Raw genomic sequence first — 57149 nt, 5'->3', positions numbered from 1 at the left:
GGTCCTCGGGCTGCTTCGCGAGCAGCCCCAGCAGATAGGAGTCGAAGGCCGGGGACAGATCGACGCCCCGCCGGCGGAGCGGCACCGGCGCCGTGTCGACATGTTGATAGAGCGTGGCGGTCGCCGTGTCCGAACGGAACGGCGGATCGCCCAGCAGGAGTTGGTAGATCACACAGCCGAGGGAGTACATGTCGGACGCCGCGCCGGCCGTACGGCCGAGTGCGCGCTCCGGGGCGAGATAGAGGCTGGTGCCGACGATCTGTCCCGTGGTGGTCAGCGCGGCGGAGGGGTCGTCGACGAACTGGGCTATGCCGAAGTCACCGATCTTGACCGACCCTTCGGCGTCCAGCATCAGGTTCCCGGGCTTGATGTCCCGGTGCACGATGCCCTGACGGTGGGCGGCGGCCAGCCCCGCGGCCGCCTGACCGGCGATCCGGGCGACCTGTCCGGCACCCAGCCGCTCCTCGGCGGAGAGCAGATCGCCCAGGCTCCTGCCCTCGACGAGCTCCATCACGAGGTAGAAGCGGTCCTCCCAGGCCCCGAAGTCGAACACCGCCACCAGATGGGGGTGGCTCAGCCGGGCCGCGGTCTGCGCCTCCAGCCGGAACCGGGCGGTGGCCGACTCGTCCGCGCGGTCGCCGAGCAGCAACTTCACGGCGACCGCCCTGCCGAGGACCTCGTCCGAGGCACGCCACACCTCACCCATGCCGCCACGGCCGATGGGGGAAACCAACCGGTACCGACCAGCTACCAGCACTGTGCACCAATCTCGAATTGTGGGCCGCTTCTGCTGCCACGGCGGCGACCCGACGGGGTCGGGGCGAGGTGGGGGGCGCGCGGCAAGATCAGGATATCGGGCCGCCGGACCGCGCCGTCCCGTGGAGCGGTTCCGTCTGCTCCGGGCGGCCGGACGGCCGGGTGTCCGGCCGCCCGGAGCGGCCTGTTCGCCACGTCTCCACGAACGGTCGCAGACCACCGGGCGTGACGACCGGCGCCGCGTCGTCCGGCGTCCACCCGCCCGGCGTGGAGAGGATCCGGGCACGGGAGCCCGCCGGGTCGATCACCGTGCCGATCCCCATCAGGAAGACGGATCTCGCCGAGCGGGCACGGGCCGGGACCGTGACGCCGTGAACGGACAGCCGGACGCGGCCCGGGCCCGCGCCGGTCAGTTCCGGCCGCCGGCCGCCGTACGGCCGACTGATTCCACCAGCGGCAGCAGCCGGTGCGGCACCCGTTCCCGGAGCGCCACCTCGGTACGCGTCCTGACCACCCCGGGCAACTGGATCAGCCGCTGGATCACATCCTCCAGGTGCCCGTTGTCCCGGGCCACCACCCGCGCCAGCAGATCCCCGCCACCGGTCGTCGAGAACGCCTCGACGATCTCCGGCACGGCGGCGAGCGCCTCGCCCACCTCGTCGAGATGACCCTGGGTGACTTCGAGATGGACGAAGGCCAGCACCGGATGACCCAGGGCGGCGGGGGACAGGACCGGCCCTGTGCCGGTGATCACACCGTCCCGCTCCAGCCGGTCGAGCCGGGCCTGGAGAGTGCCCCGGGCGACGGAGAGGATGCGCGCGTACTCACGGACGCTGGTACGGGGCTGCTCGATGAGCAACCGGAGGATACGGGTGTCGAGGGCGTCCACCGCCATGGTCCACCGGCCTCCTTCTGGTACGACGATCCGGGCTGCGACTGTACCAACGGCACAGCCGCCCTCCCCCTGTCGCCAAGAGCCACCCGCCCCCGGCCGGTGAGTCATACCTGTAGTCCCTGAGAGCTACGTGACAGGTTCACACCCCGGTGGGACGCCGACTACGAGGCGTTGTTCATAGCTTCTGTACCCGAGCACCACAGCCACCAGGTACGGGAGGAACAACCCGCCATGCCGTCCCATCCGCGCAGCCCCCGACTGCGCCGAGGCCTGCTCGCCGCACTGGTGGCCGCCTCGGTGGCCGTACCCGTCTCGGGTGCGGCGCGCCCGGCGGCCGTCCCGGCACCCGCCCCGTCCGTCCACGGGCCGCTGCGCACCGCCGGGCCCGAGGCCCTGGCCGAGCGGTACGCCGCGACGCGGGCCGACATCGGCGCGGCCGAACGGGCGGCGGCCGGCCACGGCGACCGCAAGCGGGCCGCCGCGCTGCACGAACTGGCCGCCCCCGGGCGCCGCTTCCTCACCTTCGACGGCCGGGACGGCGGCCGCTCCGTCGAGGTCGTCGGCGACCTGGCCCACGCGGAACGCATCGCCGTGCTGGTCCCCGGCGCCGGCATCGACATCGACCACTACTGGCGGCTGCGCAACGGCGCCCGCGCCCTGCGCGAGGAACTGGGCGGGCGCTCGGCGGTGGTCGCCTGGCTCGGATACCGCACGCCGACGACGGTGAGCCCCACCTCGATCACCTCGACCCGCGCCATCGAGGCGGCCCCCGAACTGGCGCGATTCAGCAGGGAGCTGACGCACCTGAGGCCCACCGCCCGGACCACCCTGCTCTGCCACTCCTACGGCTCCGTCGTCTGCGCGCGGGCCGCGCACGGACTCCGCGTCTCCGACATCGTCCTGTACGGCAGCCCGGGCACCGGCTACCGGAACGCCGCCGCCCTGCACACCCCGGCCACCGTCTGGGCGGGCCGCGGCAGCGGCGACTGGATCGCCGACGTACCGCACACCGAACTCCGGCTGCCCTTCGCCGACATCGGGTTCGGCGCGGACCCGGTCTCGTCCGGGTTCGGTGCCAGGCCCTTCGCGGCGGGCTCCGGTGGTCACAGCGACTACCTGAAGACCGGTTCCGAACCGCTGAGGAACATCGCCCGGATCGTGGCGGGGACGGCCGGATCCGCGGAGCCCACGGGAGAGCGCCATGGGTGACTTCGCCCGGCGGATCGATTCCGCCACCCCCGCCGACCGCGACCGGGCCGTCGACGCACTGCGCGCCCTCGCCATCCTAGGTGTCGTCCTCGGCCACTGGCTGGTCACCGCACTCGTCGTCGACAGCGGCACCATGCACGGGGCGAGCCCGCTGCGCTACCTGCCCGGACTCACACCGGCCTCCTGGCTGCTCCAGACCCTCGCGGTCTTCTTCCTGGTCGGCGGACTCGTGGGCGCGAAGAGCCATGCCGGCGCCCGCGCCAGGGGAGAGAGTTACGGCCGGTGGCTCCGCGCCCGGATGAGCCGGCTGCTGCGCCCGCTGGCCGTGGTGCCGGTCGTGTGGACCGTGGCGGCCTGCGTGATGCTCGCCTCCGGCGTGGACCAGGACACCGTGCGCGCACTGTGCAAGCTGGTGTGGTCCCCGCTCTGGTTCCTCGTGGTCTTCGCGGCGCTGACGGCGGCGACCCCGCTGGTGGCGAAGCTCCATCCGCTGTGGCCGTTCGCCGTCGTACTCGTCGTCGACCTCTACCGGTTCGGCCTGGACGCGCCCGGAGACCTCGCCGCGATCAACGTGGCGGCCGGCTGGTTGGTGCCGTACTGCCTGGGCGCGGCCTGGTCCCGGGGCGAGCTGCGGAGCCGCCGGACCGGCTGGACACTGCTGCTCGGCGGCGCCGCGGCCACGGCCGCACTCGTCCTGTGGGCCGGATACCCCGCGGCCATGGTCGGCGTCCCCGGCGTGGCCGTGTCCAATCTCGACCCGCCGACCCTCGCCGTGGTCACCTTCGGCCTCGCGCAGTGCGGGGCGGCACTGCTGCTGACCGGTCCGCTGCGCCGGGCGCTGCGACGCCCCGCGCTCTGGGCGGTGGTGGCGACACTGAACCTCTCGGCGATGACGGTGTTCCTGTGGCACCAGACGGCGATGATCGCGGTCACCGCGACCGGCCTGTGGCTGGGCGGGACGCTGCCGGGTCTGCACACCCTGCCCGACGAACCCGGCTGGGTGGCGGCCCGGCTGGCCTGGCTGCCGGCGTTCGCGGCGGCGCTGCTGGTCTGCCGGCTGGCGTTCCGCGGTTACGAACGGCAGCGGCCGGCACGGACGAAGAGCCTGGTCGTCCGCGCGGGACGCCCCGCGCGGTCGGCGGCGCCGCGTGTCCCGGGCCCGTCCTGGAGCCTCCCGTCCGGACGGACCGGCCATGATCCGAACGAAGGGCCCGAATAAGGTGCGAGCTGTGAATCCGGGGGACATGACGAAGCGTACGGCGCGGGCTCTGCGGGCATTGCCCGGCATCCTGCGCAAGGATCTCCTGACGCTGGCGGCCGATCCGAACGGGCAGGCGGGGCAGCCGCGCTGGCTGGAATGGCGGCCGGTGGTCATGGTGCCGCTGGTGATGCTCGCGGTGGCGGTGCTCGTCGTCGGCACGAACCAGTACGCCTTCGCGTTCAGGATGGGTGTCCAGCTGGGCATCCTGTTCGCGGGGATCCAGGCGGTGGCGTTCGTCGTCGCTCTGTACCGGCCGGTGCCGGCCTGGTGGGCGTCGATGGTCGGCACGGTGATGGTCACCCCGTTCGCCGCGAACGCCGGGCTGGGGGAGCCGTTCCCGTGGGAGGGCGCGTACCCGTGGAGCGGGGCCGGGATCGCGACGCAGGCCGGGGTGCTGTTCCTGGTCGCGCTGCGGGTGCGTCCCCGGATCGCCGTCGAGACCCTGGTGATCACCTTGCTGCTGGGGCTCGCCTGCTGGGCGAGCACCCCGTGGCGCAACGTCCACGAAATCCGCCTCGCGATCGCCGTTCTCGTCCTCACCGTGGTGGTGGGCGGTGCCCTGCGCGGCCTCGTGGTGGTGCGCACGAAACTGGTCGTGCAGGAGGAGCTCACCGCCGAGGAACGTTCCAGGCGCACCCTGCTGGAGGAACGCAACCGCATCGCACGCGAGTTGCACGACGTGGTCGCCCACCACATGTCGGTCGTCTCCATCCAGGCGCAGGTCGTTCCGCACCTGGTCGAGAACCCGTCCGACGAACTGCGGGAGAACGTCGAGGGCATCCGCCGCAACGCGGTCGACGCGCTGACCGAACTGCGTCGGGTGCTCGGCGTACTGCGCTCCGAGGACCCGCTGCCGCAGGCCGCACGGCACGCCCCGCAGCCCACGCTGGACCGGGTGGACGAACTGGTCGGCAACGCGCGCGGCGCCGGTGTCGAGGTCACCGCCGAGACCACCGGGGAAGCGCGCCCGCTGTCGCCGGGCGTCGAGCTGTCGGCGTTCCGCATCGTGCAGGAGGCGCTCAGCAACGCGATGCGGCACGCACCGGGGGCCCGGGTGCGGGTGGAGATCCGCCACCGGGCGTCCGGGGTCACGGTACGGGTCACCAACACCGCGCCGGACCGCCCCGCACCGCCCACCACCGGCGTCGGCCACGGTCTGCTCGGCATGCGCGAGCGCGCCGCGATGCTGGGCGGCGAACTCGCCACCGGGCCGACTCCCGACGGCGGCTACGAGGTCACTGCGATACTGCCCGCACCGCCCACCGCGGAGCCCGCCGGTTCCGCCGCTCCCACCGACCCAGCCGAGGACTCCCGATGACGGCCATCCGCGTACTGATCGCCGACGACCAGATGATGGTCCGGCAGGGCTTCACGGTGCTGCTGAACGCCGAACCCGGCATCGAGGTCGTCGGGCAGGCGGTGGACGGTGCCGACGCCGTGGAGAAGGTGGCCGAACTCGCCCCGGACGTCGTCCTGATGGACATCCGCATGCCCCGGCTCGGCGGCATCGAGGCGACACGCGTCATCACCGGGGCCGACGGCGCCACGGTGAAGGTCCTCGTCCTGACCACCTTCGATCTCGACGAGTACGTCTACGAGGCGCTGCGCGCGGGCGCGTCCGGATTCCTCCTGAAGGACGCCTCCGCCGCCGAACTCGCCCATGCGGTAAGGGTGGTGGCGGAGGGCGAGGCGCTTCTCGCCCCCAACATCACCAAGCGGCTGATCGCCGAGTTCGCCCGGGTGAGCGCCGGTCCACGGGCTCCGCTCAAGGACCGTACCGGTGAGCTGACGGAACGTGAGACCGAGGTCCTGGCCCTGATCGCACAGGGCCTGTCCAACACCGAGATCGCCGTGCGTCTCGTGGTCGCCGAGCAGACCGTCAAGTCCCATGTGGGACGGATCCTGGCCAAGTTGGGTCTGCGTGACCGGACCCAGGCAGCCGTCCACGCCTTCGAAACGGGCCTGGTGCGCCCGTCCGGCTACTGACCCGGCCCGCACAACACAACCGCCACAACCCGGCCCGCGCAACACAACCTGCGCGCGCAGCACAACCGCCACAACCTGCGCGCGGAACGCGACCCGCGCAACACAACGCAGCGCACACCCACGGCGTCCGCGCACGCCGTTCGCTCCGGCATGCCCGAACGACGGCAGGAGCGTCACGACCCAGGGGCGTACGACCCGGGACCACCGAGCGGCCATGGGCCGCCCGGCGGGTCGTCGAGCCCCGCGACCCACGGCGATGAGCCGTTCGCCGCACACGGTCCGACCGATTCCGTCCACGACCGAAGGAACCGAAAAGTCCATGGGCTCCACCCTTGTCATCACCAATGACTTCCCGCCGCGCCAGGGCGGCATCGAGACCTTCGTGCACGCGATGGCCACCCGGGTGCCGGACGACGACGTGGTCGTCTACACCTCGCACGAGCCGGGCGACACCGCCTACGACGCGAACCTGCCGTTCCCCGTCGTGCGGGACGCCGCCCGCACACTGCTGCCGACCGGCCGGGTCACCCGCAGGGCCGTCGAGATCGCCGAGGCCCACGGCTGCGACCGGGTCTGGTTCGGCGCCGCCGCTCCGCTGGCCCTGATGGCACCGGCCCTGCGGCGCGGCGGCGTACGGCGCATCGTGGCGACCACCCACGGCCACGAGATCTGGTGGGCCAGGACCCCCGGTGCGCGCGGACTGATGCGCCGGATAGGCAATGGCGTCGACGTGGTCACGTATCTGGGCCAGTACACCCGCGCCCGGATCGAGCCCGCGCTCGGCCCCCGTGCCCGCATGAGCCGGCTGGTTCCCGGGGTCGACGCCGAGGTGTACCGGCCCCGGGCCGGCACCGGGCCCGACCCGCTCACCGAACTGGCCCTGCACGGCAAGCGCGTCATCCTCTGTGTGGCCAGGCTCGTCCCCCGCAAGGGCCAGGACACGCTCATCCGGGCCCTGCCGCTGATCCGGAGCAAGGTGCCCGACGCCGAGCTGGTGGTGGTCGGCCGGGGGCCCGACGAGGCCCGGCTGCGCAAACTGGCGGCGCGGTACGGCCGGGGCGCGGTCCACTTCGCGGGCGGCGTCTCGCACACCGACACCCCGCCCTACTACGCCGCGGCGGACGTCTTCGCGATGCCGTGCCGCACCCGGCGGGCCGGCCTGGAGGCGGAGGGGCTCGGGATCGTGTTCCTGGAGGCGGCGGCGAGCGGTCTGCCGGTGGTCGTCGGTGACTCGGGCGGCGCCCCGGACACCGTTCTCGACGGCAGGACCGGCCGGGTCGTGGACGGCACCGATCCTGCGGCCGTCGCCGAGGCGCTGACCGGGATACTTCTGGACCCCGACCGGGCGGCGATGGGCGCCGCGGGTCGTGAGTGGGTCCGGGAGTCCTGGTCCTGGGACGTGTCGGCCCGTCGTCTGACGGATCTTCTGACCCCTGTCGAGGAGGCCACGGCGGTGCGGCCGGGCGAGGAGTAGCGATCCGCGCGGGGGCGGTGCGGTCACGGGTCGGGGTCTCGGCGGCCCGCCGGTCCGTTGGCTTACTGATGGCGCACCGCCCCCGGAAATGATTGTGCCAATGGCCCAGTGGAGCCTGTCCGGCTTGAGCCAAGGGCCGCAGGGATGCTGTGATGTACCCGTCGATGGCGCTGCGGATCTCCGCGGCGCCTTTTTCATGCCGGTGCGCAGGACCGGTGCACGGAAGCGGGAGTGTTTGTTGCTGAAGAGGATGTTCGTCGCCCCGGATCCGGGCCGGCTGAGGCTGCGCGGCAGCGTCCGGGCCGTCCTCGGCATCGGACTCGCCGTCGCGGTGTGCGGCCTGGCCGGCCACTCCCTCGTCGCGGCAGTCACCGGCGGCCTCGCCGCGCTGCTGGCCCTGTTCACGGTGCTGGACACCACGGTGCGGGGACAGGCGGTCACCACCGCACTGCTGCCCGTCGCCGGATTCCCCGTGCTCGCCCTCGCCGCGGCTCTGCACGACCACCCCGTGGCCCGGGACGCGGCGTTCCTCGCGGTCATCGGCGCGGGTGTGTACGCCCGGCGGTGGGGGCCGCGCGGCCACTCGCTCGGCGTGTTCGCGTTCATGGCGTTCTTCACCACGCAGTTCCTCCACACAATGCCCGGTCAGCTGCCCGAGCTGTACTCCGCGGTGGCCCTCTCGCTGCTCGTCTCGTCGACCGTCCGCTTCGGGCTGTGGTGCTACGAACGCCGGCAGCCCGCCGCCGTCGTGATCGCCCCGGTGACCGGCAGCGGGATGGGCCGGGCGACCACCCGGCAGGCGGTCCAGGCGACCGCGGGCGCGGCCTTCGCGCTGACGGCGGGTCTCGTCCTCTCCGAACAGCGCTGGTACTGGGCGGTGGGCGCCACCTGGTGGGTCTTCGTGAACACCGCCTCGCGGGGCGAGACACTGGTCCGCGGCTTCCGCCGGATCCTGGGCACACTGGTCGGCGTCCCCATCGGCCTGGCCGTCGTCGTCCCGCTGCACGGGGCGCCCGTGCCCACCGCGTTCGTCGTCGCGGCCGGAGTCTTCGGGATCTTCTACACCGCCGCGGTCTCCTACACCTGGATGGTCTTCTCGGTGACGGTGATGGCCGGGGCGCTGTACGGGCTCCTGGGTGTGCTGGATCCCGCCCTGCTCGTGCTGCGGCTGACGGAGACCGGCGTGGGCGCGCTCGGCGCGATGCTCGCGGTGCTGCTCGTGCTGCCGGTCACCACGCACGCCACCACCGACGCCTGGATACAGCGGGCCCTGCGCTGTGTGCACGCCTGCACCGCGGAGGCCGCCGCGCGGCTCTCGGGATCCCCGACCGCCGACCCCGCACCCCGGATCGCCGAACTGGAGGCGCTGCTCGGCCGGGTACGGATGTCCCTGGCCCCGCTGGTCCATCCGCTCAGCCCGCTGCGCGCCCGAAAGGCCCGCGCCGGGCAGGTGCTCGCCCTGCTCGACGCATGCGCACGCGAGGTGCGCGGGCTGGCCTCCGTCGCGGCGGACCCGGAGGCGTCCCACGACGCCCGCCTCGCCGCCGCCTGCTGGCGGGTCGAGGCATCCGTGGAGGCGCTGACCACCCCCGATCCGCGCCTCCGGGCGGGCGTTCCGGGCATTCCGTCGCACGCGGTCGCGGCCGGGCCCGCGCTCGCCCATCTGCACGGCCTGGAGCGGGCGCTCGCCGACCTCGCCGCACCACTGCACAGCGACCCGCGGGCCCCGCTGATCGGTGTGTGACACGCCCGCTGACGTGTTTCCCCGCGCGGCCCGGGCAGCCGAGGCAGTGGTCTGGACCTGATGGCCGACTGCTACCGTCGCCCCGGAAGATCACGACGGCAAGGGCCGTCGTGATCGGTCGGCTGAGAGGGGCATTGCGGTGACGGACAGTGCGACGGGCGGCGACGACGGCGCGGTACGGGCATTCATCGGGTCGTTCACCTCGGCGGGCGGACGGGGAATCACCGTCGCCGCCGTGGACCGGGAGACCGGGGCGCTGACGGTCCTCGGCACCACGGACACGGTCCCCGATCCTTCATTTCTCGCCCTGGGCCACGGTCCGGGTCCGGGCGGCGGCGCGCTCTACGCGGTCAGCGAGACCGAGCCCGGGGCGGCAGCCGCCCTGGACGTCACCGGCGACGTGCCGCAGCCGCTCGGCGACATCCGGCCGGTGGACGGCGACGGTCCGACCCATCTCGCGCTCGCGGGCGGCCATCTGCTCACCGCCAACTACAACTCCGGCAGCGTGAGCGTCCTGCCCGTGCTCGTGGACGGCTCCCTCGGCCCGGTCGCCTCCGTGTCCCGGCACGAGGGCAGCGGCCCCGACGCCGACCGGCAGCGGGGCCCGCACGCCCACCAGGTGCTTCCGGACCCGTCGGGGAACTGGGTGCTCAGCGTGGACCTCGGCACCGACTCCGTACGGATCTGCGCGCTCGACACGGCGACCGGCGCGCTGCGGCCGCACGGCGAGACGGCCCTGCGGCCGGGCACGGGGCCGCGCCACCTGGCCTTCCATCCCGCGGGCGGCCACGCGTACGTCCTGAACGAACTCGAACCGACCGTCACCACGTGCCGGTGGAACGCCGCCGCGGGCGTCCTGGAGCCGGTGGGGGAGACCTCCGTGCTGCCCGCGCGGCCGACGGAGGGCGACGAGCCGGCGACGTACCCCTCCGAGGTGGTCGTCTCGCACGACGGCCGGTTCCTCTGGACCGCCAACCGGGGGCACGACACCATCTCGGTCCTGGCGCTCGACGCCACCGGCGAGCAGGCGACCCTGGTCACGGCAGTGGACTGCGGCGGGCACTGGCCCCGCGACCTCGCGCTCGACCCCGCAGGCCGTCGGCTGTACGCGGCCAATGAGCGGTCCGGAGACGTCAGCTGGTTCGACATCGATCCGGAGACGGGCATCCCGCGCCGCGCCGGCTCGCTGGCCGCGCCCGCCGTTTCCTGCGTGATCTTCGGCTGATTCCGCGCCGTACACAGCACGATTCGCCGTACGGGGCGCGATCGTCGTACACAGCACGATTCGCCGTACGGGCCCGGAGAACCGGGCCCGTACGGCGAATCGTGGCGCCTCGCGCCAAGCTCAGTGCGCCTGGGCGCCCTGCGGCGCGACGGGCGTGATGCCGAGCGTCGTCATGTACATCGACAGCACGAGCTTGCCGATCGCCGGGTAGGCGCCGAGCGGCTCGGCCGTCGCGCAACCGGCCTCCTTCGCGGCGGTGTCCAGCAGGCCCTCGGCCACCTCCGGGCCCACCAGGTACGGGGCCACCGCGAGCTGCACCGAGCCGGAGCCGGTGAGCTGCTCGGCGATCGACGCGACGGAACCCTCGACGTCGAGCGCCGCGGCCATCACCGGAACCGCGAGCCGGGCGGCCAGCAGCATGCCGGTGATCCCGGCGGCCTGCACGGCCTCGTCGCCGCCCACCGTGGCCAGCACGATGCCGTCGGCGGCCGTGGCCACCGTGAAGAGCCTGGCGCGGTCGGCGCGGGCCAGACCGGCCTCGGACAGCCGCACATGCAGCGCCTCGGCGAGCAGCGGGTGCGGGCCGAGCACGTCGGTCAGCTCGACCTGCGTGCCGCTGTCCATCACGGCCTGTCGTATCCGCCGGATCAGGGCGCTGTCCGGCCCCGCGAGCAGCGGCACGACGACGGCGGAGGGCCCCTCGGGCTCGGCGACCTCACGGCCCGCGGCCTGCGCCTGCTCGTAGCGAGCGACGCGCTCGGCGGCGCAGTGGGTCAGTACGGCGGAGAGCGTCGGGTACTCGGCCTCGTCGCCGTCGAGGTAGCCGATCCGGGCGTTGAGGCCGGGCAGCTCGGAACGGGCGATGCTGATCACCTCTTCGGCCAGGCTGCGCGTGGCCGAGGAGGGGGTACCGGGAACGGCGAGAACGAGCGCGGCAGCGCCCTCGGGTGCGACCACGGGCTCCGGGCGGCGGTGCCGTCCGGACTGGCGAGGTCGCGGCATTCGTACAGGCAGGCCGGAAGCGGGCCCAGTGGGGGTGCTCATGGCGCCGCATGCTACTGGTTTTGGGTGCGGCCCTGTTCGGGGAGGGCCCGGACAGGCGTTATCTGTCCGCTTTTATCCGATGGGCGGCTTAATGGTCGACTGTCCTGCTCTGTCGCCACCTACTCGGGCTCGTGCCCAGCCCCCTCACCAGGTACCCAGAGCAGCGTCGGGTGGCGGGGCAGCCGCAGATCCCCGATCGCCAGCGCTTGCGCGATGGACAGCGCGCCGGTCAATGGATCACCCGAACCGGGGACCGCCCGTGCCTGCGGAAGCTGTCGGGCCAACTCCTCGCGCAGGGGTACGAGCAGCGGATCGCCCATCCGGAACAAGCCGCCCGTCAGCGCCACTTCGCACGGCTCGCCGTCGGCCCCCGCCGCCGGGCACACCGCCGCGGCCGCCTCCGCGACATGTGCCGCGGCCTCGCGCAGAATGCCCGCGGCGACCGGATCGTGCCCGGCGCACGCGGCGACCTCGGGCGCGAACGAGGCCAGCACAGCAGGCCGGTCGGTACGCGGATAGAGCTGTCCGGGCAGCTCCGGCGCCGGCCCGAACACCGCCTCCAGCCTCGACAGCAGAGCCGCGGAGCCGCCCCGGCGACCGTCATGGGCGCGCATGGCCGCATCGAGCCCGGCCCGGCCGATCCAGGCTCCGCCGCCGCTGTCGCCCAGCAGATGCCCCCAGCCGTCGGCCCGGCGCCAGCTCGTCAGGTCCGTACCCAGCGCGATCATGCCCGTGCCGGCCGCGACGACCGCCCCCGGGCGCTGACCGACCGCCCCCGCGTACGCGGTGACCGCGTCGGCGGCCAGCGCCAGTCGTCGTACCCCGAGCGCGTCCCCCAGGGCCGACGGCAGCTCCGCGCGCAGTTGGCCGCCGAGCGTGGCCATGCCGGCGGCGCCGATCGCCACTGCGCCGATCGCGGTGCCGTCCTCGCCGCCGCACTGCTCCAGCAGCCGACGGGCGGCGGGCAGCAGTTGTTCCAGCAGATGGCCGGCGTCGATGCCGGCCGGTCCGGTACGCACCGGAGCGGCGCAGGCCACCGTCGCCAGAGGGGCGGGCGGGCCGACGGCGCCCAGTGCCACGCGCAGCCCCGAACCGCCCGAGTCCACGCCGAGCACGTACGGCCCCGACGCGGCGGGCACCCCGCCCGGACGCGCACCGGCGCCGGTGCTTTCCGGCGATCGCCGCGGTGTACTCATGGGCCGACTCCAGGGAGGAAGACGAAGGACGGCGGCAGCCTATCCCCCGTACCGCGAGAACGGTTCGGGGGATGGGGAGTTCGGCGGCCCGGAGCGGCTACGGGCCGTGGGCGGACCGTTTACGCCGGTAGAGTGACGTTCTGTGGCACCACGACCTTTGAATGAAGTAGTCGAGCCCGGCTGGGCCGAGGCACTCGCACCCGTTGCCGGACGCATCGCCGAGATGGGCGATTTCCTGCGCGCGGAGGTGGCGGCAGGACGCACCTATCTGCCGGCCGGAGCGAATGTCCTGCGCGCGTTCCAGCAGCCCTTCGACGACGTACGCGTCCTGATCGTCGGTCAGGACCCCTACCCGACACCGGGAATGGCGATGGGGCTGAGCTTCTCCGTGGCCCCCGAGGTTCCCCAGGTGCCCGGCAGCCTGGAGAACATCTTCCGGGAGCTCCACACGGACCTGGGGCTCGCGCGTCCGTCGAACGGCGACCTGACGCCCTGGACGCGGCAGGGCGTACTGCTGCTGAACAGGGCCCTCACCACCGCGCCCCGCAAACCGGGCGCGCACCGCGGCAAGGGCTGGGAAGAAGTCACCGAACAGGCCATCCGGGCCCTGGCCGCGCGCGGCAAGCCACTGGTGTCCGTGCTCTGGGGGCGCGATGCCCGCAACCTGCGCCCGTTCCTCGACAACTACCCGGCGATCGAGTCCGCGCATCCCTCGCCCATGTCGGCGGACCGCGGTTTCTTCGGCTCGCGCCCGTTCAGCCGCACCAATGAACTCCTGCTGCGCCAGGGGGCCCAGCCGGTCGACTGGCAGCTTCCCTGACAGGCACGACGCGGACCGGGCACACGCGTCACCGGCCCCGGAACGGCACCGGCTCCTGCACGGAGCCGGTGCCGCATCCCGCCGGGGTCTTTCGTTCGGACCGTGCCGGGGCACACGAGCCCGGCGTGATCCGAACGAGAGGCTCAGGTCATGAGCCGGTTCACGGTGCGTCGCGCACCGTGCCGGTGAACACCGGTCCCTTCTTCGGCTCCCAGGAATCGTCGTAGGTCATCAGCTGCATCCGCAGTGATTCCTCGGGCTCCTCGACCCCGTCCCGGACCGTGGGCACGGCCACCTCGGTACTCAGCTTCCCGGCGGGCACGAAGGCCGGCAGGAACGACGGCTCGGACACCTTGGACAGCGGCCGGGCCGGGTCGGGCGATTCGTCGAACGTCTCCCTCAGCCATGTTCCGTCGACGTCCAGGGTGGACAGCTCCGGCCCCGCGCCGACCGGCTGGATCTCGAAACCGGCGGAGTCGATGTCGACATCGGCGACCGCGGAGAGCGAAATCCTCCAGCGCAGGCTCTGCCCCTCGGTGACCCGGTCCGCGACCGGCTTCACCTCGACCGTGGGCATCGGGTCGTCGTTCCGTACGGTCAGGCCGCCCAGGTGGGAGCCGACGACCGCGCCGCGGACCGCCTTGACGAACACGCTGTGCGTGATGTCGTAGCCGTAGCGGGTGTTGCCCCGGACCTCGACCGGCACGTCGATGTCATGGCTGCCCGGACGCACCGTCACCGTCCGGTAGCCGGGCTCGGTCTTGTCCGGATCGGAGACGAACAGCCGGACCCGACCGCTGCCGTGCCCGGAGACCCGCACCGGAACACGGTAGGTCCGGACCCCCGAATCGCCTTCCGAGACCTTCAGGTGGCCGATGTCCACGCGCGGCAGCGAGGCGGCCCGGACCGCGGGGGTTCCGGGTCGCCAGCCCCAGGCGTCGACCAGCCAGGCCTGCCCCGAACCGCTTCGCGGGGTCAGCTCCAGGCTCTTCACGTGCTTCAGGTCCACCTTGCTCCGCACGGCGGCGGAGAGCGGTACGCGGATCTCGCGCCCCCAGTAGGAGGCGGTCCGGGCGCTGCCCGGCAGCCCGTCGATCCGGGTGCCGCCGAGCGTCGCCCGCCGGCCCGAGGCGTCGGTGAGGGCGATGTCCAGCCGGGTGCCGGTGGTGTTGGGCGGCACGATCACCCGGAGCGCCAGCGAATCGGCACCGGCCACGGAGACCGGACGTGCGGGACGGATCCTGACCGCTCCGCCCGGCTTCGACCAGCGCATAGCGACCGCGTGCCGGCCGGGTTCCCGCGGGGTCTCCCACATGGCGAAGTGCGGGGAGACGGCGTCCCCCTCGGGCGGCAGACAGGCGCGGCCGGGATCCGTGTCCACCTGCGCGCACACCCGGCCGCCCGTCACGGACGTCGAGGTGTCCGGCAGGAACGCGGGCGTGCGCTTCCCGCCGACCGCGTGGGTCAGCACCCGGGCCGGACCGGCCGAGGGCGCGCGCCGGTCCGAACCGTCCAGCAGCGGGCGTACGCGATCGTCACCCGCGACGAACAGCCGGGCCGCGGCGGCGATGTACGTGGCCCCGGCCCGCTGCTGCGAAGTGGCGGTGAGACGGGCCTTCTTGCCCGGCGAGCACACCGGGTCCGGGGTGCCGTCGTCCCAGAAGTCGTCGTCGGCGGGCGCCTCCGCCTGCCCCGGCGTCCATTCGCTGTTGAAGAAGTTGTGGTTGGCGCCGACCACGTAGACCGCGCTGTGCAGTGCGGCGCCACGGCTGACGCCTCGGGTGCCGTCGACGTAGATCTGGCCCTGGAGGTCGGACACATCGCCGTCGCAGCCCGGCAGGACGGTCATGGACGGCACGTCGGGAACCGGGTTCTGGCCGAAGACGGTCGGGCCGATCAGGACGGTGCCGCGAATGTGCCAGCGCACCGGGCCCCGGTAGCCGTCCTGGTCCGCGGGCGGCCGGGAGAGGCTGTCGAGCGCGGCCCGGTTGACGCCCTCGCCGCCCCGGGAGTGGCCGACGAGCAGCACCCTGGACATGTCGGCGGGTGGTGCGGCACGCACGGCGGCGGGCGCCGCGGACCGGTGGGTGGCCCAGTCCGCCCAGCGGGCGAGGTGCAGCCGCACCAGGGACGAGCGCGCCTGGGCGCCGCCGTCGTCGGCGGCATCGTCCTGCCCGTTGATCCCGTTGGCCGAGATGGACACCGTGACGTACCCCTGGGAGGCCAGGAGCTTCTGGTCACGCAGATAGCCCCGATGGCTCGGCACCGGCCGGGTGCCCGCCTCGCAGGGCCAGGACATGCCCTGATCGCCCTTGGCGTTGAAACACGTGTAGTGCCGGCCGTGCAGGAACAGCGCGAGCGGCCGCCGGCCCGGTGCGCCGGCCGGAGACACGACCGCGGCGCGCATCTCCACCGGGGCACTGAACCCGGGCAACCGCACCGACTTCAGGGTGTACTCGCCGCTGACGGTCCGGTACGTGCCCGGTACGCCGGGATCGACCGGGTTCGCGGGCAGGGGAGCCGCCGGCTTCGCGGCCTCGGCGGCGCGCCGGGCATCCGGAGCCGGTCGGGCACCGGACCCGTCGAGACGCCGTCCGCCCGCCAGCGCCTTGAGGCCGGTCACGGGTCCGAGGCGTACGCCGTCGAGCTTCATCCGGAACGTACGCCGGTCCTGCGCGGCGACCGCCCGGCCCAGCAGCCGGTCCCCGGTGTAGAACTCGACCCGGGCATCGCCCATGGGCACCGGGTCGGACGAGGTCCAGACGAGCTCCTGCCCGGCTCCCGTTCCGGTGATCCGCCAGCCCGCGGGGAGCCGGCCGTCCGGCTCGCCCGGCGATATGGAGGGTATGGATTCGGCGGATCGCTGCGGGTGTGCCGGTTGCGGCGACGCACTCGCCAGTTCCGGCCATCCCATGGTCAGGGTGAGTACCGCCAGTGCGGCGGTAACCGTGCGCGAGACACGGATCAAGGTGGTCCTCCTGGTCATCGGCCTTCTCGAACTCCCCAGAAATCCCTGGGGCCCCCGCTCCCGGAGGACGGAGAGCGAAGCCCGGGGGTTGCCTCAGGCCGCGTCACTTGGCGCGGAACTGCTGCTCCGGGGGATCGAGTTGGGCCGATGACCGGCAGGAAGTGGTCAGCCGGTGGCACAGGGCCGGCCGGGGCACCGGGCGATCGGGCGCCGAAGGCCGACGTGCCGACGTGCCGGCGGTCGACGTGCTGACGGCCGGGGCGTGGACGGCCGACGCGGGCGCGTCGATGGCTGCGGCGTGCCCGCTGTCCGTGATCAGCCGTCGATCACCGACGCCCGCACGCACAGGACGTCCGGCAGATGCGAGGCGAGCTGCTGCCAGCTGTCCCCGTCGTCCGCGCTCGCGTACAGCTCGCCGTTGCGGTTGCCGAAATAGACCCCGGCCGGGTCGGCATCGTCCGTACAGAGCGCGTCGCGCAGCACCGTGCCGTAGTGCGTCTCCTCGGGCAGGCCCGTCGACAGCGGCTCCCAGGTGCGGCCCGCGTCGCCGGTCCGGAACACCCGGCAGCGGTGCTCGGCGGGCACCCGGTCGGCATCGGCGTTGATCGGGAAGATGTACACCGTGTCCGCGCGGTGCGGGTGCGTGGCGGCGGCGAAGCCGAAGTCCGACGGCAGTCCCCGCCCGATGTCGGTCCAGCTGTCCCCGGAGTCGTCGCTCCGGAACACCCCCCAGTGGTTCTGGAGATAGAGCCGGTCGGGATCGACCGCGTCCCTGGCCACCTTGTGGACGCACTGCCCGAACTCCGGATCCGGGTCGGGGAGGAAGACCGCGGACACGCCCTTGTTCGACGGGGCCCAGCTCGCACCGCCGTCCTTGGTGCGGAACACCCCGGCGGTGGAGACCGCGACGGTCACGGAACGGGCGTCCCTCGGGTCCGTCAGGACGGTGTGCAGCCCCTCCCCGCCTCCGCCGGGCACCCATTTCGAACGCGTCGGATGCTCCCACAGCGGGCGGACCAGCTCGAACGACTCCCCGCGGTCCTCGGAACGGAACAGCGCGGCGGGCTCGGTCCCCGCGTACACGACGTCGGGCGCCTCGGGGCCCGCCGGATGCAACTGCCAGACCCGCTCCAGCGATGCCTCGGTGAACGGCGGGAACCTCACCGCCGGTTGTCGTGGCTCGACCCAGGTACTGCCCAGATCGTCCGAGTGGAAGACCGCTGGGCCCCAGTGCGCGCTGTCGCCGCCGACCAGGAGCCGTGGGACCTGCCCGCGGGTGTCGACGGCGACCGAATACACCGCCTGGGCATTGAAGTGCGGGCCGTCGAACTCCCAGGTGCCGCCGCGCCTGCGGCCGATGAAGAGTCCCTTGCGGGTGCCCACGGTGAGCAGTACGTCGGTCATGGCCGAACCTCCCGAAACGCCATTGTGTCGGACATCGGACAGTCTGTACCCCACCACTGACAGCGGCTCGCAGAGCAGTTCCTGACACCCGGGACCTGTTGCGTGCGCCGTCGGCACGGGTACGGTTCAGCAGGTGTGGAAAGCGCTTGCCGAGCCGTACCGGAATTCCGCGCGAACCCCCGGTGCCGCCTCATCGCGGAGAGACAGAGGAGCAGCTGTGCCGACCTTCGAAGGCCTGCCCGGTGCCGTGGCCGTGTCCCATCTGCGGGTGTACGACTGGCCCACCGAGGACGGCCTGCGCGGCGGGACGCCCCATCTCCACCTCACCTGCTCCGAGGGGTACGTGGTGGTCGGCGGCACGGGCTCGGTGCAGACCCTCACCGCCTCGGGATTCCGGCAGACGCCACTGGCACCGGGCGCGCTGGTGTGGTTCACGCCGGGCACCGTCCACCGGCTCGTCAACGAGGACGGGCTGCGCATCGTCGTCCTCATGGAGAACAGCGGGCTGCCGGAGGCCGGCGACGCCGTGCTCACCCTGCCGCCGGACCGCCTGGCGGACCCCGAGGTCTACCGGGCGTCGGTCGCCCTGCCCGCGGACGGCTCGGAGGCGGAGCAGGAGCGGGCCGCCCGTGCCCGCCGCGATCTCGCCATCGAGGGCTTCCTCGCCCTGCGCGGGGCCACCGAGGCGGGCGATCCCGAGCCGCTCGCCGCGTTCCACCGGGCCGCCGCCGCGCTCGTACGCCCGAAGGCCGAGGACTGGCGCGGGCGCTGGGAGCGGGGGGCCGCAGCCGCCTCCGAGGTGACGGGCGCCCAGCTCGACGCGGTGGCGCGCGGCGACGGCGGCTACCTGGCCGACGCCTGCGTGCACGCCGAACAGCCCTCCGCACACGGAAAGTTCGGCATGTGCGGCCGCCTGGACGTCTACCGGGGCTGACCGGCCCCGCCGACGCCGGACGCGGCGGAGCGGGTCAGGACCCGGGTCGTGCTGCCGTCTTCCTCCACCCTGTCCCGGACGTGCCGGAAACCGATCCGGTCCAGCAGCGCCAGTGACGCGGAGTTGTCGGCGGCCACCGTGGCGTGCACCTCGGTGAGCCCGAGCGTGTCGAATCCGTACCCGGTCAGCGCCTGCGCGATCTCGGTGCCGAATCCCTGCCCCCACGCGGTGGTGGCCAGGGCGTAGACGATCTCGTGGCCGCCCACCTCGATGGACGGCTTGATCTCCGCGTGGCCGACGAACCGGCCCTCGTGACGGATTGCCCAGACATCGAACAGGTCCTGTGCGTACACCTTGCTGAAGACCCGTCCGAACAGGGCGCGGTCCTCGGACTCGCTCTGCGTCCCGTCGCCCATCCAGCGGGAGACCAGGGTGTCCTGGAAGAGTGCGACGAAGTCCTCCTCGTCGTCCGGCGTGTAGGGCGCCAGATACAGACGTGCGGTGTGCAGGGCAGGGGTGGCCATGGGCGGTGACGGTACGCAGGCCCCCGGGTGACCGCAACGCAATAGTCACGGGCCACGGGCCGGGCGCTCGTGCTGTCGGCATCACCACCCGGCCGGGCGCCGGGCGCCGGGAGTCCGGTGCCCGGGAGCAGGGGGAGCGGCGCGACGGCGGCCCGACCACTTCACCGGCGGGTCCTTGTGACGCCACCTGCCCGGAGAGCCCAGGAGCGGTACCGGGCGGGCGGTGGGACCGCACCGGCCGGTCGAAGGGGAGAATCGGCCGGGCGGCGGAATCGGCCGGGCGGAAGAAACGGCCGGCCCGGTGAAAGGGAGCGTGGAGCGATGACGAGCGGGATCGAGGACGCCCAGGGGCGTGCGGCAAGCCTGGAGGTGAATCCCGCCGGAGTGCGGGTCGGAATCAGGGCCGAGACGCCCTCGGGCGAGCTGTCGCTGATCTGCACGCCCGCCCGCGCCCGCGAGCTGGCGGCGGCGCTCGCCCTCGCGGCGGACGAGGCCGACAGCGCGCGGACGGCGGAACCCGTCACCGTAAAAGCGGGCGAACTGCGCCGTGGGGACGTACGGGACGGTGACCGGGCCATGACGGTGGACGACGTGAGGGTGGACGGCGCCACCGTCCATGTCACCTGGAAGTCGGGCGCCGGGCGCAGCTGGACCCAGGGCTATGACGCGGACGCCGACATCACGATCCGGATCGTACGAGAGGCATCGTAATTTGACGAGTGCCGTACTACGAGATGTATCGTACTAGCGATCCTTCCGTACCCGTCGAAACGGAGTCCGACGTGAGTGCCCTCTTCGAGCCCTACACCCTGCGGTCGCTCGTCATCCCCAACCGGGTCTGGATGGCGCCCATGTGCCAGTACTGCGCCGCGGCGGACGGGCCGGAACAGGGTGTGGCGACCGACTGGCACTTCGCCCATCTCGCGGCGCGCGCCATCGGGGGTACCGGGCTCATCCTCACCGAGGCGACGGCCGTCAGCCCCGAGGGCCGGATCAGCCCCGGCGACCTCGGCATCTGGAACGACACCCAGGTCGCCGCCCTCCGCCGGATCACGGCGTTCATCAGGGGGCAGGGGTCCGTCGCCGGCATCCAGCTCGCCCACGCCGGGCGCAAGGCCTCCACGGCGGCCCCCTGGCTGGGCGGCGGCCCGGTCGGGCCGGAGGCGCACGGCTGGACGCCCGTCGCCCCCAGCCCGCTGCCCTTCGACGACGGCCACCCCGTGCCGCACGAGCTGACCGTGGACGGGATCCGGGGGATCGTCGACCGGTTCCGCGAGGCCGCGCGCCGCGCCGTCGACGCCGGGTTCCAGGTCGCCGAGATCCACGGCGCCCACGGATACCTCATCGGACAGTTCCTCTCCCCGCACAGCAATCACCGCACCGACGAGTACGGGGGCAGCTTCGAGAACCGCACCCGCCTCGCCCTGGAGGTCGTCGACGCGGTACGCGAGGTCTGGCCGCAGGAGCTGCCGGTCTTCTTCCGGGTCTCCGCGACGGACTGGCTCACGGAGAACGCCGAGGACGACCGTGAGGGCTGGACCGCCGACGAGACCGTCCGGCTGGCCACGCTGCTCCAGGCCCATGGGGTCGATCTGCTGGACGTCTCCAGTGGTGGAAACGCCCCGCGCGCCCGCGTCGAGACCGGGCCGGGGTACCAGGTGCCCTTCGCCGAGCGGGTCAGGGCCGAGACCACGCTGCCGGTCGCGGCGGTGGGCCTGATCACAGAGCCGCAGCAGGCCGAGAAGATCATCACCGAGGGGCGGGCCGACGCCGTCCTCCTCGGGCGCGAACTGCTGCGCAGCCCGTCGTGGGCCCAGCAGGCGGCCCGCGAACTGGGCGGCGAACTCCGCACGCCCGAGCAGTACCACCGCGCGGTCTGAGGACCCGCACCGCCCCGGCCCGGCCGGCCCCGCACGGCGCGAAGCGTCAGGGGTCCCGGGCCGGGGCTGTCCGCCGTGGCCACGCCCCTCTCGTGGCGGGCGCTGGGCGGGCGTGGGCGAAGGGTCCGTCGCGAGGGTGCGGAGAGTGAAGGCGGCGAGGCGCCAAGGGCGCGGACGCGCGGACACGCCGACGTGCTGGATGCCGTACGCCGCGTGCCGGTCGGCCGCCGGACCGGTCACCGGCACACGCACCTGAGGCCCACGCCGACCCGCCGCCCGCGCAGCAGGAGCAGGGCCGCCGCCGAGTCGAGGGCTGTGGGCGGGGGGTGGTACGGGTTCAGCCGGCCGGCGCCCGTCTTCCCTGCCCGGCAAGGGAGTTGGGCATCCCATGATGCGGGCACGGCCCTGCGCAGAAACAACTCGACGACGTCTTGCCGCTCGCGTCACACCGCCTATATAACGTTGTAAACCGAGCCGCCCGGCGGCTGATGCATCGTCAAGCCATGCCCCCACGGCCCGCCGACGAGCGTGTCGTCCTCCCGCCAAGGAGCGTCCCGCGCATGATGATCCAGCGTCGATCCCGTAACCTCGCCGCGGCCTGTCTCCTCGCCGCGACCACCATGCTGGCCGCCGCCGGCTGCGCCAAGTCGGAGACCCCGGACACCGCGGGCGACGACAGCAGTCAGGCCGCGCAGGCCGCCAAGTCCCCCGAGAGCAGCTCTGGTTCGGGCTGCTCGCTCCAGACGTACGGTGCGCCGAAGCTGGATCTGAAGAACGCGGTCGTCGGCTTCTCGCAGTCGGAGAAGGAAGCCAACCCGTTCCGCATCGCCGAGACCCGGTCCATCAAGGACGAGGCCAAGAGGATCGGCGTGAAGAAGCTGCTCACCACCAATGCGCAGTCCCAGCTCTCCAAGCAGATCAGCGACATCCAGGACATGCTGTCCCAGGGTGCCCAGTTCCTGATCGTCGCCCCGCTGAACTCCGACGGCCTGGAACCCGCGTTCAAGGCGGCCGCGGCCAAGAAGGTTCCGGTGCTCACCATCGACCGCAAGGCCAACTCCATTGCCTGCAAGGACTACGTGGCCTTCCTCGGCTCCGACTTCGTCGAGCAGGGCAAGCGTGCTGCGGACGCGATGATCAAGGCGACCGGCGGCAAGGGCAAGGTCGCCGTCCTCCTCGGTGCGTCCGGCAACAACGTCACCACCGACCGGACCAAGGGCTTTGTCGACCAGCTCAAGGCCCAGGCGCCCGGCCTGCAGATCGTCGCCCGGCAGACCGGCGAGTTCGCCCGCGACAAGGGCCAGCAGGTCATGGAGCAGCTCATCCAGTCCAAGCCCGGCATCACCGCCGTCTACGCGGAGAACGACGAGATGGGGCTCGGTGCCGTCACCGCTCTGAAGGCCGCGGGCAAGAAGCCCGGCAAGGACGTCAAGATCGTCTCCGTGGACGGCACCCGGAACGCCGTGCAGGCCCTGGTCAACGGCGAGTACAACGCCGTCATCGAGTCGAACCCGCGCTTCGGGCCGCTCGCCTTCGCGACCGCGCAGAAGTTCTACGGCGGTGAGGAGATCCCGGAGAACGTCATCATCTCCGACCGGGCGTACGACGAGTCCAACGCCAAGGCCTCGCTCGGCGGGGCGTACTGACCGCACTCCCGCCGCACCCCCGGAACAGCGGAAGGCCGAGACCACTCATGGCGCCACCTGAAGCAGTCCCGCAGCAGGAGCAGGAGCAGCAGCAGGAGACGGAGCAGCAGCCGCAGGAGGCGGAGACGGAGTGGCGACCGACGCCGGCCGCCGTCCTCGAAGCCCGTTCGGTGAGCAAGCGGTTCCCGGGCGTCGTCGCGCTCGACGACGTCTCGTTCTTCCTGCGCGCCGGGGAGACCCACGCGCTGGTGGGGGAGAACGGCGCCGGGAAATCCACCTTGATCAAGGTCCTCACCGGAGTGCACCGGCCGGACGGGGGTGAGCTGCGGCTGGGTGGACAACCCGTCCGGTTCGCCCGGCCGTTCGAGGCCCAGCAGGCCGGAATCTCCACGATCTACCAGGAGGTGAACCTCGTCCCGTTGATGAGCGTGGCGCGCAACATCTTCCTCGGCCGTGAGCCCAAGAACCGCATCGGCCTCATCGACTTCGCCCGGATGCACCGCGAGGCCACCGAACTGCTCGACGGCTTCGGCATCCGCGTCGACCCCCGAAAGCCCCTCCACACACTGGGCATCGGCACCCAGCAGATGGTCGCCCTGGCCCGAGCCGTCTCGGTCGACGCCCAGGTCGTCATCATGGACGAACCCACCTCCTCGCTGGAGCCGCGCGAGGTCGAGACCCTCTTCCGGGTCATCGGAAACCTGCGCGGCCAGGGCATCGCCGTCCTCTACGTGAGCCACCGCATGGACGAGCTCTACCGGATCTGCGACCGCGTCACCGTGCTCCGCGACGGCCGCCACGTCCACACCGGCGACCTCGCCGGCCTCGACCGCATGCGGCTCGTCTCGATGATGCTGGGCCGCGACCTGTCCGAGGTCCGCCGCACCGGTCTCACCCGCTTCGACGGCGAAGGACGCGACAAAGAACACGGCGAAGAACATGACGAAGGACACGGCGAAGGAAACAGCGGAGGACGCGACAAAGAACACGGCAAAGAACGCGGCAAAGAACACAGCGAGGGACACAGCGAAGAGGTCGACGCGGCACGCTCGCCGCAACGCACCCCGGCACTCACCGCGACCGGTCTCAACCGGCGTCACCAGCTCCACGACATATCCCTGTCGCTGTACGGCGGCGAGGTCCTCGGCCTCGGCGGTCTCCTGGGCTCCGGCCGCAGCGAGACGGCGAAGGCCCTGGCCGGTGCGCTGAGCCTGGACTCCGGCGAACTCACCGTCGGTGGAAGGACGTTGCGCAGAATGAGCTCGGCCGGTGCCATCCGTGCCGGGATCAGCCTGCTGCCCGAGGACCGCAAGGCCGAGGGCATCGTGCCCGGTCTTTCCGTGCGCGAGAACATCGTGCTGGCCGCCATGGACCGGCTCTCCCGCTTCGGCGTGGTCTCCCGCCGCAAGCAGGACCGCGTCGTCGACATCTTCATGCGACGGTTGCGGATCAAGGCGTCGAGCCCCGAACAACCGGTCGGCGAACTCTCCGGAGGCAACCAGCAGAAGGTTCTCCTCGCCCGCTGGCTCTGCCTGGAGCCCAGGGTGCTGCTGCTGGACGAGCCGACCCGGGGCATCGACGTCGGCGCCAAGGCCGAGGTCCAGAGCCTCATCGACGACCTCGCCCGCGAGGGCCTAGCCGTCCTGCTCATCTCCTCCGACATCGAGGAACTCATCGAGGGCGCCGACCGCGTCGTCGTCCTGCGCGGCGGCTCGGTGGCGGGCGAACTGGAGGGCGACGCGGTGACCGAGAGCCATCTGCTCGAAGTGCTCGCCGACCACTCACCGGTCCCCACCGGAAAGGCCCCGGTCCCCACCGGAAAGGCCCCGGTCACCCAGGAGGATCCCCGATGACCGCGCAGGCCACCCTCCCCGCTCCCGCAGGCCCGCTGGCCCGGCTGCGCGACCCCGCCTGGTACCAGGAGTACGGGGTGTACGTCGCCGTGGCAGCGGTGCTCGTCTTCAACGCCCTGTTCACCGAGCACTTCCTGACCGCCGACAACCTGCGCACCCAGCTCGTCCAGGTAGCCCCCGTCGTCATCGTCGCCCTGGGCATGGCCCTGGTCATCGGTACCGAGGGCATCGACCTGTCCGTGGGCTCGACGATGGCGCTCGCCACCGCACTTCTCCCGCTCTACCTCGGATACGGGCTGCTGCCCGCGCTTATCGTCGCACTGCTGTCCGGCGCGGTCGTGGGGGCGGTCAACGGCACCCTGGTCTCGATCGTCGGGCTCCAGCCGATCGTCGCGACCCTCGCTCTCTTCGTAGGCGGCCGCGGCCTCGCCCTTGTCATGGCCGACGGACAGCTCAAGCAGATCGTCAACCCGGACCTGCTCGCCCTCGGTACCGGCTCCCACCTCGGCGTCCCGACGGTCGTACTGATCGCCGCGGTCCTCGCCGCGGCCGTCGCCCTTCTCGTCCGGCGCACCACCTTCGGCCGCCGGATCGTCGCCGTCGGCGGCAACCGCTCCGCCGCCGCCCTCGCCGGACTGCCGGTACGGCGCGTGCTCATCGGCGTGTACGTGCTCTGCGGCGTACTGGCCGCACTGGCCGGCATCCTCGCCACCGCCAGGCTCACCGCCAGTGACCCCTCCTCGCTCGGCACCCTCATGGAACTCTCCGCCATCACGGCGGTCGTGGTCGGCGGCACCCCCCTCGACGGCGGTTCCGTGCGGGTGCTCGGCACCGTCGCGGGCGCCCTGCTGATGCAGCTGCTGCGCGCCACGCTCGTCAAGCACGACCTGCCCGACTCCACCGCACAGATCGCCCAGGCGGCCATCATCATCGCCGCCGTCTACGTCGCCCGGGAGCGTGGGTCCCGATGAACGAAACCACACCCGTGGCCGTGGCCCAGGTCCCCCGCGAGCGCCCCGCACCGCAGGGAGACGGCGCACCGCATCGGGGAGCCGGGCACCGTCCCGCGCCCGCACGGCGGCTCCTCGAACTCCTGCGGAGCCAGGGCGTTCTGGCCGTCCTGCTGGCCGTCGTGATCACCGCGTCGTTCGTCTACCCGACGTTCGCCACCCTCGACAACGCCCGTGGCGTGACGGTACAGGCGTCGTTCCTCGCCGTGGTCGCCCTCGGTATGACCCTGGTCGTCATCAGCGGCGGGATCGACCTGTCCGTCGGCTCCGTCTTCGCCCTCGGCGGTGTGCTCGCCGCCTGGGCCTCGCAATGGGGCGTCCTGCCCGCACTGCTCGTACCGCTCCTGGCCTGCGGTGCGATCGGTCTGCTCAACGGCTTCCTGATAGCCCGTGCCGCGATGGCCCCCTTCATCGTCACCCTCGCGACCCTGCTCGCGGCGCGTGGCCTGCTGCTCGCCGTCACCGACGAGGGCGCCACCACCTACCTCGTCCCCAAGGGCTCCGCCTTCGCCGAACTCGGGCAGGGCAGCGTCCGGGGCTTCGGTCATCCGGTCCTGATCGCGCTCGTGCTGTTCGCCGCCGGCGGACTGCTGCTGCAGCGCACCTCGTTCGGACAGACCCTCTTCGCCGTCGGCGGCAGCAGCGACGCGGCCACCCTGATGGGCCTGCCCGTCGCCCGTACGAAACTTCTGGTCTACACGCTCAGCGGGCTGCTCGCCGGACTCGCCGGTGCGCTGAACGCGGCCAGACTCTCCTCCGGCGTCACCATCGTCGGCGTCGGCATGGAACTCGACGCGATCTCCGCTGTCGTCATCGGCGGCACTCTCCTCGTCGGCGGTGCCGGATCGATCAGCGGCACCCTCTGGGGCGTCCTGCTGCTGGCCGTCATCCAGAACCTCATCAACCAGATCGGCTCGCTGAACTCCTCGTACCAGTCGGTGGTCAGCGGCGGGTTCCTTATCGTTGTCGTCGTGGCCCAGCGCTGTCTGGCGCGCGGCCGCAGAGCCGGCTGAGCCGAGCCGAACCACCGCGCCCGAGTGCGCACCGAGCAGAGTCAGGGAGTGCCGTGGGCGTCAGCCTCAAGGACGTTGCGCAACGGGCGGGCGTGTCCATCAAGACCGTGTCGAACGTGGTGAACAACTATCAGCACGTCACACCGCAGATGCGCGCCAAGGTGCAGCAGGCCATCGACGAACTCGGCTACCGGCCGAACCTCACCGCACGCCATCTGCGCAAGGGCCGCACCGGCATCATCGCGCTCGCCGTGCCCGAGTTCGGCAACCCGTACTTCGCGGAGCTCGCGGGCGCGGTCGTCGACGCGGCCGCCCGGCACGACTACACCGTCCTGGTCGACCACACCGGCGGCCTCCGCGAGAAGGAACTCCTGGTCAGCCAGGGCTTCCGGTCCCATGTGATCGACGGACTCATCCTCAGCCCGATCCATCTGGAGACCGAGGACCTGATGGCGCGTACCGAGACCGCGCCCCTGGTCCTGCTCGGCGAGCGGGAGTACGAGGCTCCCTACGACCACATCGCCATCGACAACGTGGCCGCCTCCCGCGACGCCGTACGCCACCTCGTCGACCGCGGTCACCACCGGATCGCCTTCCTCGGCTCCCGCACCGGACGCGAACGCCAGCCCGCCCATCTGCGGCTGCGCGGCTGGCGCGAGGAACTCGCCGCGTCCGGCATCGAGCCCGACGAGTCGCTGATCGTGGTCACCGACGGCTACGGACGCGAGGACGGCGCGAGGGCCATGGCCGCTCTCCTGGACCGGGGAGAGCGGCCCGACGCGGTGTTCGCGTACAACGACCTGATCGCCATCGGCGCCATGCGCACCCTCGCCTCGCGCGGGCTCCGCATCCCCGAGGACGTCGCCGTGGTCGGCTTCGACAACATCGAGGAGAGCCTGTACGGGGCGACCACGCTCACCACGGTCGCCCCGGACAAGGAGGCCATCGCACGGCTCGCCGTCGACAGCCTCGTCGAACGGCTCTCGGGCAGTCCGGTGCCCGAACCCCGGCGGCCCCGCCCCGGCTACCGGCTCGTCGTCCGCGAATCCACCGGCCCGGACCGGGGCGCGGATCCGCCTAGTTGAGGTACGGACCCGGCACGCCGATCCGGCCGGGTGCCGCGTTCTTCCCGCCCAGGTCGAGGACGTAGACGCGCAGATTGCCCTTGCCGGGTGCGCCGACCGAGAGCCTGCCGTCCGACACGACCCGGGTGTCCCCGGTGACGGCGTCCTGGTACGTGCCGTTGGGGATCCCGGTGTAGTCGGCGGCGCCGGTGACGGTCACCAGCGCGAAGCTGTCGGTCCCGCTCGCGGCGTCGGTGTAGCGGCGCTTGTACGCCATCGATCCGGTGATGCCCTCGGTGGAGTACTGGCCCATCTGGAGCGCCGGCACGGCCCGCCGGATCCCGTTGAGCCGTTGCAGATGCTTCACCAGTGGTCCGGCGAGCGTACGGGCGATCTCGCCGGTGGCCGAGGAGACCTTGCCGAAGTCGGACGCCTCGACCGTGCCGGCGAGATGGCCGCCGTAGTAGGCGCGCCCGGTGGTCGCCAGCGGGCAGCTGGGCCCGCAGTCGATCCTCCTGCCCGCCTGGAACTCGATCTCGGAGCCGTAGTAGAGCGTCGGGATACCGCGGAACGTCCACATCAGCGACATGTTCTCGGCCCACGCGTCGGTCCCGCCCGCGTAACGCTCGCCGCTCTTGTCGGGTCCGTAGTCGTGACTGTCGACGTAGACGACGTTGTAGGTGGCGTCGTTGTAACTGTCGTCGGAATCCCTGCCGTTGCCGTACGCGTTGCCTGCGTCACCGAAGTTCATGTGCATCCGCATGTCGATGACGTTCATGCCGGAGAACCGGCTGTGGTCCGGGGTGTGGTACGTGTTTCCGTCCAGGAAGGCGTTGGCGGAGACCGGCTGGGATCCGGTGCCCAGCCGCTCCTCGTAGTCGTACATCTCCAGCGCGGCCGCGGCGTCGTCGGCGGCGTACTCCTTGCGTTCCTTCCAGGTGAAGAACTGCGCGGAGTGATTGACCGAACCGCGGTTCCACTTGTCGTTCACGAAGGCACCGACCTCGCCGAAGACGAAGAAGTTCTTCGCCGCCCCGGCGCCGAACCGCGAGGTGACGCGTTCCTGGATGGCGGGCAGGAAGCGGCGGTTCCAGGTGGTGCGCGGAATGTGGACGGCGGTGTCGACGCGGAAGCCGTCGACGCCCATGTCGATGTACTTGTCGTAGGCGCCGATCAGGTAGTTCTGCACGGGCGCGCTCTCGGTGTTGAAGTCGGCCAGGTCCTCGTGCAGCCAGCAGCTGCGGGAGTCCTCGCCCTCCCAGTTCCCGAGCCAGCAGTTGTGGTGGTACGCCTTGGGGAACATGCCGGAAGTCGGGCTGGGCCACTGGCAGTTGTACAGCGCGTAACCCTCGGGTGAGGTCTTCCCGGTGGGCCTGCCCCAGTCCAGGCAGGTGTTGCCGGACGGCTCAGCGGTGGACCAGAGATCGCCGTTGTAGTACGACTTCCCGGACTTGGGCTCGACGCTGACACCGTCGTACTCGAAGCCCTCGTTCCTCTCGTCGTAGTACCAGCTCCACTGGTCGTCCCGGACCCCGTACACCTTCGGTGTGAACAGGCCCTTGGCACCCCAGCGCGAGGAGTGGTTGTAGACGACGTCCTGGTAGATCTTCATGCCCTTGGCGTGGGCCGCGTTGATCAGGTCCTGGTACGAGGCGCCCGCGGACTCCAGCCGGCCGTCGACCTTGTAGAAGTCGTAGCCGTGATAGCCGTGGTAGTCGTAGTCGGACCGGTTCAGCACGACCGGAGTGATCCAGACGGCGGAGAAGCCCAGGCCTTGATGTAGTCGAGCTTGTTCACCAGGCCCTTGAAGTCGCCGCGGAACATGGGGTCGTCATTGGCCGCGTTGCCGGACTTCACATGCTGGCTGCCGCCCCGGTTGTTGGAACTGTCGCCGTCCTCGAACCGGGCGGTGAGCACGAAGTAGATCGGATCCTTGCGCGGGTCGGTGCCCAGCGGTTTCCCGGCGGCCGGGGTGGCGGGCTTCTCCCCCGTGGTGGCGGTGGCGGCGGACGATGCCGCGGACACGTTGCCCGCCCCGTCCACGGCCCGCACCGTGTAGGTGTAGGCGGTCCGCTCCTCCAGGTTCGTGTCGGAGTGGACCGTCGAGGAGACGTCGGTGACCGTCGTGCCCCTGGTGCCGCCGGTCCGGGTCACCTGGTACCCGGTGACGCCGCGGTCGTCGGAGGACGGTTCCCAGGTCAGCACGACCGACACACCGTCGGCTTCGGCCTTCACCTTCGCCGGAGCGGTCGGTGCCTGAGTGTCGGCCGGTTCGGCGGCGCACGGGTCGTCGGCCCCGGAGGTGACGACCCTGTCCTCGACCGTGGAAACACCGGCCCGGATCGTGTAGTCGCTGCCGTTGTTGTTGTCCCAGACCCCGTTGCCGTTGTTGAACGCGGCCCGCATGGAGGTGGCGCCGCCGAGGTCGACGGACCGTTTCATCCAGCCCGGGCACGCCGCCGCCATGCCCACGCCCGGCACGGCGGTCCACGATCCGCCGGCCGGCTGATAGTGGATGTTGGCGGTGGACCAGCCGACGGTGGTCGTCGAGTAGTAGACCGAAGCGGTGCTGGTTCCGGTGGGGGAGGGTGTAGGGCCGATGCCGCTGTCCGCGCACGGGTCGCTGTGGGCCACGACCCCGTCCTTGACGGTGATGTCGCCGGTGCCCAGCGCGTAGTTCTTCCCGGCGTTGTTGTCCCAGGTCCCCGAGCCGTCGTTGAAGGTCGCGGTCAGCCCGGACGCGCTGCCCAGGTTCACGGTCCTCTTCACCCAGTCGGTGCAGGCGGCCTCCATCCGTACTCCGGGCACGGTCGTCCAGGAGCCGCCGTCAGGTGCGTAATGCAGGTCGTACGCCGACCAGTTCCTGGTCTTCGTGTAGTAGAAGACCGTCGCGGTGTTCTCCGCAGTCGCGGCGGAGGAGGCGGACGGAGTGAAGGTCTCCGGTACGGCGGTGAGGAGTCCCAGAAGCCCGGCCGCCGCCACGGCCGCCGCCGTCGGGCGTCTCAGCGGGGAGCGTGCGGTGCGTCTCATGCGTGTCTCCAGGGGAGGGCCACGGCCGACAGACCGCGGCAGCCGACAGCGCAGGCACTCGATGACCACCTGCGAGGTCCCGCCGGAGAACCCTGACGCGCCTCGGGGTTCGGGCGAGCAGTCCATTCCGACCGCTCCGGGAAGCAAGTTCTGTCGGAATTTTGCTGCAATCTCTTGCGGTGAGGAAGTTACCTGCGCATGACAGATGCGTAAAGGGGTGCGGCGCGGGCGGCGGTACGGATGTGGGCGTTGGTACGGGTGCGGGGGAATGACGGAATGCGCCCCGGAGTTGGGACGTTCATGACCTTCTCTGTTGACGTGACCGTCCGAGGCTATGAGCTCGACACCCAGGGACACCTGAACCAGGCCGTCTATCTCCAGTACGCCGAGCACGCCCGCTGGGAACTCCTGCGCGCCGCCGGTCTCCCGCAGGACAAACTGCTGGCCAGCGGCGTCGGGCCGGTCGCGCTGGAAGCGACGGTGAAGTTCCTGCAGGAGCTCCGGGGCGGCGACCGGGTGCGCGTGACCTGCCGGTTCATGTACGGCGAGGGGAAGACGTTCACGGTCGCGCAGCAGATCCTCAAGGAGGACGGCACCGTGGCGGCGGAGGTAACGGGCGTGGCGGGGATGCTCGACCTGACCACCCGCAGGCTGATCGCCGATCCGGCCGGACACCTCACGGCACTCGCCGACAATCCGGAGCTGCTCAGGGAGTGACCTGCTGCGGCCGGACGGCGGCGGGCCGGTCCCGTCCGGCACGTACCGGGCTCCGACCCGCAGAGTTCGACCTGCGCGGACAGAACTCCGACGCGCCCGGACGACGCGCGGGGACAGAACTCCGACGCGCGGAGATGGAAATCCGACGAGTCCCGTACATGGAACTTCGACGAGTCTCGTATTATGGAGGATCCGAGCGAGACCAGGAAGTGGAGCCGACGTGACCCCCGCCAGCGCCCCTGCCGCAAGCACCGCCGAGGCGGGTGGTCGTGTCCTGGACCACCCCGCGCGGGACGAGATCCGCATCGAAGGAGTGCTCCACGCCCTCTCCGACCCGATGCGGCTGCGCATCGTCCGTGAGCTGGCCGCCGCCGAAGCCGAACTCAGCTGCTCCTGCTTCGAACTGCCGGTCTCCAAATCCACTTCCACGCACCACTTCCGGGTGCTGCGCGAGAGCGGGATCGTCCAGCAGATCTACCGGGGCACGGCCAAGATGAACGGGCTGCGGCGGGACGACCTGGAGGCACTGTTCCCCGGCTTCCTCGACAGTGTCATCGACGCGACGAACCGGCAGGTCCGACGCGTCGGCGAGGACCGGTAGCCTCACGCTCCGACCGGGCCGCCGCTCCGTGCGGCGCTCAGCAGCCCCGCCCAGTCCGGGATCTTCACCCGCTCCCGGCCCAGCGACCGGCCGAGCGCCGCTTCCGCCCGCTCGATGGACAGCCAGCCGTCCCACTCCACCGGACGCAGCCCGTACGCCCGCAGCGCGGCCACCGGGTCGGACGGCGCCGGTCGGCGCCCGGCGAGCAGCGGGGCGTCGTCGAGCAGCGAAGCCACCGTCTCCTTCGCGCACGACCGGTTCGAGCCGATCACCCCGGTCGGCCCCCGCTTGATCCATCCGGCCACGTACTCCCCGGGCGACGGCACCCCGTCCCGCAGCACCCGCCCCGCCCGATGCGGCACCGTTCCGCGCACCGGGTCGAAGGGCAGGCCGGGCAACGGGATCCCCCGGTAGCCGACCGCCCGCAGTACGAGTCCGGCGCCGATGTCCTCGTACGCACCGGTGTCCCGCACACCCCCGCTGCCGTCCGGCACGGTCCGGGCGAACCGCACCCCGGCCACCCTGCCGTCCCGCTCCAGCAGTTCCACGGGGCGCAGGAAGAACCGCAGGCGGACGGTGCGCACCGGATGCCCGTCGGTGCCCGCGCCCTCGCGGCCGGCCGCGGCCCACCCGCGCAGTACCTCGACATTGCGCCGTGCCGCGGCCGTCGGAGGCAGCGCGTCCGGGAGTGAGGGCAGGGCGGGGTGCCGGTGGGCGGACGGATCGGCGTACGCCGGGTCGAGGGAGAGTTCCGCCTCGTCCACCACGACCCGGACCCGTGGCAGAGCGCCCAGCTCGCGCAACTCCTTGGTGGTGAACCTGGCCTGTGAAGGTCCGCGTCTGCCCGCCATGTGGATCTCGCGCACCCGGCTGCCGCTCAGCGTGCCCAGCGCACCGCGCGGTACGTCGGTGGGGCGCAGTTCCTGTGCGCTCCGCGCGAGGATCCGTGTCACGTCCACCGCCACGTTGCCGGCCCCGATCACCACGACCGAACGGGCCCGCAGTGCGAAGCCGCCGGCCGCGGCGTCGGGATGCGCGCTGTACCAGGAGACGAACTCGGTGGCGGAGAAGCTGCCGGGCAGCTCCTCACCGGGGACGGCCAGCGGCCGGTCGGTCGCGGCCCCGACGCAGTAGACCACCGCGTCGTAGAGCTCGCCGAGCCGGGCGGGCGGAATCCCGGCACTGCCCACCTCGACGTTCCCGAGGAAGGTGATCCGCTCGTGCTCCAGCACGGCCCGCAGGCTGTTCTGCAGTGACTTGATCTTCTCGTGGTCCGGGGCGACGCCGTAACGCACCAGGCCGTACGGGCAGGGGAGCCGGTCCAGCACATGGACCCGGACATCGGGCACCCGGTCCTGCGCGAGCAGGGCCTGGGCGGTGTAGACCCCGCTGGGACCGGAGCCGACGACGGCGACGCGGAGCACGGCGCACCTCTTCCCGGAGGATGCCTCCAGCATCGCACCGGTGGGCACAACGGCGGAGAGGCGCGCCGGGCGCCGCCCTCAGGACGACATCGTGCGCATCCTGTTGATCTCCACCGTCTGCTGCGCGACGACGTCCCCGGCCATCTCCTCGATCTGCACGTTGTTCCCCTGCGCGAGTACCTCGGTGGCCATCGTGATCGCCCCCTGGTGATGGGTGATCATCAACTTCAGGAAGAGCTTGTCGAAGGCCGCGCCGTCCGCCTCGCGCAACCGCTTCAGCTGTGCCGCGGTCGCCATCCCGGGCATGGCGGAGTGGTCGTGGGCCGATTCGCGCTTCGCCCCGCCGTTGTGTGTGAGCCAGCCCTCCATGGCGCCGATCTCCGGCTTCTGGCTCGCGGTGATGCGCTCGGCGAGCCTCTTGACCGGGGAGGAGCCGGAACGCGACGGTACGAGTCCGGTCAACTCCAGTGCCTGGGCGTGGTGTCGGATCATCATCCGGACGTAGCGGTAGTCGGCCGAGTTGGGGGTGTCGTCCCCGGCGGCCTTCGCGGCCTCCTCGGCCGAGAGGGTACGTGCGGGTTCGCCCGGCTTTCCGGGGGCCACCACCGAAGGCCCCCCGCCCGCCTGCGACTTCGTGGCGCTGCCGCTGTTCCCCGCATCGCACGCGGCGAGGGCGAGAACGGCCGGGACGGCCATCGCGACGAGTACGGATCTGCGTACACACATGGTCTGACGGCGGATCAACAAGCGGACCTCCACGGCCATATGGGTTGGCTGCCGACCTTCCTGACGCGTTTTGGCGCGGCAGCGATCAGAAACTTTCATTTACGTCTCTGTTGCCATCTGTTGGGATCACGATGGCAAGGACGATACTGCCGAGGTCCGTGAACCGTTCAACTACGTTCGGATGCATGGGAGGACGCAGTGATTTCGTTGCACACGAGCCCGGCGCGGCGCAGACGCCTGGGCGTGGCGACGGCAGCCGCCGGCCTGCTGGCCACGTTGCTGATGGCCGGACCCGCGGCCGCGACACCCGACCCCGGTGACCGGGGAGCGGCCCGGACGGGCATCTCCGCCACCCAGCAGGCCGAGGCCGAGGCCGCCATCAGAAGCGGCGAGGTACCCGGCGTGGACGAGATCGTCCACAGCTCCAACATCACTCATCTGGCCAACGTTCCGAAGGACGCGCTCAAGGGCCTCAACACGGACCTGGCCTTCCAGGGGAAGTACGCCTTCGCCGGAAACTACGACGGCTTCCGGATCTTCGACATCAGCAACCCCAGGTCCCCGAGGACGGTCTCGCAGGTCCTGTGCCCCGGCTCGCAGAACGACATCTCGGTCTCGGGCGACCTGCTCTTCCTGTCCACCGACTCCTCGCGCAGCGACAACTCCTGCACCAGCACCACCCAGCCCGCCACGGAGAAGTCCTCCTGGGAGGGCATGAAGGTCTTCGACATCAGCGACAAGCGCAACCCGAAGTACGTCGCCGCCGTCGAGACCGCGTGCGGATCGCACACCCACACACTGGTCCCCGAGCGCAAGAACGTGTACGTGTACGTCTCCTCGTACTCGCCGAGCGCGACGTTCCCCGACTGCCAGCCGCCGCACGACGGGATCTCCGTGATCAAGGTGCCGCGCAACGCGCCCGAGAAGGCGGCGGTCGTGAACTTCCCGGTGCTCTTCCCGGACGGTGGCAACCCGGGTGCGCCGGAGAATCCGGGCGTCTCCAGGACGACCGGCTGCCACGACATCACCGTGCTGCCGTCGAAGGACCTGGCCGCGGGCGCCTGCATGGGCGACGGCCTGCTGTTCTCCATCAAGGATCCGGAGAACCCGAAGATCATCGACCGGGTGCAGGACAATGTGAACTTCGCGTTCTGGCACTCGGCGACGTTCAACCAGACGACGGACAAGGTCGTTTTCACCGATGAGCTCGGCGGCGGTGGCGCGGCCACCTGCAACGAGGAGATCGGCCCGAAGCGCGGCGCCAACGGCATCTACGACATCGTCGGCAGGGGTGACCACCGCAAGCTGGTCTTCCGCAGCTACTTCAAGATCGACCGCCCGCAGGCCGACACCGAGGTCTGCGTCGCCCACAACGGCTCGATCATCCCGGTCAAGGGCCGCGACCTGATGGTCCAGGCCTGGTACCAGGGTGGGGTGTCGGTGTGGGACTTCACCGACTCGTCCAGGCCCAAGGAGATCGGCTACTTCGAGCGCGGCCCGGTCACCACCGACGCCGTCACCACGGCCGGCCCCTGGTCGGCGTACTACTACAACGGCTACATCTACTCCAACGACATCGCCAAGGGCTTCGACGTCCTGAAGCTCGACGACCGGCGGACCGACCCAGCGAAGCGGGTACGGCTGGACGAGCTCAATGTCCAGACCCAGCCGGAGTACTTCGGCCGCTGACCGGCCGGTCTCCAGCCGACCGGAACCTCCACCCGGCCGGATCCACCGTGAACGCGAGACGTCCCGCAGGGCGGACCTCCAGCCCTGCGGGACGTCTGTGAGCCCGGCAGGGCAGGGGGCCGTGCGTCAGGCGGCGGACCTGGCGCCGCCGCTCGTCGCCGCGGCCCACTCCACCAGCAGACGCTGGTACTGCTCTTCTTCCTCCGGGGACAGGCAGCCGCCCGAGCGCTGCCACAGGTCACGGATCTCTTTGTTCACCACGGCGGGGGTGCGCGTGGAATCGGAGGAGCACGGAGAACGGGACATACATACAGGCTAAGGCCCCGATGTGACAATCGGACCCATTGGGCGTCAGGGACATCTCTCACATGTCTGTCGGGCAACGCCCGGCACCAGTCCGAGCGTCCGCAGTCCGTCGGGCCGCTCGGACACCGGAAGATGGTGCACGAACCGCACGTCACAGCCCAGTGCGGCGGCCCCGCCGTCCGCGTTCCGGTCGTCGCCGACCATCACCACATTTGCCGGATCCAGTCGCAGATTTGTGCAGGCTGTGTGGAAGATCCGTGCGTCCGGCTTCTGGGCGCCGTGCTCGTACGACAGCACATAGTCATCGATCAGGGGGTCCAGGCCGTGCGCTCGGAAGACCGGCCGCAGGTCCCAGCCGATGTTGCTGACCACACCGATCCGGACGCCGCTGTCGCGCAGCGCGCCGAGCACCTCCGCCGCGTCCGGGTACGGCTGCCAGGCGGCCGGTGTGCGATGCCGCTCGTACAGCGCGTCGTACAGCCCGGGATCCGGCAGCGCCACCTGCCGGGCCAGCCCGGTGTACGCCTCCCGGTGCAGTTCCGCGCTCTCGTCACGGGTGGCCCACGCGGCGGAGAGCCGGGCGGGGACCTGCCGGGGGAGCGGGCCGCCCGGCAGCGCCCCGGCGGCCTCCAGCTCCGCCGCGTACCGCTCGAAGTCGGCCCCGCCCACCGTCACCCCCTGCTCGGCGAGGACCGCGCGCAGCCAGGACCGGACGGACTCGATACGGAAGAGAGTCCCGGAGAAGTCGAAGAGCACACCCTTGATCTGCATGGCTGTCATCCTCCCCGGCACGGGGACGGCGCGACAAGGCCGACCGCCCCGGTCCGGGGAGGGCGGGACTCGGCCGGCTCAGGAGCGGCCGGGCGCGTGGAGCCCGCCGCGCCGCCCGTACCGGGCGAATCCGGCGATCGCGAAGCCGACCAGGGCCGCCCCCAGCAGCCAGCCGCCCAGTACGTCGCTCAGCCAGTGCACGCCCAGATAGAGGCGGGTCACGCCCACCCCGACGACCGAGACGCACGCCACCACCAGCGCCGTCCGCCACGACCGGGGCCCCGCCCCGTGCCGGTGCAGCAGCCAGAGCAGCAGGCCGCAGCTCACCGTCGCCGTCATCGCGTGACCGGAGGGGAACGCCGCGTAATGGGCGGAGTCCACCGGGTCGGGCCACTGCGGCCGCTCCCGGCCGACCGCCGACTTCAGCCCCTGCTGCACCACCGTGCCCAGCGCGCTCGTCGCCGCCACCCACACCGCGAGCAGCCGCTCGCCCCGCCACCACAGCGCCACCACCGCCACCGCGATCAGGGCGCGCATGGTCCATGGATCCCAGGCCCAGTCGGTCAGGATCCGGTTGACACGGACCAGACCGGGTTCGGTCACCGCCCTGTGGTGCAGGGCATCCGCGACGGTGCGGTCCAGCGTCATCAGTGGTGACCAGCGCACGGCGACGAGGACCAGCACGACCAGTGCGAGAAACGCGCAGACCGCACCCGCCCCGAAAGGGGTGACACGAGGAGGGGTACGGACCGGCGGGGGGAGCTGCGTGGACGGCATGGGGCGATCTTCGCGGAAGGCCGGTGGCCCTGGCTATCGCAGCGCGCTGAGCCCCGGAACGAAGGCCACCAGAAGCGGAACCACCGGCACCATCGCGGCCGCCGCGGTCAGCCGGAGCCGACGGCCCGCGGTGAGCCGGTCCGCCGGGGTCAGCAACCGGTTCACCCGCAGTGGCAGCTGTGCGTCCGGCGCCGGGCAGGGGCCGAACACGCCCCGGTCCTCGTTGAGTTCGACCAGGGCCAGGGCGATCGTCAGCCGCCCGAAACGCTTCGACGCGACATCGTCCGCGGCCAGTTCGACCAGCCGGTGCATCTCGTCGCGGAACGCCGCGAACACCGGCACCTGCGGAAAACCGGTCGCCAGGGCACCGGAACAGTGCAACAGCCAGTCGTGCCGTGCGTTCGCGTGACCCTGCTCATGGGCCAGCACCGCATCGAGCTGACGGCCTTTCAGGCGCCTGAGCGCCGTGGTGGTGATGACCAGTTGAGGCGCGGCGCCGGGCAGCCACCAGGCATCCGGACGCTCTCCCTCCAGCACGACGAGACGGGCGCTGCCGGGCTTCTCACCGGGCATCAGCGGGGCCCGCACCAGCAGTTCGGCGCGCCGCTGCCTGCGCCGCACCTGGGCCCGGTGGATCTCCCGGGTCAGCATCACCGCCGACCACACCCCGCCCAGCGCCAGCAGTACGGCCATGGCGGCGGACCACCGGCCGTGCCCGCCCAGCGCGTACGCCTCCACCACCGCGTGCGGCGCCGGGGCGAACACATGCCCGCGCACCGCCTGCCAGGCGGCGGCCGCGCTGAACGTCATGGAGAGCGCGAAGGACAGCAGCACCCCGGCCACCACGCACTGCCACACCCACAGCGCCACTACGGGCTCACGCTCCGGCCACCGGGCCCTGGCCATCAGCCGCGGGGTCAGGACGGCGGCCAGTGCACCGAGCAGCAGCAGTGCGAGGGAGACCAACATGACGCCAGCCTATGAGGGGCGCGGCACCCACGGGTATGGCTGTGCACGGCAAGTGACGCAGACCACGGTTTGACCGGCCGGCCGGCTCACAGGGTGAGCAGCATCGCGAACATGGCCATCCCCATCGTCAGCCGGCAGGCGAGCGCCAGCTCGGGGCGCGTACCCCAGGTGGTCCCGGCGAGGCCGCTGCCCGCCGGGGAGGGAGCGGCGGCCACCGGTATCAGCCGGGCCCCCGACCGCAGTACGTACACCGCGTAGTAGGCCAGCAGCAGTCCGGTCAGCAGGGGGATGCCCCCGGCCGTCGCCGCGACCCCGTGACCCATGTGCTCGCCGTGGCCGCCGGGTGCCGCCCCGCCGCCCGGCGCCATCGTCAGGGCCATGTAGAACATCGCCGAGGACCCCACCAGATGGTGCAGATGGTGACTTCCGCGCCGGGCGAACCACAGCGCGCGCAACGAGGCCGCCCCGAACAGCGCCGCGTACACCGCCCATCCCCAGGCGGGTGGTGTCACGACGGCCGCCGGCACCGCCATGGCGGCCATGCCGAAGCCCATCAGTGCCTCCGCGCGTGCCGCCCTGCGCCCTTCCCCGGTCTCGCTGCGGGTACGCAGCAGGCAGTACGCACCCGTCGTCGCGCACAACGCCATCAGCAGCCAGCCCGACATCGCCGATCCGTGCACAGCGAACCTCCCCCTGGCCGTACGACGCGGTCCCCCTGGTCGATGCCCGGGGGAGGGCCGCCGTACGCGGCGCACTGAAGTACGAGGGAGCGCGCGGAGGGAGCGTTCCCGCCGCGCGCTGTGCCTTTGTGCCCCTGTCAGCCGAGCGTGAGGGACTTGAAGGCGCGTGCCTGCTCGGTGATGGCACGCTCCGTGGGCAGCCGTTCCATGGACGAGGCGCCGAAGAAGCCGGCGATCCCGGAGGTGTGCTCCAGGACGTAGCGGGCGTCCTCCGGTTCGGCGATCGGGCCGCCGTGGCAGAGCACGATGATGCCGGGATTGACGCGCTTCGCGGCGTCGTGCATCTCCTGCACGGCGGTGGCCGCCTGATCGAGGGTGAGCGCGGTCGAGGCGCCGATGGAACCCTTGGTGGTCAGCCCGACGTGCGGCACGAGGACATCGGCACCCGCCCGCGCCATCTCGGCGGCCTGCTCGGGATCGAACACATAGGGCGCGGTCAGCAGGTCGCGCTCGTGGGCCTGGCGGATCATGTCGATCTCCAGACCGAAGCCCATGCCGGTCTCTTCGAGGTTCTCGCGGAACTTGCCGTCGTACAGCCCGACGGTGGGGAAGTTCTGTACGCCGGTGAAGCCGACGGCCTTCAGCTGGTCGAGGAAGTTGCCCATGATCCGGAACGGATCGGTGCCGCACACCCCGGCGAGCACGGGGACGTCCCGCACCACGGGCAGCACCTCGCCCGCCATGTCGAGCACGATGGCGTTGGCGTCGCCGTACGGCAGCAGACCTGCCAGCGAGCCCCGGCCGGCCATCCGGTACCGGCCGGAGTTGTAGATGATCAGCAGATCGACGCCGCCGGCCTCCGCGCACTTGGCGGACAGACCGGTGCCTGCACCCGCGCCTATGACGGCCTTGCCTGCTGCGACCTGCTCGGCCAGGCGCGACAGGGCTTGATTGCGGTTCACGGATGGACTCCTGTTTCCGTTGGTGGGTTTCTCGCCGCCGGGGCGCGCGGATGCGAGGCCCCGGGCGTGCGGATGTGCGGTTCAGACGTTCGGGTGCGAACGTTCCTGGGTGCTGATCAGCTGGTGGAGGTGGTCGGCGGCGGCGACGGCGAACGACGTGTCGTTGAGGTGGGCACTGATCTCGCGCAGATCGACGGCGCTGCCCCGCAGCGCGGTGCGCAGGGACGCCAGCCCGGCCGCGTCGGCCTCCGGATCGTGGAACGGTGCGCCCGGCGCGTCCACCGCGGAGACGCCGCCCAGCGGCCAGAGGACCGCCGTCGGGCCGTGGGCCGAGGCCAGCTTCCGCCCCATGGAGGCACCGAGTTCGGCCATCTCGTCGGCCGTGGTGCGCATCAGGGTGACGGTCGGGTTGTGCTCCAGGAACTGGCGTCCGGCGAAGCGCTCCGGGACGGTTTCGGCGGCGCCGAAGTTGACCATGTCCAGCGCGCCGGGTGCGACCACCTGCGGCAGCCCCGCCCGGCCCGCCGCGGTGAGCCGGTCCGGGCCGGCGCTCAGCACGCCGCCGACCAGGTCGTCCGCGAGCTCGGTGGTGGTCAGGTCGAGGACACCGGCCAGGAACCCGCCCGCGGCGAGCTTCTCCAGCGCCCGGCCGCCCGCGCCGGTGGCGTGGAAGACCAGCACCTCGTAACCCAGCTCGTCCAGCCGCTGCCGGGCGGCGTCCACCGCCTGGGTGGTGACGCCGAACATGCTGGCGCCGATCAGCGGACGCCCCTGGGGCTGCGACTCGTCCAGCCGCCGTTGGTGGTGGATGGCCATGCCCGCCGCGGCGGCCACCGCGTTGCCCATGATCTGCGTCGACACGGAGTTGATGCCCGCCACGTCGACCACGCTGTACATCATGGTGATGTCGCTGCTGCCGACGTACGGCGACACGTCCCCGCTGGCCATGGTGGACACCAGCACCTTCGGCACGCCGATGGGCAGCGCCTGCATGGCACGCGCGGCGATGAACGAGCCACCGCTGCCGGCCACCGCCAGCACCGCGTCCAGCTGCCCCTCGCGGTACAGATCACCGACGATCTGCTCGACCCCGTCGGCCATGGCGGAGACCGCCGCACCGCGGTCCCCGTTGGCGCGCAGCGCCTCCAGGCCGTGCCCGGCGCGGCGCGCGACGGCCGCCGCGTCGATGTCGCCGGTGACCGTGCCCACGGGCGACGGCATCACCCCGGCATCGACGAGCACCACGTCGCAGCCCGATTCGCGAAGCCGCGCGGAGAGCCACTCGTACTCCGGCCCTTTGGTGTCCAGTGTTCCGACGAGCACCACGGTCGCCATGTTTCTGCTCCTTTGCAACGGCGTTCCCCCGATCATGTGCGAGCCACCGGAGGGCGGCAAAGACCACTTGGGGGCAATTGGCCTGCGGCGGGCGATGATGGGGGGCATGGACCGGATTCCTCCCACCCGGCTGTCCCGTCTGCTGACCGGGTGGTCCAAGGACGGCACGGGCGTGATGCCGCAGCTGCTGGCCGAGGCGCTGCGCGAGCTGGCGCAGCGCGGAGACGTGGCACCGGGCACGGTGCTGCCCTCCCAGCGCGCCCTGGCGACGGCGCTGGGCGTCAGCCGTTCCACGGTGACGGCGGCGTACGGACTGCTGGAGGCCGAGGGGTGGCTGGAGAGCCGGCAGGGCAGCGGCTCCCGGCTGCGGGGCTCCGGCGCGGTGGGCGAGCCGGCCACCGAGGGCCGCCTCGCCAGCTTCGGGACCAGGGACGGCGGCATCGACCTGTCCAGCGGGGCGCTGGACGGCCTGCCCGCGGTCGCGGCGGCGGCCGCCGGGCTGTCCGCAACCGACCTCACCGCCGCGCTGGCCGGCGACGGATACCTCCCGTACGGGCTGCCCGAGCTCCGCGAGGGTATCGCCGAATACCACCGGTCGGCGGGCCTGCCCACCTCCCCGGAACAGATCCTGGTGACCGCCGGATCCCAGCAGGCCGTCTGGCTGATCACCCAGGGGCTGGTCGAGCCCGGCGACACGGTGATCGTGGAGGATCCGACCTACCGGGGCGCGCTCGAAGCACTGCGCGGCCGCGGCGCCCGGCTGGTGCCGCTGCCCGCGGACGGGGCGCACGGTGCCCGGGCGCTGGACCGGCTGGCCGGTCACGTCCGCCCCCGCCTGGTCTACCTCCAGCCGGCCGTACACAACCCCACCGGACGCGGCATGGACGAGTCCACCCGCCTCGCCTGGGCCGCCGTCCTGGCCGAACAGGGCCTGTACGTGGTCGAGGACAACGCCTACGCCGAACTGTCCCTGGCCGACGACGCCGCGCCCCGCTCCCTCGCCGGCCTGCTGCCACCAGCAGCCACGGCCACCGTGGGCACCCTGTCCAAGCTGTTCTGGGGCGGACTCAGGCTGGGCTGGATCCGGGCCTCCACCACCGTGATCCGGCGGCTGACCGACATCAAGAAGTCCGTCGACCTCTCCTGCCCGGTGGTGGAACAGATGCTGGCCGTGAAGCTGCTGCGGCAACTGCCCGAAGCGCGGGCCCACCGCCGCTCCCGGCTGCGCGAACGCCTGGCGGAGACCGAACGGCTCCTGCGCGAGCAGGGGACCGGCTGGCGGTGGGAGCGCCCCGACGGCGGCTCGGCCCTCTGGGTGGAGATGCCGGGCGCCGACGCCGAGGCCACCGCCCAGCTGGCCCGCCGCGCGGGCGTGCTGATCGTCCCCGGCCCGGCCTTCTCCGCCGTGGACGGCTTCCGCCACCATGTGCGGCTCCCGTTCGCGGACGACGACGGCGGCCTGGCGAAGGCCCTGCCCGTGCTCGTCGACTGCGCGGAACGGAGCCGCACCGCTCACTGACGGCATCCGGGGCCGTCAGGGGCGGTACCGCAGCGGATGGTCCGCGGGGACCTCCACCATGACGATCCGGTGCCCGTCGGGGTCGCGGAGCCACATCTCGACCAGCCCCCACGGCTCGCGCACCGGCTCCCGCAGCACCTCCACGCCGCCGGCCGACAACTCCTCGTGCGCCGCCCGCACGTCCGCGACCTGCATCCACAGTTCGAGACCCGGCACCGGCGGCCCGGCGGCGCGCCCGGACACCTCCAGGAAGCCCCCGCCCAGGAAGTAGACCGTGCCCCGCTCGGGGCCGGTACCGAACTCCCGGTAGACGGGCAGCCCGAGGGACCGTCCGTAGAAGATCCGTGACCGTTCGGGATCCACCGGACGCAACAGGACCCGGCTGCTCAGCACATGAACCATGGGCCGACTCTAGATCCGCGACTCCCGCGTTACGCTGCTCCGGCACGGCCACAGCACAGAAACGGAGAGCCACCGCAATGGACACCGCCCCCGCCCAGGACCCGGGACAGCTGACCTTTCGCGACGCGGCCGACGCCGATGTGCCGGCCCTGGTGACGCTCATCGAGTCGGCGTACCGCGGGGACTCCAGCCGGACCGGCTGGACCACCGAGGCCGACATCCTCCAGGGCCGGCGGACGGACCCGGACGGTGTCCGGAAGGTCGTCGAGGCGCCCGGCAGCCGGCTGCTCGTGGTGGAGCGCGACGGCGCGCTCGTCGCCTGCTGCCAGCTCGAACACCGCGGCGAGGCCGCCTACTTCGGCATGTTCGCGGTCCGTCCCGGACTCCAGGGCGCGGGCCTCGGCAAGGTGATCATCGCCGAGGCCGAGCGCACCGTCCGGGAGAGCTGGGGCGTGCGCGAGATGCACATGACCGTGATCTCGGTGCGCGAGGAGCTGATCGCCTGGTACGAGCGGCGGGGCTACCGCCGTACGGGAGAGCTCAGCCCGTTCCCGTACGGCGACGAGCGCTTCGGCATCCCGCAGCGTGACGACCTCGTCTTCGAGCTGCTGGTCAAGAACCTCGTCTGACCGGGGCCGCGATCAGGCGGTGAAACGGCCGGCGCGGCGGATCTCCGGGTAGTCGGTGGTCGCGCCGTCCAGCCGCAGGGCGCGCGCCAGACGCAGATGGTCCTGGGTGTTCACCACCCAGCCGATGACCTTCAGCCCCTCGGCGTGCGCCTGTTCGGCGACCTCCAGGGTGAGACGGCGGATGTTCAGCGCCAGGGTCGCAGCCCCCACCGCCTTCGCCCGGTCCACCACATCGCCCTGCCGGCGGCTCGCGATGAGCACGGTCCGTACCCCCGGCACCAGCCGGGCGATCTCGGCCACCGCCTCGTCATGGAACGAGGACACCTCGACCCGGTCGACGAGACCGCGTCTCAGCATCACCTCGGCCAGCGCGCGGGCCGCCGCCGCGTCCTTGATCTCGGCCTGCACGGGGGACCGCACGGCGTCCAGCACCTCCTCGAAGACCGGCACCCGCTCGCCCTGCCCGGCATCGAGTTCCCGCAGCTCGGACAGGGTCTTCTCGTTGATCGGCCCCTTGCCGTCCGTCGTGCGGTCCACATCGGCGTCGTGCATCACGGCCAGTGCGCCGTCCTTGCTCAGGTGAAGATCCAGCTCGATCGCGTCCATTCCGGCCCGTTCCGCGTGGATGAACGAGCGCAGGGTGTTCTCCGGTTCGACACCCATCACTCCGCGATGTCCGATGGTGAGAAAAGACAAGGCAACCCGCTTCCGTCGACGGCGTCCTTCACGTGCGGCTCCTACCCACGAAGCACCACGGCATCACGGCGGTCAGGCGGTGTGACGCTCTCCGGGCGGGTAGGAGGGCCGGACACCCGCTGCGTGTGTCCGGCCGACGGAAGTAGTCGCTTCAAACGTTCCGCACAGGAAGAATCGCGGTGACCATGGGGGGTGGGCAGGATAATTTTCTGAGCCCCACTTGTCTCAAGGAACCGCACATGGATACGGTTGCTTGACGCGAGGTTCTCCCGTGGAGGAAGTGTTATGACGGAAATTCTTGTGCACGACGCCGCCGAAGGCGGCATAGCTACGGACCGGCGGGTGGTCGATCATCCCGCCTGGCCCGCGCTCAAGAATGCCGTGGAGGAGATCCGCCCCTGGCAGTCGAAGGACGGTTCCATCGACTTCGAGGCCGAGGGGGCGCCGTCCCCGGAGGCCGCACGGTCGACGCTGGACCGTGTGATCGGCGCGGTGGAGGAGCTCTCCCCGCTGCTGCCGCACGACGCCGCCTACCACCGCGCCCTCGCCGCCGACCTGCGCCGCTGGGCCGCGGACGGCTTCGGCGTGCCCGACTTCCTGGACTCGCTGCTCGCCTTCCAGCCGGCCAGGGACCGCGCCGACGGCCTCCAGCACCTGGTCGTCTTCGCCATGTACACCCAGAACGGCAACCCGGACCGCAACCTCGAAGCGGTCGTGCTGCGCATGGTCTGGCCCGAGTGGCTCGCCGAGCTGGAAGCCACCCGCTACGACAACCCGCTGTTCTGCGGCATCACCTTCGAGGACTTCACCTCGGGATACGACACCAATTCCGCGGTGCTCTTCCCGGAGACCATCGCCGTGCGCGAGGCCCCCGAGCGCTTCAGCTGGGGCGGTATCTTCTGCGACCGCGAGGCCGCCCGCTTCCGCCGGGTCACCGAGGCCTCCGTCGAACTGCTCGGCGTCGAACTGCCCGAGGACATCCGGGAGATGGTCGCCGACCAGCAGCGCTGCGAGCAGGCATTCGTGCTCTGGGACATGGTCCACGACCGCACCCACAGCCACGGCGACCTGCCCTTCGACCCCTTCATGATCAAGCAGCGCCAGCCGTTCTGGATGTACGGCCTGGAGGAGCTGCGCTGCGACCTCACCGCCTTCAAGGAGGCCGTGAAGCTGGAGGCCGACGGCGTCGCCCAGGGCCGTGACGTGCAGTACGCCGTGCTGTTCGACCGGATGTTCCGCTTCCCCGTCACCGGCGAGCGCGTCCGCAACTACGACGGCCTCGGCGGCCAGCTGCTCTTCGCGTACCTGCACAAGCACGACGTGATCCGCTGGACCGACAACACACTGAAGATCGACTGGGACCGCGCCCCGCAGATCACCAACCAGCTCTGCGCCGAGATCGAGAAGCTCTACCGCGACGGCATCGACCGCCCCAAGCTGGTCCACTGGTTCGCCGCGTACGACCTGGTCTCCGCCTACCTCGCCCCGCACCCGGGCTCCCGCTGGGCCAAGGGCCCGGACGCGCTGGACCTGTCGCAGCCGCCGCGTAAGCTCGTGGACGATGTGCTTCCGGACGAGTTTCCCCTGAGCATGTTCTATGAGGCGCTCTCCAAGAAGCTGAAGAACGTGATCGCCTCGACCAAGGGGATCACCGCCGCGGATGCCGAGCGGGCAGCCGCGTGAGCGCCGGGTCTGAGGAGGCGGTGGCCATGAACGGAAAAGGCAAGGGCAACGGGAGCGGTGCTCTGGAGGGTGCGGTCGTCGCGGTGGCCGGTGCCGCCGGCCCGGCCGGACGGGCCGCCCTGCTGCGGCTCGCCGAGGCCGGCGCGACCGTCGTGGCCTCCGACGCGGACGCCACCCGGCTGGCCGAGGCGGTCGACGCCGCGCGCTACGCCCACGGGGGCGCCACCGTGACCGGCGACACCGTCGATCTGCTGGACCTCGGCGCCGCCCGCGAATGGGCGGACAGGACCGAGAAGGAATTCGGCCGGATCGACGGCCTGGTCCACCTCGTCGGCGGCTGGCGCGGCAGTCCGAGCTTCGCCGAGACCGACCTCGCCGACTGGAACCTGCTGGAGAAGCTGCTGATCCGTACGGTCCAGCACACCTCGCTGGCCTTCCAGGAGGGGCTCCAGCGCAGCGACCGGGGTCGCTATGTGCTGATCAGCGCGGCCGGGGCGAGCAAGCCCACCGCGGGAAACGCCGCCTACGCCGCGTCGAAGGCGGCGGCCGAGGCCTGGACGCTCGCGCTCGCGGACGCGTTCCGCAAGGCGGGGGGCGACGAAGGGCCCAGGACCGCGGCTGCGATCCTGATCATCAAGGCACTGGTGCACGACGCGATGCGCGCCGAGCGCCCCAATGCGAAATTCGCGGGCTTCACCGACGTCAAGGAGCTGGCCGATGCCATCGCCGACGTCTGGGACCGGCCCGCCCCGGAAGTGAACGGAAAGCGCCTGTGGCTGACCCCACAACCGTAAGGACCGACGCGCGGCGCCACCACGACCCGCAGATCCGCGGCTTCGCCAGCGACAACTACGCGGGCACCCACCCGGAGATCCTCGCCGCCCTCGCCCTCGCCAACGACGGTCACCAGATCGCCTATGGCGAGGACGAGTACACCGAGCACCTCCAGCGCGTCATGCACAGTCACTTCGGCCCCACCGCCGAAGCCTTCCCGGTCTTCAACGGCACCGGTGCCAACGTCGTCTCCCTCCAGGCGATGACCGACCGCTGGGGCGCGGTGATCTGCGCCGAGTCCGCCCACATCAACGTGGACGAGGGCGGAGCCCCGGAGCGGGTGGGCGGCCTCAAGCTGCTCACCGTGCCCACCCCGGACGGCAAGCTCACCCCCGAGCTCATCGACCGGCAGGCATACGGGTGGGACGACGAGCACCGCGCCATGCCGCAGGTCGTCTCGATCACCCAGAACACCGAGCTGGGCACGGTCTACACACCCGACGAGATCCGAGCCATCTGCGACCACGCCCACGGACACGGCATGAAGGTCCATCTGGACGGGGCCCGGATAGCCAACGCCGCGGCGTCGCTGGACGTGCCGATGCGTACGTTCACCAACACCGTCGGCGTCGACGTGCTGTCCTTCGGCGGTACCAAGAACGGGGCGATCTTCGGCGAGGCCGTGGTCGTCCTGAACCCGGACGCCGTCCGTGCCATGAAGCACCTGCGCAAGCTGTCGATGCAGCTCGCGTCGAAGATGCGCTTCGTCTCCGTGCAACTGGAGGCACTGCTCGCCGGCGACCTCTGGCTGCGCAACGCCCGGCACGCCAACGCGATGGCCCAGCGCCTCGCCGAGGGCGTGCGCACGGTGGACGGCGTGGAGATCCTCTACCCCGTCCAGGCCAACGCCGTCTTCGCCCGGCTGCCCCACGAGGTCGGCGAGCGGCTGCAGAAGCGCTTCCGCTTCTACTTCTGGGACGAGGCGGCCGGCGATGTCCGCTGGATGTGCGCCTTCGACACCAGGGAGGACGACGTCGACGCGTTCGTCCTCGCCCTGAAGGAAGAGATGGCGAGGTAGCCACCGCTGAATGGATGCGCGGCCGACGGGAAAGTCATTGACCTCCGGTCGGCCGCACGTCTGCGTTCGGCGGCCATTCTCTGATCCAGCAAGTACCGGGACGCTCCGTCCGTCTCACCGCCGGGGCACAGGCCGGCTGTCTCTCTCGCTTTCGCCACCAGCTCGTGGTGGTGCAGGACGGCGCCCTCGTTCACGGCAGGCTCAGCCGGGACCTGCGGTGGTCCGGGAAGCGATCGGCGTCCGGGTCGAGGAAGTCGATCAAGTCCATGAGCGCGACCTGAAGCCGTACGAGCCTGGGGTGTGGCCGCGTCGAGGAAGCCAGTTCGCGGATGCCGTCCGACAGCGGCTCGAACCACCCGGCGAAGTCGGCGTCGGTGTCCAGGCGTCGGCAGAACTCCGCGTAGCCCAGGCATCGGTCGTCGCTGTCGCAGATCACCAGCTCTCCGAGGGCACGCTGGTTGCTCCGGAATACGCGGAAGTGGGGGTCGTCGTAGCCGTCGGTGTTGAGCACGTTGCTGATGGCCGTCAGATGCCGGACGACAGTCCGGGAGTTCTCGCGGTTGCCGAGGTCCAGGAACTGGACCTTGCGTCGCAGTAGCTCCACCTGCCCGAGGTAGTCGGCCATGACATGCAGGGTGCTCCTGAGCGCGTAGCCGCGATCGGGTTCGTGCTCTGGCGAGTAGTAGATGTTCAGGAACTTTCTGTCCACGATGTTGAACAGACGTGACTGAAGGTCATAGGCCGCCCACAGCAGCGGATCCCGGCGCTGACTCATCAGGTCCTGATGCTCGACGAGCTTCAGCTGCTCCGCCCTCTGCCGCTCCAGCTGCGAGGCGAGCAGAGCCTGTTTCCAGCTGAACCGGGAGCTGAGCAGGACGCTTGAGAGAGCTACCGCTCCGGAGACCGAGGCCACCACCAGCTCGGTATTCATGAGGCGTGAACCTATCGCGGGCCGCAACTGCTTGGACAGGGGGCGGCCGCGTTCGGGTCGCTCTCACGACGGACCCGTTCACCCGGGGGAACGGGCTGTGCGCCGCATGGGAGCAGCCGGGTTCGGCGGCCTGCGGCACGGCGCCGTGACGTGAAGTCATCGAATGAACACGCGGCGTTACGCTTTTGATGCCAGTGCGACGGGCAAGAGGTGTCGTGGTGTCAGGCAGAGCCGATCATCCGGTCGTCAATCGTCATGACTCGCCCCCAAGGAGTGTTCGTGAAGCTCATCCCCCGTCCCGTTCGAGCCGTCCTGGCGGCAGCGTCAGGTGCCGCGCTGGTCATGATGGCGCTCCCGGGTCCGGCACTACATCGGCGGCGCCGGCTGCCGGAGCGGAGATCGCACCGCGCACACACCCCACTGAGCCTTGATCCAGTCTCGGTGGTAAACGGTCCAGCCCAATTGTCGGGGACACCAGCGGCAGCCGCCGCGTCTGACGGGCTGCGGCGCGCGGGGGCTTTCGTGTCCCGCCGCAGGAGGGGCCGAGGCGGCGGGGATCGAACGTGAGCCGGCGGAAGTGCGGATACCCCCCAGGCCGCCCTGGACGCATTCGCCGCAGCTCCGAGCGTGCGCACGGTCATTCCTGGTTCGAGCCGCTGCACGTTTCTGCGCAGTTCCTCAGGGACTTCATGCGAGGTTCCAGAGCTGGACTTCGGTCGAGGGTCTCTTGCTCGTGGTGGCGAGGGTTGTGCCATCCGGACCGAGCGCCAGCCAGTAGTGTGCGCTGTCGTCCAGTACGGAGGCACGCCCGGTGGCCACGTTCCACACCTTGAGCCCTTCCTTGCCGGCACTGGCGAGCGACTTTCCGTCGGGGCGGAACGCCACGGAGAACACGATCTCCTCGGTGAGCGTGGTGGTGCGGCCGGTAGCGGCGTCCCACAGCCAGATGCCGCCTCGGCCGGTACCGGCCGAGGCCTCGTAGTTGGATCCGTCGCAGCTGGCGAGCGTCCTGCTGTCGGGGCTGAACGCCACCGCGTTGGTGTAGGTCACGGAGTCGCGGAGGGCGGTGACGCGGTGGCTCGAACGGTCCCAGAGGCGTACTCCGGACTCGCCGCCGGCCGCGATGGAGCGCCCGTCGGGGCTGAACGCCACGTGGAAGAAGGCCCCATCGTGCCTGCCGTCGAGGGCCGTGCCGACGGGCCGTCGTCCCGACAGGTCCCACAGCCGGATTTGGCCCTCGCCACCGGTGTTGTAGTCCTGGCCGCTGACGGCGAGCGTCTTGCCGTCGGGGCTGAACGCCAGCGCGTTCGTCCAGGTCCACGAATCGTCGTCGAAGTCCCACTCACGCTTGAGGGTGGTCTGGACTCGCCCCGTGGCCATGTTCCACAAGGTGACGCTGTCCGAACCAGCACTGCCAACGGCGAGCGTCCTGCCGTTGGGGCTGAACGCCACCGTGTTCGGCAGGAAGTCCGATTCCCCGAGGGTCAGGGTGGAGAGCCGACGGGTCGCCATGTCCCAGAGCTGGATGCAGCCGCTGTCCCCTCTGTCGTCCGATCCGTCGTCCGTCGAGGCTCTGTAACTGGAAGCGGCCACTGTCCCGCCATCGGGACTGTATGCCGCCCCCACGACCGGGACCTTGCCGTTGAGTTCGCCTGCGGTGGGCCTCTTCGGTCCTGCCTTCTTCGGCGCCTTCCCCGCTCCGTCCTGTTCTCCCGGATCCTTCTCGTCCCTGGGCCAGAAGACCACCGCAGGGACGACCACAGCGGCCGCCGCGACACCGCCGAGCAAGACGGCGCGCCGCCCCGGACCGCGGCTCGGACCCGACTTCCGTGATTCCGGTGGGGCAAGCGGTTCCGGTAGAGCAAGCGGATCCGCCGGCCTCGGGGCGGCTCCCGGTTCCGTGCGGATGTGGGGTGATGGTCCGGTGCGTCGCAGGATCTCGGCGATCTCCGGTCGATGCACCGGCTCCTTGGCCAAGCACGCGGCAATCAGCTCGCGCAATGGGTCGGCGAGGCCGTCCAGACGCGGTGGCTCGTCGAGGATCCGCCGTACGATCGCGGGAATGTTCGGGGCGTCGAAGGGGCCGTGACCGTTCGCGGCGAAGGCGAGCACACAGCCGAGCGAGAACACGTCGCTCGCCGAGCCCACCTCCTCGCCCCGCACCTGTTCCGGGGACATGAACGCGTACGTGCCGATCGGTGCGCCCGTAACGGTCAGGGCGCTGGCGTTGCCGACCTGGGCGATACCGAAGTCGATGATGCGCGGACCGTCATCCGCCATGATCACGTTGCCGGGCTTCAGGTCCCGGTGGACGAGACCGCACGCGTGAATGGCGCCCAGGCCTTCGGCCAGACCCGCGCCCAATTCGCTCACCGCCTGAGGCGTGAGCAAAGTGCCGCCGTGCACCAAGTCCTGCAAGGAGGGGCCGCTGATGTAGGCGGTCACCATCCATGGTGCCTCGGCATCCGGGTCGGCATCGATGACCTGTGCGGTGTGGAATCCGCCCACGCGCCGGGCGGCCTGCACCTCCAAGGCGAAGCGCTCCCGGAATCGGGGGTTGCGGGCGTAGTCGGAACGAATCAGCTTGACCGCGACCTTGCGGCCGCCGCCCGGGGAGAGTGCCAGGAACACCTGGCCCATGCCGCCTGCGCCCAGTCTGGATTGCAGGCGGTACGGGCCGATCCGGCGGGGGTCACCGGGTTGCAGGGGGTCCATCCATACCGCCCATCACTGAGGAGATCAGTTGCTCGCATTGTGCCAAGCAGCATCGGTTTCGGGAGCAGAACAGTAACGGCCGATCCGACGATCCCGAGGCAGGGCAAGGCAGGGCAGGGCCGTCCGTCCGAACCGGCCTCGGCGTCTGGCCGGCCGCCACTCCCGGAGATCTGTTCCCGCCCGGCAGCCGACAGGCGGGAACGGACGGTAGAGGGCTCGACATCTGTCGCGGGAGTGATCTGATCAGTGGTCAGCATCCGTTTGTGGCACGGGAGATGGGTGTCCTCGATGACGGTGGAGATGGGCGGCTGCGGCGTGCGGCGGCCTGGGCGAACCACTGCCACGCCCAGGCCGAGGGGCACCGCTCGGCGACCACGGAGGTCCAGGCGCCGCCCCCGGTCTCGGAGAGCTTCGATGTCGCTGTCCGGTTCACCGTCACACCCGCCGACACCCTGGCCGGTACGCCCGCGCGTCGTGCGCCGGTGGCCGACTGGACGGCGTCGCTGATCGAGGGCGGCTGCCGTCAGGCGCCGGTCAGGGTGAAGAGGGCGCCATCGGGATCGCGGATGAGGAACGTACCGGCCGGAGTACCGGCAGGTGAGGGAGACGGTGAGGATTCACCTCCGGCAGCCGTGGCGGCTGCCGCGGCCCGCTCGCCGTCCCTCACCCGGAAGTGGACGTTCCACCGGGGCCGGACGCGTGGGTCCGGGCCGGTTTCGTCGCTGCCGCCGTACAGCGTGGCGACGGTGCGTCCGCCGGCCTGGACGATGACGTGGTCCTGGGCGTAGTCGACGGTGCAGCCGCCGGGTGGCCGGGCCCAGCCGAAGACCTCGGCGTAGAAGATGGCGGCGTCGAACGCGTCACGGGTCCGGAGGTCCAGCCGTACCAGGGCCCTGCCTCGCTCTACCGGCCAGGTCGGGGCGGGGCCTTCCCAGAATCCGAACACGGCGCCGTCGCGGTCGGCGGCGATCCCGGCACGGCCCTCGCCCAGGGCCCGGGGGCCGACGGCGAGCGTGGCGCCGCGCTCCCTGATCCGTCCGGCTGTCTCGTCCGCGTCCCTGACGGCGAAGTAGGGGGTCCAGACGGCAGGATCGCCGGCGCCTCGGCAGCATCCGATCCCGGCGACCGGTTCACCATGGGCCAGAGCCACCGAGAAGTCGCTGCCCAGCGCGCTCGGTCCGAAAGTCCAGTCCATGACGGCGGAGTAGAAGGACTGTGCCGCGCGCAGGTCCCGTGACATCAGGCTCACCCAGCACGGCGCACCGGCCACCGGCACGGTTCTTTCGAGGGCCGGCATTCGGTGCTCCCTGCGGGTACGTGGTGGGTGTCGGGCCATGTTCGAGGTGGCCAGGGGTGGGGCTCAGCGGGTGTGCGCACGGAGCAGGTCGCGTACCCGGTCGACCAGTCCGGCTCCGGGTACGAGGAGTCTGCCGGCGGGCGGGGTGTGCGGGAGCGAGGGGTGGGGCCGGGTGGGAGCGGTCTGCCTGGCCCGGCGCACCAGTCGGCCGAGTCCGTCGAGTGTCTCGGGCGGGAGGGCGGCTGCGAGTTTCGGGAACAGTTCGTGTTCTTCCTCGCGCACGTGGGAGGCGACCTCGAACTTCAGCTTCGCGATCGTGTCGTTGAACCGCGGGTCGTCGACGCTCAGGTCTTCGAGATCCTTGAGCATGCGCTCGGCTCTGGCGTGGTCGGCGAGTTCCTTGTCCGCCATGGCCGCACCGTGCGGTACGTGCTTGCGCACGGCGGGGTAGAGGTGCAGTTCCTCGGCGACGGTGTGCCGGACCAGTTCCGCGGTCAGCCGGTCCGCGAGCTCCCGCCGCCGGGGGTGGTCGACCGGCTGCAACTCGATCTGCGAGAACAGATCCTCCAGCTCACGGTGATCGGCTACGAGCTCCGCGATCACATCGCCACCGGGTTCCATCGCGACACAGCACCTCTCCTGAGGACGTCGCCCCTCGGGACGAGGGCGCAAGCACACAGACAACACACCGGGGACACGAAACCTGTGCCACGCGCGCGGGAACCGCACCGCACTCACCTCCCCGGCCCTGCGATCACCCCCGGTCCCGGGGCCGGGCTACGGGCTGCGGCCCGGCCGCGTCCTGCCCTTGGCGAGGCATCGGCGAGCTGATCACGGGTCATGCCGGAACGCCCTTTGACCCCGGCCCCGGTGGCCTTCCCCGTACAGCTGGGCCTCGGTCAGCGACCGAAGGGACCCGGTGCACGGACTGATCGCGATCCGGCTGGCCGGCCAGGACCGCCAGGACCCCCGGGGCAACACACCGGGCGTCGACGCGCGGTTCTCGCTCGACGAGGAGCGGCCGGCCCGGACGGTCCGCCCCGAGACCGGCGACGTGGACCACCCGCTGCCGTACGCGGCTCAGCGTCCGGCGGTGCGGTGCGCGCTCCCGTCCGCCGAGGACCGCTCTCAGCTGTGGCGCACGCTGCCCACTGCGCTCCGAGGCCGGGCCGAGCGGCCGGCCGGGCCACCTGCCCGCCGGATTCACCGGTCGCCGCAACGGCCCCTCTCCGGGGCGCGGGGCACCGCCCGCTCCCCGGAAGAGACGTTTCGGCCCGTCAGCTCTTCTCCCGCACCTCGGCGGGGGTCGGGGCGGTACCGCCGAGGTGGGCGGGCACCCACCAGGTGTCACTCGCGTCCTTCGGACGCACGGGATAGGCGCGCTGGGCCGCCTCCAGGAGCTCCTGGACCCGCTCCCGCAGCCGCCGGGTGATCGCGCCCGCGTACTGGTCGGTGGGCGCCTCCACCGGCTCGCCGACCCGGATCGTCACCGGCACGTGATTGCGCTTGAAATTGCGCGGCCGTCCCTTGGTCCACAGCCGCTGCGTGCCCCACAGCGCCATCGGGATCAGCGGCACGCCGGCCTCCTGCGCCAACCGGGCGGCGCCCGACTTGAAGCTCTTCAGCGTGAACGACTCCGAGATCGTGGCCTCGGGGAACACACCGACGATCTCGCCGGAGCGCAGCGAGGCGAGCGCGTGCGCATACGCGTCCTCGCCCTGCTTGCGGTCGACGGGGATGTGCTTCATCCCGCGCATCAGCGGCCCCGAGACCTTGTGCCGGAAGACCGACTCCTTCGCCATGAAGCGGACCAGCCGCTTCTGAGGCAGGGCCGCGAGCCCGGTGAAGATGAAGTCCAGATAGCTGATGTGATTGCTCACCAGTACCGCGCCACCGGTCTTCGGGATGTGCTCGGAACCCTGAGTGTCGATCTTCAGGTCAAGCGCCTTGAAAAACGTGCGAGCGGCGCCGATGACCGGCCGATAGACGAGTTCTGCCATCTGGGGAAGACCCTTCTTCAGCGCCTGAGGAGGGTTCTCCCGGCGGAAGTTACGCAGCCGTAGGTTTGCGGCATTGCGCCGATCGTGCCCCATGCGCGACGCGGTGGCCAGTCTCCAAGGGCTCGGGGCGCGAGATTCTCGTCACGTGGAACCTCCGGGAATGTCTCGTCGGCCGGCGGTGCTGACCTCTTGCGATGAGCTCTGACAGGAGGCCGAAGGTGGACGGGCAGAAGAGTGGAGGGCCGCTGGACGCGGCCCGGATCGGCGCCGAACTGGGCGAGCGGGCCACCCTGGTGCAGTTCTCCAGCGCGTTCTGTCAGCCCTGCCGGGCCACCCGCCGCACCCTCGCCGAGGTGGCCCGCATGGTGGACGGCGTCGCCCATGTCGAGATCGACGCCGAGGCGCATCTCGCCCTGGTGCGGGAGCTGGGGATCAGCCGGACGCCGACCGTGCTCGTCCTCGACGCGGCCGGCCGGATCGTCCGCCGGGCAGTCGGACAGCCGCGCACCGTCGATGTTGTCGCCGCGCTGGGACAGGCGATGTGACGGACCGTGACGCATCTCCCACATCGCGGAACACTCTTGACTGCACCCACCATGCATCGTCAGTCTGACGCTATGCCGCCGGAAGTCCTTCTCTACGGCCGGGTCCACGTCGATCTCGCCCGCAACGCGAGTGCGCGCTGTCCGGGTGCCTGAGCAACCACGGCCCCGTAAGCCACTTCCGCAGAAGGACATGTCCATGACGGCATCGCCCGAGCTCGACGCCCCCCGCCAGGCTTCCCCCGAGCTGCTCCGCTCGGCCTTCCGCCGGCACGCCGCCGGCGTGGCGGTGATCACCGCCGCCGGTGACCGGCCGGTCGGCTTCACCGCCACCTCCCTCAACTCCGTCGCCGCCGAACCGCCGCTGATCTCCTTCGGGGTCGGCACCTCGTCCTCCAGCTGGCCGGTCCTGGCCGAGGCCGAGCACGTCGGCGTCCACATACTCGGCGAGCACCAGCAGGAACTGGCCGCCACCTTCGCCCGCAGCGGCGCCGACCGGTTCGGCCCGTCCACCTATTGGAGCAGTGGGCCCGAAGGAGTGCCGGTACTCGGCGGCGTACTGGCGTGGCTGGTCTGCCGCGTGGTCGCCCGCGTCCCGGCCGGGGACCACCGGATCGTGATCGCGCAGGCCGTGACCGGCGATCCGGCCGGGGTCGGCCGTCCGCTGATCTATCACCAGGGCCGTTTCAACGCGCTGAGGGACTGATCCGGCCCGGGCGGCACATGGGGTGTCGTACGTTGGGCATATCACAGTTCCAAGCGCTTGCTCATAGGTGAGCCGCTGGGTGTACTGGCTAGTAATATTTCCGGTCGAGGCGTCGGTCGCCCCGACCGGAAACCGCCCCATCAGGCGCCTATGCTGCGTGCAACAAGGCAGCCCGGAAATGACGATGCAGTAGGAGAGCCGGCGTGAGCTTGAGGATCGTTGTCTGTGTGAAGTACGTGCCCGACGCCACCGGTGACCGGCATTTCGCCGATGACCTGACGGTG

The 57149-nt window shown here is 71.3% G+C and carries 50 protein-coding genes and 2 pseudogenes (1 of these 52 running past the window's edge); 28 read left to right on the top strand and 24 right to left on the bottom strand.

The annotated features are described in order from the left end of the window. Positions 1–706: the 5' portion of a protein kinase gene (locus ACGF8B_RS34105; RefSeq protein ID WP_392746024.1), read on the bottom strand. It extends 524 nt beyond the left edge of the window; 706 of the gene's 1230 nt are visible here — the first part of the coding sequence; the start codon lies at positions 704–706; the stop codon falls past the left edge of the window. A gap of 275 nt (positions 707–981) precedes the next feature. Between ACGF8B_RS34105 and ACGF8B_RS34100 the strand changes: the two genes are divergently transcribed. Next, complete coding sequence (locus tag ACGF8B_RS34100; protein ID WP_392746022.1) at positions 982–1131, top strand: hypothetical protein; 150 nt, start codon at positions 982–984, stop codon at positions 1129–1131. A gap of 34 nt (positions 1132–1165) precedes the next feature. Here the strand turns inward: ACGF8B_RS34100 and ACGF8B_RS34095 are convergent, their stop codons facing one another. Beyond that, on the bottom strand, positions 1166–1651 hold the full coding sequence (locus ACGF8B_RS34095; protein ID WP_342284268.1) for an Lrp/AsnC family transcriptional regulator: 486 nt from the start codon (positions 1649–1651) through the stop codon (positions 1166–1168). Positions 1652–1882: 231 nt separating this feature from the next. Here ACGF8B_RS34095 and ACGF8B_RS34090 point away from each other — a divergent pair, with 231 nt between their 5' ends. From ACGF8B_RS34090 to ACGF8B_RS34060, 7 genes are all read left to right on the top strand, one after another. Next, positions 1883–2860 (top strand): alpha/beta hydrolase, encoded by a 978-nt coding sequence (locus tag ACGF8B_RS34090; protein WP_392746021.1) that lies wholly within the window; start codon positions 1883–1885, stop codon positions 2858–2860. Beyond that, positions 2853–4079 carry an acyltransferase gene (locus tag ACGF8B_RS34085; RefSeq protein ID WP_392746020.1) on the top strand — a complete coding sequence of 409 codons (1227 nt, stop codon included), beginning with the start codon at positions 2853–2855 and terminating at the stop codon, positions 4077–4079. Before ACGF8B_RS34090 ends, ACGF8B_RS34085 begins: the two co-directional genes overlap by 8 nt. A 25-nt stretch (positions 4080–4104) precedes the next feature. After that, the gene (locus ACGF8B_RS34080; protein ID WP_392746019.1) at positions 4105–5439 is read left to right on the top strand and encodes a sensor histidine kinase; all 1335 of its coding nucleotides are present in this window, start codon (positions 4105–4107) and stop codon (positions 5437–5439) included. Beyond that, entirely contained in the window at positions 5436–6107 is a 672-nt protein-coding gene (locus ACGF8B_RS34075) for a response regulator (RefSeq protein ID WP_392746017.1), read from the top strand. Before ACGF8B_RS34080 ends, ACGF8B_RS34075 begins: the two co-directional genes overlap by 4 nt. 319 nt (positions 6108–6426) lie before the next feature. Then, entirely contained in the window at positions 6427–7581 is a 1155-nt protein-coding gene (locus ACGF8B_RS34070; protein WP_392746015.1) for a glycosyltransferase family 4 protein, read from the top strand. Between the two features lie 238 nt (positions 7582–7819). Continuing rightward, complete coding sequence (locus tag ACGF8B_RS34065; protein ID WP_392746014.1) at positions 7820–9325, top strand: FUSC family protein; 1506 nt, start codon at positions 7820–7822, stop codon at positions 9323–9325. Between the two features lie 139 nt (positions 9326–9464). Continuing rightward, a complete protein-coding gene (locus ACGF8B_RS34060; protein WP_392746012.1) occupies positions 9465–10550 on the top strand; it encodes a lactonase family protein in 1086 nt (361 codons plus the stop codon). Positions 10551–10670: 120 nt separating this feature from the next. Here the strand turns inward: ACGF8B_RS34060 and ACGF8B_RS34055 are convergent, their stop codons facing one another. Both ACGF8B_RS34055 and ACGF8B_RS34050 read right to left on the bottom strand, forming a co-directional pair. Beyond that, entirely contained in the window at positions 10671–11594 is a 924-nt protein-coding gene (locus ACGF8B_RS34055) for a sirohydrochlorin chelatase (protein ID WP_392746010.1), read from the bottom strand. 119 nt (positions 11595–11713) lie between these two features. Continuing rightward, positions 11714–12790 (bottom strand): N-acetylglucosamine kinase, encoded by a 1077-nt coding sequence (locus ACGF8B_RS34050; protein WP_392746009.1) that lies wholly within the window; start codon positions 12788–12790, stop codon positions 11714–11716. A gap of 142 nt (positions 12791–12932) precedes the next feature. Here ACGF8B_RS34050 and ACGF8B_RS34045 point away from each other — a divergent pair, with 142 nt between their 5' ends. Continuing rightward, positions 12933–13610, top strand: a complete 678-nt coding sequence (locus tag ACGF8B_RS34045) for a uracil-DNA glycosylase (RefSeq protein ID WP_342284258.1) — start codon at positions 12933–12935, stop codon at positions 13608–13610. Between the two features lie 160 nt (positions 13611–13770). Here ACGF8B_RS34045 and ACGF8B_RS34040 read toward each other — a convergent pair whose 3' ends face one another. Together ACGF8B_RS34040 and ACGF8B_RS34035 are read right to left on the bottom strand one after the other, a co-directional pair. Continuing rightward, positions 13771–16578, bottom strand: coding sequence for an alpha/beta hydrolase family protein (locus tag ACGF8B_RS34040; protein ID WP_392746007.1), 2808 nt, complete (start codon positions 16576–16578; stop codon positions 13771–13773). Positions 16579–16893: 315 nt separating this feature from the next. Then, positions 16894–17982 carry a WD40/YVTN/BNR-like repeat-containing protein gene (locus ACGF8B_RS34035; RefSeq protein WP_392746005.1) on the bottom strand — a complete coding sequence of 363 codons (1089 nt, stop codon included), beginning with the start codon at positions 17980–17982 and terminating at the stop codon, positions 16894–16896. A gap of 217 nt (positions 17983–18199) precedes the next feature. On the opposite strand from ACGF8B_RS34035, the gene ACGF8B_RS34030 reads away from it, so the two are divergent. Next, positions 18200–18916 (top strand): cupin domain-containing protein, encoded by a 717-nt coding sequence (locus ACGF8B_RS34030; protein WP_392746004.1) that lies wholly within the window; start codon positions 18200–18202, stop codon positions 18914–18916. Here the strand turns inward: ACGF8B_RS34030 and ACGF8B_RS34025 are convergent. Further along, a complete protein-coding gene (locus ACGF8B_RS34025; RefSeq protein WP_392746002.1) occupies positions 18904–19440 on the bottom strand; it encodes a GNAT family N-acetyltransferase in 537 nt (178 codons plus the stop codon). The genes ACGF8B_RS34030 and ACGF8B_RS34025 overlap by 13 nt on opposite strands. 321 nt (positions 19441–19761) lie before the next feature. On the opposite strand from ACGF8B_RS34025, the gene ACGF8B_RS34020 reads away from it, so the two are divergent. The 7 genes from ACGF8B_RS34020 to ACGF8B_RS33990 all read left to right on the top strand — a co-directional run bounded on the left by ACGF8B_RS34020 (position 19762) and on the right by ACGF8B_RS33990 (position 27927). Further along, the gene (locus tag ACGF8B_RS34020) at positions 19762–20151 is read left to right on the top strand and encodes a hypothetical protein (RefSeq protein ID WP_392746001.1); all 390 of its coding nucleotides are present in this window, start codon (positions 19762–19764) and stop codon (positions 20149–20151) included. A gap of 71 nt (positions 20152–20222) precedes the next feature. Next, entirely contained in the window at positions 20223–21320 is a 1098-nt protein-coding gene (locus ACGF8B_RS34015; RefSeq protein ID WP_392745999.1) for an NADH:flavin oxidoreductase/NADH oxidase, read from the top strand. A gap of 560 nt (positions 21321–21880) precedes the next feature. Continuing rightward, positions 21881–22966 carry an ABC transporter substrate-binding protein gene (locus tag ACGF8B_RS34010; protein WP_392745997.1) on the top strand — a complete coding sequence of 362 codons (1086 nt, stop codon included), beginning with the start codon at positions 21881–21883 and terminating at the stop codon, positions 22964–22966. 47 nt (positions 22967–23013) lie between these two features. Beyond that, positions 23014–24819: a sugar ABC transporter ATP-binding protein gene (locus ACGF8B_RS34005; RefSeq protein WP_392745995.1), complete on the top strand. Its 1806-nt coding sequence runs from the start codon at positions 23014–23016 to the stop codon at positions 24817–24819. After that, a complete protein-coding gene (locus tag ACGF8B_RS34000; protein WP_392745994.1) occupies positions 24816–25790 on the top strand; it encodes an ABC transporter permease in 975 nt (324 codons plus the stop codon). Before ACGF8B_RS34005 ends, ACGF8B_RS34000 begins: the two co-directional genes overlap by 4 nt. After that, the gene (locus ACGF8B_RS33995; RefSeq protein WP_392745992.1) at positions 25787–26842 is read left to right on the top strand and encodes an ABC transporter permease; all 1056 of its coding nucleotides are present in this window, start codon (positions 25787–25789) and stop codon (positions 26840–26842) included. The genes ACGF8B_RS34000 and ACGF8B_RS33995 overlap by 4 nt, the downstream gene beginning before the upstream one ends. Before the next feature lie 53 nt (positions 26843–26895). Beyond that, positions 26896–27927 (top strand): LacI family DNA-binding transcriptional regulator, encoded by a 1032-nt coding sequence (locus ACGF8B_RS33990; protein ID WP_392745990.1) that lies wholly within the window; start codon positions 26896–26898, stop codon positions 27925–27927. Here ACGF8B_RS33990 and ACGF8B_RS33985 read toward each other — a convergent pair. Continuing rightward, positions 27920–30936, bottom strand: a pseudogene (locus ACGF8B_RS33985) (carbohydrate binding domain-containing protein). The gene ACGF8B_RS33990 and the pseudogene ACGF8B_RS33985 sit on opposite strands and share 8 nt — an antisense overlap. Before the next feature lie 300 nt (positions 30937–31236). Here ACGF8B_RS33985 and ACGF8B_RS33980 point away from each other — a divergent pair. After that, entirely contained in the window at positions 31237–31653 is a 417-nt protein-coding gene (locus ACGF8B_RS33980; protein ID WP_392745988.1) for an acyl-CoA thioesterase, read from the top strand. A gap of 220 nt (positions 31654–31873) precedes the next feature. Next, on the top strand, positions 31874–32254 hold the full coding sequence (locus ACGF8B_RS33975; RefSeq protein ID WP_392745987.1) for an ArsR/SmtB family transcription factor: 381 nt from the start codon (positions 31874–31876) through the stop codon (positions 32252–32254). Between the two features lie 2 nt (positions 32255–32256). Here ACGF8B_RS33975 and ACGF8B_RS33970 read toward each other — a convergent pair whose 3' ends face one another. Together ACGF8B_RS33970 and ACGF8B_RS33965 are read right to left on the bottom strand one after the other, a co-directional pair. After that, a complete protein-coding gene (locus tag ACGF8B_RS33970) occupies positions 32257–33678 on the bottom strand; it encodes an FAD-dependent oxidoreductase (RefSeq protein ID WP_392745985.1) in 1422 nt (473 codons plus the stop codon). A 78-nt stretch (positions 33679–33756) separates the two neighbouring features. Next, positions 33757–34443, bottom strand: coding sequence for a DUF305 domain-containing protein (locus ACGF8B_RS33965; protein WP_392745984.1), 687 nt, complete (start codon positions 34441–34443; stop codon positions 33757–33759). A gap of 159 nt (positions 34444–34602) precedes the next feature. Here ACGF8B_RS33965 and ACGF8B_RS33960 point away from each other — a divergent pair, with 159 nt between their 5' ends. Further along, on the top strand, positions 34603–36093 hold the full coding sequence (locus tag ACGF8B_RS33960; RefSeq protein ID WP_392745982.1) for an LVIVD repeat-containing protein: 1491 nt from the start codon (positions 34603–34605) through the stop codon (positions 36091–36093). Positions 36094–36219: 126 nt separating this feature from the next. On the opposite strand, the gene ACGF8B_RS33955 is transcribed toward ACGF8B_RS33960, so the two are convergent. From ACGF8B_RS33955 to ACGF8B_RS33925, 7 genes are all read right to left on the bottom strand, one after another. Then, on the bottom strand, positions 36220–36399 hold the full coding sequence (locus tag ACGF8B_RS33955) for a hypothetical protein (RefSeq protein WP_392745980.1): 180 nt from the start codon (positions 36397–36399) through the stop codon (positions 36220–36222). A 45-nt stretch (positions 36400–36444) separates the two neighbouring features. Next, positions 36445–37170, bottom strand: a complete 726-nt coding sequence (locus tag ACGF8B_RS33950; RefSeq protein WP_392745978.1) for an HAD family hydrolase — start codon at positions 37168–37170, stop codon at positions 36445–36447. Positions 37171–37248: 78 nt separating this feature from the next. Further along, complete coding sequence (locus ACGF8B_RS33945) at positions 37249–37947, bottom strand: phosphatase PAP2 family protein (RefSeq protein ID WP_392745976.1); 699 nt, start codon at positions 37945–37947, stop codon at positions 37249–37251. 33 nt (positions 37948–37980) lie between these two features. Next, complete coding sequence (locus ACGF8B_RS33940) at positions 37981–38916, bottom strand: M56 family metallopeptidase (RefSeq protein ID WP_392745974.1); 936 nt, start codon at positions 38914–38916, stop codon at positions 37981–37983. A gap of 86 nt (positions 38917–39002) precedes the next feature. Next, entirely contained in the window at positions 39003–39596 is a 594-nt protein-coding gene (locus ACGF8B_RS33935; protein ID WP_392745972.1) for a DUF5134 domain-containing protein, read from the bottom strand. 137 nt (positions 39597–39733) lie between these two features. Continuing rightward, on the bottom strand, positions 39734–40558 hold the full coding sequence (locus ACGF8B_RS33930; RefSeq protein ID WP_392745971.1) for a phosphoenolpyruvate hydrolase family protein: 825 nt from the start codon (positions 40556–40558) through the stop codon (positions 39734–39736). A gap of 81 nt (positions 40559–40639) precedes the next feature. After that, complete coding sequence (locus ACGF8B_RS33925; protein WP_392745969.1) at positions 40640–41893, bottom strand: Tm-1-like ATP-binding domain-containing protein; 1254 nt, start codon at positions 41891–41893, stop codon at positions 40640–40642. Positions 41894–41999: 106 nt separating this feature from the next. Between ACGF8B_RS33925 and ACGF8B_RS33920 the strand changes: the two genes are divergently transcribed. Beyond that, entirely contained in the window at positions 42000–43412 is a 1413-nt protein-coding gene (locus ACGF8B_RS33920) for a PLP-dependent aminotransferase family protein (RefSeq protein ID WP_392745967.1), read from the top strand. Positions 43413–43427: 15 nt separating this feature from the next. Here ACGF8B_RS33920 and ACGF8B_RS33915 read toward each other — a convergent pair whose 3' ends face one another. Then, the gene (locus ACGF8B_RS33915; RefSeq protein WP_392745966.1) at positions 43428–43814 is read right to left on the bottom strand and encodes a VOC family protein; all 387 of its coding nucleotides are present in this window, start codon (positions 43812–43814) and stop codon (positions 43428–43430) included. A 77-nt stretch (positions 43815–43891) separates the two neighbouring features. Between ACGF8B_RS33915 and ACGF8B_RS33910 the strand changes: the two genes are divergently transcribed. Next, on the top strand, positions 43892–44443 hold the full coding sequence (locus tag ACGF8B_RS33910) for a GNAT family N-acetyltransferase (protein ID WP_392745964.1): 552 nt from the start codon (positions 43892–43894) through the stop codon (positions 44441–44443). Between the two features lie 12 nt (positions 44444–44455). On the opposite strand, the gene ACGF8B_RS33905 is transcribed toward ACGF8B_RS33910, so the two are convergent. Then, the gene (locus ACGF8B_RS33905; RefSeq protein WP_392745962.1) at positions 44456–45106 is read right to left on the bottom strand and encodes a glycerophosphodiester phosphodiesterase; all 651 of its coding nucleotides are present in this window, start codon (positions 45104–45106) and stop codon (positions 44456–44458) included. Between the two features lie 318 nt (positions 45107–45424). On the opposite strand from ACGF8B_RS33905, the gene ACGF8B_RS33900 reads away from it, so the two are divergent. Genes ACGF8B_RS33900 through ACGF8B_RS33890 form a run of 3 tightly spaced genes read left to right on the top strand, consistent with a single transcriptional unit; the run spans position 45425 to position 48674 of the window. Continuing rightward, positions 45425–46822: a DUF6421 family protein gene (locus tag ACGF8B_RS33900; protein WP_392745961.1), complete on the top strand. Its 1398-nt coding sequence runs from the start codon at positions 45425–45427 to the stop codon at positions 46820–46822. Positions 46823–46848: 26 nt separating this feature from the next. After that, the gene (locus ACGF8B_RS33895; protein WP_392745959.1) at positions 46849–47616 is read left to right on the top strand and encodes an SDR family NAD(P)-dependent oxidoreductase; all 768 of its coding nucleotides are present in this window, start codon (positions 46849–46851) and stop codon (positions 47614–47616) included. After that, a complete protein-coding gene (locus ACGF8B_RS33890; protein ID WP_392745957.1) occupies positions 47595–48674 on the top strand; it encodes a threonine aldolase family protein in 1080 nt (359 codons plus the stop codon). Before ACGF8B_RS33895 ends, ACGF8B_RS33890 begins: the two co-directional genes overlap by 22 nt. Before the next feature lie 190 nt (positions 48675–48864). Here ACGF8B_RS33890 and ACGF8B_RS33885 read toward each other — a convergent pair whose 3' ends face one another. The 5 genes from ACGF8B_RS33885 to ACGF8B_RS33865 form a co-directional block, all read right to left on the bottom strand. Continuing rightward, a complete protein-coding gene (locus ACGF8B_RS33885) occupies positions 48865–49605 on the bottom strand; it encodes a hypothetical protein (RefSeq protein WP_392745956.1) in 741 nt (246 codons plus the stop codon). Between the two features lie 687 nt (positions 49606–50292). Beyond that, positions 50293–52320 carry a WD40 repeat domain-containing serine/threonine protein kinase gene (locus ACGF8B_RS33880; RefSeq protein WP_392745955.1) on the bottom strand — a complete coding sequence of 676 codons (2028 nt, stop codon included), beginning with the start codon at positions 52318–52320 and terminating at the stop codon, positions 50293–50295. Between the two features lie 523 nt (positions 52321–52843). Continuing rightward, entirely contained in the window at positions 52844–53617 is a 774-nt protein-coding gene (locus tag ACGF8B_RS33875) for a VOC family protein (RefSeq protein WP_392745954.1), read from the bottom strand. A gap of 63 nt (positions 53618–53680) precedes the next feature. Beyond that, a complete protein-coding gene (locus tag ACGF8B_RS33870; RefSeq protein WP_392745953.1) occupies positions 53681–54238 on the bottom strand; it encodes a hemerythrin domain-containing protein in 558 nt (185 codons plus the stop codon). A gap of 656 nt (positions 54239–54894) precedes the next feature. Further along, the gene (locus ACGF8B_RS33865; RefSeq protein ID WP_124719298.1) at positions 54895–55617 is read right to left on the bottom strand and encodes a 1-acyl-sn-glycerol-3-phosphate acyltransferase; all 723 of its coding nucleotides are present in this window, start codon (positions 55615–55617) and stop codon (positions 54895–54897) included. Between the two features lie 218 nt (positions 55618–55835). Here ACGF8B_RS33865 and ACGF8B_RS33860 point away from each other — a divergent pair, with 218 nt between their 5' ends. The 3 genes and pseudogenes from ACGF8B_RS33860 to ACGF8B_RS33850 form a co-directional block, all read left to right on the top strand. Beyond that, positions 55836–56162 carry a TlpA family protein disulfide reductase gene (locus tag ACGF8B_RS33860; protein WP_392745952.1) on the top strand — a complete coding sequence of 109 codons (327 nt, stop codon included), beginning with the start codon at positions 55836–55838 and terminating at the stop codon, positions 56160–56162. A gap of 196 nt (positions 56163–56358) precedes the next feature. Then, a complete protein-coding gene (locus tag ACGF8B_RS33855) occupies positions 56359–56865 on the top strand; it encodes a flavin reductase family protein (protein ID WP_392745950.1) in 507 nt (168 codons plus the stop codon). Between the two features lie 203 nt (positions 56866–57068). Continuing rightward, positions 57069–57149, top strand: a pseudogene (locus tag ACGF8B_RS33850) (electron transfer flavoprotein subunit beta); the annotation flags it as partial.

Source organism: Streptomyces sp. NPDC047917, assembly GCF_043204345.1.
In the GTDB taxonomy this organism is placed as follows: Bacteria; Actinomycetota; Actinomycetes; order Streptomycetales; family Streptomycetaceae; genus Streptomyces; species Streptomyces sanglieri.
Note: the sequence above shows the minus strand (reverse complement) of the source record. Positions and strands in the feature narration are given on the sequence as shown.

Bases quoted from the DNA above. Each gene is read 5' to 3' on its own strand.
- ACGF8B_RS34075 (WP_392746017.1), top strand. From the start codon at position 5,436: ATGACGGCCATCCGCGTACTGATCGCCGACGACCAGATGATGGTCCGG.
- ACGF8B_RS34095 (WP_342284268.1), bottom strand. From the start codon at position 1,651: ATGGCGGTGGACGCCCTCGACACCCGTATCCTCCGGTTGCTCATCGAG.
- ACGF8B_RS34010 (WP_392745997.1), top strand. From the start codon at position 21,881: ATGATGATCCAGCGTCGATCCCGTAACCTCGCCGCGGCCTGTCTCCTC.
- ACGF8B_RS33995 (WP_392745992.1), top strand. From the start codon at position 25,787: ATGAACGAAACCACACCCGTGGCCGTGGCCCAGGTCCCCCGCGAGCGC.
- ACGF8B_RS33925 (WP_392745969.1), bottom strand. From the start codon at position 41,893: ATGGCGACCGTGGTGCTCGTCGGAACACTGGACACCAAAGGGCCGGAG.
- ACGF8B_RS33980 (WP_392745988.1), top strand. From the start codon at position 31,237: ATGACCTTCTCTGTTGACGTGACCGTCCGAGGCTATGAGCTCGACACC.
- ACGF8B_RS34085 (WP_392746020.1), top strand. From the start codon at position 2,853: ATGGGTGACTTCGCCCGGCGGATCGATTCCGCCACCCCCGCCGACCGC.
- ACGF8B_RS33885 (WP_392745956.1), bottom strand. From the start codon at position 49,605: ATGAATACCGAGCTGGTGGTGGCCTCGGTCTCCGGAGCGGTAGCTCTC.
- ACGF8B_RS34080 (WP_392746019.1), top strand. From the start codon at position 4,105: ATGACGAAGCGTACGGCGCGGGCTCTGCGGGCATTGCCCGGCATCCTG.
- ACGF8B_RS33910 (WP_392745964.1), top strand. From the start codon at position 43,892: ATGGACACCGCCCCCGCCCAGGACCCGGGACAGCTGACCTTTCGCGAC.
- ACGF8B_RS34000 (WP_392745994.1), top strand. From the start codon at position 24,816: ATGACCGCGCAGGCCACCCTCCCCGCTCCCGCAGGCCCGCTGGCCCGG.
- ACGF8B_RS34050 (WP_392746009.1), bottom strand. From the start codon at position 12,790: ATGAGTACACCGCGGCGATCGCCGGAAAGCACCGGCGCCGGTGCGCGT.
- ACGF8B_RS33895 (WP_392745959.1), top strand. From the start codon at position 46,849: ATGAACGGAAAAGGCAAGGGCAACGGGAGCGGTGCTCTGGAGGGTGCG.
- ACGF8B_RS33955 (WP_392745980.1), bottom strand. From the start codon at position 36,399: ATGTCCCGTTCTCCGTGCTCCTCCGATTCCACGCGCACCCCCGCCGTG.
- ACGF8B_RS33855 (WP_392745950.1), top strand. From the start codon at position 56,359: ATGACGGCATCGCCCGAGCTCGACGCCCCCCGCCAGGCTTCCCCCGAG.
- ACGF8B_RS34025 (WP_392746002.1), bottom strand. From the start codon at position 19,440: ATGGCCACCCCTGCCCTGCACACCGCACGTCTGTATCTGGCGCCCTAC.
- ACGF8B_RS33875 (WP_392745954.1), bottom strand. From the start codon at position 53,617: ATGCCGGCCCTCGAAAGAACCGTGCCGGTGGCCGGTGCGCCGTGCTGG.
- ACGF8B_RS33900 (WP_392745961.1), top strand. From the start codon at position 45,425: ATGACGGAAATTCTTGTGCACGACGCCGCCGAAGGCGGCATAGCTACG.
- ACGF8B_RS33905 (WP_392745962.1), bottom strand. From the start codon at position 45,106: ATGGGTGTCGAACCGGAGAACACCCTGCGCTCGTTCATCCACGCGGAA.
- ACGF8B_RS34055 (WP_392746010.1), bottom strand. From the start codon at position 11,594: ATGAGCACCCCCACTGGGCCCGCTTCCGGCCTGCCTGTACGAATGCCG.
- ACGF8B_RS33945 (WP_392745976.1), bottom strand. From the start codon at position 37,947: ATGCCGTCCACGCAGCTCCCCCCGCCGGTCCGTACCCCTCCTCGTGTC.
- ACGF8B_RS33915 (WP_392745966.1), bottom strand. From the start codon at position 43,814: ATGGTTCATGTGCTGAGCAGCCGGGTCCTGTTGCGTCCGGTGGATCCC.
- ACGF8B_RS33950 (WP_392745978.1), bottom strand. From the start codon at position 37,170: ATGCAGATCAAGGGTGTGCTCTTCGACTTCTCCGGGACTCTCTTCCGT.
- ACGF8B_RS33920 (WP_392745967.1), top strand. From the start codon at position 42,000: ATGGACCGGATTCCTCCCACCCGGCTGTCCCGTCTGCTGACCGGGTGG.
- ACGF8B_RS34090 (WP_392746021.1), top strand. From the start codon at position 1,883: ATGCCGTCCCATCCGCGCAGCCCCCGACTGCGCCGAGGCCTGCTCGCC.
- ACGF8B_RS33965 (WP_392745984.1), bottom strand. From the start codon at position 34,443: ATGGCCGTGGAGGTCCGCTTGTTGATCCGCCGTCAGACCATGTGTGTA.
- ACGF8B_RS33865 (WP_124719298.1), bottom strand. From the start codon at position 55,617: ATGGCAGAACTCGTCTATCGGCCGGTCATCGGCGCCGCTCGCACGTTT.
- ACGF8B_RS34020 (WP_392746001.1), top strand. From the start codon at position 19,762: ATGACGAGCGGGATCGAGGACGCCCAGGGGCGTGCGGCAAGCCTGGAG.
- ACGF8B_RS34070 (WP_392746015.1), top strand. From the start codon at position 6,427: ATGGGCTCCACCCTTGTCATCACCAATGACTTCCCGCCGCGCCAGGGC.
- ACGF8B_RS33940 (WP_392745974.1), bottom strand. From the start codon at position 38,916: ATGTTGGTCTCCCTCGCACTGCTGCTGCTCGGTGCACTGGCCGCCGTC.
- ACGF8B_RS34005 (WP_392745995.1), top strand. From the start codon at position 23,014: ATGGCGCCACCTGAAGCAGTCCCGCAGCAGGAGCAGGAGCAGCAGCAG.
- ACGF8B_RS34035 (WP_392746005.1), bottom strand. From the start codon at position 17,982: ATGACCGACGTACTGCTCACCGTGGGCACCCGCAAGGGACTCTTCATC.
- ACGF8B_RS33880 (WP_392745955.1), bottom strand. From the start codon at position 52,320: ATGGACCCCCTGCAACCCGGTGACCCCCGCCGGATCGGCCCGTACCGC.
- ACGF8B_RS33870 (WP_392745953.1), bottom strand. From the start codon at position 54,238: ATGGAACCCGGTGGCGATGTGATCGCGGAGCTCGTAGCCGATCACCGT.